At 67.7% G+C, this 55,180-nt stretch carries 55 protein-coding genes and 1 pseudogene (2 of these 56 only partly in view); 44 read left to right on the top strand and 12 right to left on the bottom strand.

Annotated features, from left to right (window positions below; translation table 11 throughout):
- The 7 genes in view from AC1DSZ_RS14765 to AC1DSZ_RS14735 are tightly spaced (at most 11 nt apart) and all read right to left on the bottom strand, a layout consistent with a single transcriptional unit that may run on beyond the window.
- Positions 1 to 1,185: the 5' portion of a sulfatase gene (locus AC1DSZ_RS14765; RefSeq protein ID WP_476839097.1), read on the bottom strand. It extends 360 nt beyond the left edge of the window; only the first 1,185 of its 1,545 coding nucleotides appear in the window; its start codon is at positions 1,183 to 1,185; its stop codon lies off the left edge, out of view.
- Positions 1,186 to 1,196: 11 nt separating this feature from the next.
- The gene (locus tag AC1DSZ_RS14760; RefSeq protein ID WP_476839096.1) at positions 1,197 to 1,976 is read right to left on the bottom strand and encodes an ABC transporter permease; all 780 of its coding nucleotides are present in this window, start codon (positions 1,974 to 1,976) and stop codon (positions 1,197 to 1,199) included.
- A complete protein-coding gene (locus AC1DSZ_RS14755; RefSeq protein WP_476839095.1) occupies positions 1,973 to 2,815 on the bottom strand; it encodes an ABC transporter permease in 843 nt (280 codons plus the stop codon). Before AC1DSZ_RS14755 ends, AC1DSZ_RS14760 begins: the two co-directional genes overlap by 4 nt.
- Positions 2,815 to 3,135, bottom strand: a complete 321-nt coding sequence (locus AC1DSZ_RS14750; protein WP_476839094.1) for a hypothetical protein — start codon at positions 3,133 to 3,135, stop codon at positions 2,815 to 2,817. The genes AC1DSZ_RS14755 and AC1DSZ_RS14750 overlap by 1 nt, the downstream gene beginning before the upstream one ends.
- Positions 3,132 to 3,941 carry an ABC transporter ATP-binding protein gene (locus tag AC1DSZ_RS14745; RefSeq protein WP_476839093.1) on the bottom strand — a complete coding sequence of 270 codons (810 nt, stop codon included), beginning with the start codon at positions 3,939 to 3,941 and terminating at the stop codon, positions 3,132 to 3,134. The genes AC1DSZ_RS14750 and AC1DSZ_RS14745 overlap by 4 nt, the downstream gene beginning before the upstream one ends.
- Positions 3,932 to 4,819, bottom strand: coding sequence for an NAD(P)-dependent oxidoreductase (locus tag AC1DSZ_RS14740; protein WP_476839092.1), 888 nt, complete (start codon positions 4,817 to 4,819; stop codon positions 3,932 to 3,934). The genes AC1DSZ_RS14745 and AC1DSZ_RS14740 overlap by 10 nt, the downstream gene beginning before the upstream one ends.
- Positions 4,816 to 5,874 (bottom strand): ABC transporter substrate-binding protein, encoded by a 1,059-nt coding sequence (locus tag AC1DSZ_RS14735; protein ID WP_476839091.1) that lies wholly within the window; start codon positions 5,872 to 5,874, stop codon positions 4,816 to 4,818. The genes AC1DSZ_RS14740 and AC1DSZ_RS14735 overlap by 4 nt, the downstream gene beginning before the upstream one ends.
- Positions 5,875 to 6,097: 223 nt before the next feature.
- Here AC1DSZ_RS14735 and AC1DSZ_RS14730 point away from each other — a divergent pair, with 223 nt between their 5' ends.
- Positions 6,098 to 6,817, top strand: a complete 720-nt coding sequence (locus AC1DSZ_RS14730; RefSeq protein WP_476839090.1) for a GntR family transcriptional regulator — start codon at positions 6,098 to 6,100, stop codon at positions 6,815 to 6,817.
- A 579-nt stretch (positions 6,818 to 7,396) separates the two neighbouring features.
- Here the strand turns inward: AC1DSZ_RS14730 and AC1DSZ_RS14725 are convergent.
- A complete protein-coding gene (locus tag AC1DSZ_RS14725; protein ID WP_476839089.1) occupies positions 7,397 to 9,490 on the bottom strand; it encodes a catalase in 2,094 nt (697 codons plus the stop codon).
- A gap of 410 nt (positions 9,491 to 9,900) precedes the next feature.
- On the opposite strand from AC1DSZ_RS14725, the gene AC1DSZ_RS14720 reads away from it, so the two are divergent.
- The 24 genes and pseudogenes from AC1DSZ_RS14720 to AC1DSZ_RS14605 all read left to right on the top strand — a co-directional run bounded on the left by AC1DSZ_RS14720 (position 9,901) and on the right by AC1DSZ_RS14605 (position 32,164).
- Complete coding sequence (locus AC1DSZ_RS14720) at positions 9,901 to 10,917, top strand: alpha/beta fold hydrolase (protein ID WP_476839088.1); 1,017 nt, start codon at positions 9,901 to 9,903, stop codon at positions 10,915 to 10,917.
- A gap of 57 nt (positions 10,918 to 10,974) precedes the next feature.
- Positions 10,975 to 11,817 (top strand): NADPH-dependent oxidoreductase, encoded by an 843-nt coding sequence (locus AC1DSZ_RS14715; protein ID WP_476839087.1) that lies wholly within the window; start codon positions 10,975 to 10,977, stop codon positions 11,815 to 11,817.
- 102 nt (positions 11,818 to 11,919) lie between these two features.
- A complete protein-coding gene (locus tag AC1DSZ_RS14710; protein WP_476839086.1) occupies positions 11,920 to 12,099 on the top strand; it encodes a hypothetical protein in 180 nt (59 codons plus the stop codon).
- A 137-nt stretch (positions 12,100 to 12,236) separates the two neighbouring features.
- A pseudogene (locus tag AC1DSZ_RS14705) lies at positions 12,237 to 12,535 on the top strand (integrase); the annotation flags it as partial.
- 286 nt (positions 12,536 to 12,821) lie between these two features.
- Entirely contained in the window at positions 12,822 to 13,562 is a 741-nt protein-coding gene (locus AC1DSZ_RS14700) for an enoyl-CoA hydratase/isomerase family protein (protein WP_476839085.1), read from the top strand.
- A gap of 10 nt (positions 13,563 to 13,572) precedes the next feature.
- Entirely contained in the window at positions 13,573 to 14,730 is a 1,158-nt protein-coding gene (locus AC1DSZ_RS14695) for a thiolase C-terminal domain-containing protein (RefSeq protein WP_476839084.1), read from the top strand.
- Positions 14,731 to 14,735: 5 nt separating this feature from the next.
- Positions 14,736 to 15,149: a Zn-ribbon domain-containing OB-fold protein gene (locus AC1DSZ_RS14690; RefSeq protein ID WP_476839083.1), complete on the top strand. Its 414-nt coding sequence runs from the start codon at positions 14,736 to 14,738 to the stop codon at positions 15,147 to 15,149.
- A gap of 3 nt (positions 15,150 to 15,152) precedes the next feature.
- Entirely contained in the window at positions 15,153 to 16,565 is a 1,413-nt protein-coding gene (locus AC1DSZ_RS14685; RefSeq protein WP_476839082.1) for a phenylacetate--CoA ligase family protein, read from the top strand.
- The gene (locus AC1DSZ_RS14680) at positions 16,562 to 16,756 is read left to right on the top strand and encodes a hypothetical protein (protein WP_476839081.1); all 195 of its coding nucleotides are present in this window, start codon (positions 16,562 to 16,564) and stop codon (positions 16,754 to 16,756) included. The genes AC1DSZ_RS14685 and AC1DSZ_RS14680 overlap by 4 nt, the downstream gene beginning before the upstream one ends.
- Complete coding sequence (locus tag AC1DSZ_RS14675; RefSeq protein ID WP_476839080.1) at positions 16,753 to 17,535, top strand: SDR family NAD(P)-dependent oxidoreductase; 783 nt, start codon at positions 16,753 to 16,755, stop codon at positions 17,533 to 17,535. Before AC1DSZ_RS14680 ends, AC1DSZ_RS14675 begins: the two co-directional genes overlap by 4 nt.
- Positions 17,536 to 17,545: 10 nt before the next feature.
- Positions 17,546 to 18,310 (top strand): SDR family NAD(P)-dependent oxidoreductase, encoded by a 765-nt coding sequence (locus AC1DSZ_RS14670; RefSeq protein ID WP_476839079.1) that lies wholly within the window; start codon positions 17,546 to 17,548, stop codon positions 18,308 to 18,310.
- 210 nt (positions 18,311 to 18,520) lie between these two features.
- Complete coding sequence (locus AC1DSZ_RS14665; protein ID WP_476839078.1) at positions 18,521 to 19,699, top strand: ABC transporter substrate-binding protein; 1,179 nt, start codon at positions 18,521 to 18,523, stop codon at positions 19,697 to 19,699.
- Between the two features lie 49 nt (positions 19,700 to 19,748).
- Positions 19,749 to 20,621 (top strand): branched-chain amino acid ABC transporter permease, encoded by an 873-nt coding sequence (locus tag AC1DSZ_RS14660; protein WP_476839077.1) that lies wholly within the window; start codon positions 19,749 to 19,751, stop codon positions 20,619 to 20,621.
- Between the two features lies 1 nt (position 20,622).
- Positions 20,623 to 21,612, top strand: a complete 990-nt coding sequence (locus AC1DSZ_RS14655; RefSeq protein WP_476839076.1) for a branched-chain amino acid ABC transporter permease — start codon at positions 20,623 to 20,625, stop codon at positions 21,610 to 21,612.
- Entirely contained in the window at positions 21,609 to 22,364 is a 756-nt protein-coding gene (locus AC1DSZ_RS14650) for an ABC transporter ATP-binding protein (protein WP_476839075.1), read from the top strand. The genes AC1DSZ_RS14655 and AC1DSZ_RS14650 overlap by 4 nt, the downstream gene beginning before the upstream one ends.
- On the top strand, positions 22,357 to 23,055 hold the full coding sequence (locus AC1DSZ_RS14645) for an ABC transporter ATP-binding protein (protein ID WP_476839074.1): 699 nt from the start codon (positions 22,357 to 22,359) through the stop codon (positions 23,053 to 23,055). Before AC1DSZ_RS14650 ends, AC1DSZ_RS14645 begins: the two co-directional genes overlap by 8 nt.
- A 10-nt stretch (positions 23,056 to 23,065) precedes the next feature.
- Positions 23,066 to 24,688, top strand: coding sequence for an AMP-binding protein (locus AC1DSZ_RS14640; RefSeq protein ID WP_476839073.1), 1,623 nt, complete (start codon positions 23,066 to 23,068; stop codon positions 24,686 to 24,688).
- Entirely contained in the window at positions 24,685 to 25,434 is a 750-nt protein-coding gene (locus AC1DSZ_RS14635) for an SDR family oxidoreductase (RefSeq protein ID WP_476839072.1), read from the top strand. Before AC1DSZ_RS14640 ends, AC1DSZ_RS14635 begins: the two co-directional genes overlap by 4 nt.
- A gap of 5 nt (positions 25,435 to 25,439) precedes the next feature.
- A complete protein-coding gene (locus AC1DSZ_RS14630) occupies positions 25,440 to 26,498 on the top strand; it encodes an SDR family oxidoreductase (protein ID WP_476839071.1) in 1,059 nt (352 codons plus the stop codon).
- An 84-nt stretch (positions 26,499 to 26,582) separates the two neighbouring features.
- Positions 26,583 to 27,410, top strand: coding sequence for a FadR/GntR family transcriptional regulator (locus AC1DSZ_RS14625; RefSeq protein WP_476839070.1), 828 nt, complete (start codon positions 26,583 to 26,585; stop codon positions 27,408 to 27,410).
- Between the two features lie 60 nt (positions 27,411 to 27,470).
- The gene (locus AC1DSZ_RS14620; protein ID WP_476839069.1) at positions 27,471 to 28,508 is read left to right on the top strand and encodes a phosphotransferase family protein; all 1,038 of its coding nucleotides are present in this window, start codon (positions 27,471 to 27,473) and stop codon (positions 28,506 to 28,508) included.
- Between the two features lie 48 nt (positions 28,509 to 28,556).
- Positions 28,557 to 30,359, top strand: a complete 1,803-nt coding sequence (locus AC1DSZ_RS14615) for an acyl-CoA dehydrogenase (protein ID WP_476839068.1) — start codon at positions 28,557 to 28,559, stop codon at positions 30,357 to 30,359.
- Positions 30,360 to 30,389: 30 nt separating this feature from the next.
- Positions 30,390 to 30,860, top strand: coding sequence for a MaoC family dehydratase (locus AC1DSZ_RS14610; protein ID WP_476839067.1), 471 nt, complete (start codon positions 30,390 to 30,392; stop codon positions 30,858 to 30,860).
- Between the two features lie 383 nt (positions 30,861 to 31,243).
- On the top strand, positions 31,244 to 32,164 hold the full coding sequence (locus AC1DSZ_RS14605; RefSeq protein WP_476839066.1) for an MBL fold metallo-hydrolase: 921 nt from the start codon (positions 31,244 to 31,246) through the stop codon (positions 32,162 to 32,164).
- Here AC1DSZ_RS14605 and AC1DSZ_RS14600 read toward each other — a convergent pair.
- A complete protein-coding gene (locus AC1DSZ_RS14600; protein ID WP_476839170.1) occupies positions 32,161 to 32,793 on the bottom strand; it encodes a LysE family translocator in 633 nt (210 codons plus the stop codon). The two genes, AC1DSZ_RS14605 and AC1DSZ_RS14600, sit on opposite strands and share 4 nt — an antisense overlap.
- A gap of 702 nt (positions 32,794 to 33,495) precedes the next feature.
- Here AC1DSZ_RS14600 and AC1DSZ_RS14595 point away from each other — a divergent pair.
- The 8 genes from AC1DSZ_RS14595 (at position 33,496) to AC1DSZ_RS14560 (ending at position 39,877) form a co-directional block, all read left to right on the top strand.
- On the top strand, positions 33,496 to 34,677 hold the full coding sequence (locus AC1DSZ_RS14595) for an extracellular solute-binding protein (protein WP_476839065.1): 1,182 nt from the start codon (positions 33,496 to 33,498) through the stop codon (positions 34,675 to 34,677).
- Entirely contained in the window at positions 34,674 to 35,723 is a 1,050-nt protein-coding gene (locus AC1DSZ_RS14590; protein ID WP_476839169.1) for a Gfo/Idh/MocA family protein, read from the top strand. The genes AC1DSZ_RS14595 and AC1DSZ_RS14590 overlap by 4 nt, the downstream gene beginning before the upstream one ends.
- Positions 35,720 to 36,739 carry a Gfo/Idh/MocA family protein gene (locus AC1DSZ_RS14585; RefSeq protein ID WP_476839064.1) on the top strand — a complete coding sequence of 340 codons (1,020 nt, stop codon included), beginning with the start codon at positions 35,720 to 35,722 and terminating at the stop codon, positions 36,737 to 36,739. The genes AC1DSZ_RS14590 and AC1DSZ_RS14585 overlap by 4 nt, the downstream gene beginning before the upstream one ends.
- 204 nt (positions 36,740 to 36,943) lie before the next feature.
- Positions 36,944 to 38,119, top strand: a complete 1,176-nt coding sequence (locus AC1DSZ_RS14580; protein ID WP_476839063.1) for a zinc-dependent alcohol dehydrogenase — start codon at positions 36,944 to 36,946, stop codon at positions 38,117 to 38,119.
- 17 nt (positions 38,120 to 38,136) lie between these two features.
- The gene (locus AC1DSZ_RS14575; protein ID WP_476839062.1) at positions 38,137 to 38,676 is read left to right on the top strand and encodes a hypothetical protein; all 540 of its coding nucleotides are present in this window, start codon (positions 38,137 to 38,139) and stop codon (positions 38,674 to 38,676) included.
- 70 nt (positions 38,677 to 38,746) lie between these two features.
- Complete coding sequence (locus AC1DSZ_RS14570; protein WP_476839061.1) at positions 38,747 to 39,016, top strand: hypothetical protein; 270 nt, start codon at positions 38,747 to 38,749, stop codon at positions 39,014 to 39,016.
- 31 nt (positions 39,017 to 39,047) lie between these two features.
- Complete coding sequence (locus AC1DSZ_RS14565) at positions 39,048 to 39,218, top strand: hypothetical protein (RefSeq protein WP_476839060.1); 171 nt, start codon at positions 39,048 to 39,050, stop codon at positions 39,216 to 39,218.
- A gap of 131 nt (positions 39,219 to 39,349) precedes the next feature.
- Complete coding sequence (locus tag AC1DSZ_RS14560) at positions 39,350 to 39,877, top strand: ferritin-like domain-containing protein (RefSeq protein WP_476839059.1); 528 nt, start codon at positions 39,350 to 39,352, stop codon at positions 39,875 to 39,877.
- A 113-nt stretch (positions 39,878 to 39,990) separates the two neighbouring features.
- On the opposite strand, the gene AC1DSZ_RS14555 is transcribed toward AC1DSZ_RS14560, so the two are convergent.
- Positions 39,991 to 40,647, bottom strand: a complete 657-nt coding sequence (locus AC1DSZ_RS14555; RefSeq protein ID WP_476839058.1) for a TetR-type transcription factor C-terminal domain-containing protein — start codon at positions 40,645 to 40,647, stop codon at positions 39,991 to 39,993.
- Positions 40,648 to 40,780: 133 nt separating this feature from the next.
- Here AC1DSZ_RS14555 and AC1DSZ_RS14550 point away from each other — a divergent pair, with 133 nt between their 5' ends.
- From AC1DSZ_RS14550 to AC1DSZ_RS14520, 7 genes are read left to right on the top strand one after another with little or no spacing between them, the layout of a single operon-like run.
- Positions 40,781 to 41,602, top strand: a complete 822-nt coding sequence (locus AC1DSZ_RS14550) for an SDR family oxidoreductase (RefSeq protein ID WP_476839057.1) — start codon at positions 40,781 to 40,783, stop codon at positions 41,600 to 41,602.
- Positions 41,602 to 42,093: a MaoC family dehydratase gene (locus tag AC1DSZ_RS14545; protein ID WP_476839056.1), complete on the top strand. Its 492-nt coding sequence runs from the start codon at positions 41,602 to 41,604 to the stop codon at positions 42,091 to 42,093. Before AC1DSZ_RS14550 ends, AC1DSZ_RS14545 begins: the two co-directional genes overlap by 1 nt.
- 11 nt (positions 42,094 to 42,104) lie before the next feature.
- On the top strand, positions 42,105 to 43,034 hold the full coding sequence (locus AC1DSZ_RS14540; RefSeq protein WP_476839055.1) for an SDR family NAD(P)-dependent oxidoreductase: 930 nt from the start codon (positions 42,105 to 42,107) through the stop codon (positions 43,032 to 43,034).
- A gap of 11 nt (positions 43,035 to 43,045) precedes the next feature.
- Positions 43,046 to 44,248, top strand: a complete 1,203-nt coding sequence (locus AC1DSZ_RS14535) for an acetyl-CoA C-acyltransferase (protein WP_476839054.1) — start codon at positions 43,046 to 43,048, stop codon at positions 44,246 to 44,248.
- 56 nt (positions 44,249 to 44,304) lie between these two features.
- Positions 44,305 to 45,534 carry an acyl-CoA dehydrogenase family protein gene (locus AC1DSZ_RS14530; RefSeq protein WP_476839168.1) on the top strand — a complete coding sequence of 410 codons (1,230 nt, stop codon included), beginning with the start codon at positions 44,305 to 44,307 and terminating at the stop codon, positions 45,532 to 45,534.
- Position 45,535: 1 nt separating this feature from the next.
- A complete protein-coding gene (locus AC1DSZ_RS14525) occupies positions 45,536 to 46,585 on the top strand; it encodes a phosphotransferase (RefSeq protein WP_476839053.1) in 1,050 nt (349 codons plus the stop codon).
- Positions 46,585 to 47,352 (top strand): SDR family NAD(P)-dependent oxidoreductase, encoded by a 768-nt coding sequence (locus tag AC1DSZ_RS14520; RefSeq protein ID WP_476839052.1) that lies wholly within the window; start codon positions 46,585 to 46,587, stop codon positions 47,350 to 47,352. The genes AC1DSZ_RS14525 and AC1DSZ_RS14520 overlap by 1 nt, the downstream gene beginning before the upstream one ends.
- A 17-nt stretch (positions 47,353 to 47,369) precedes the next feature.
- On the opposite strand, the gene AC1DSZ_RS14515 is transcribed toward AC1DSZ_RS14520, so the two are convergent.
- Positions 47,370 to 47,756: a DUF2794 domain-containing protein gene (locus AC1DSZ_RS14515; protein ID WP_476839051.1), complete on the bottom strand. Its 387-nt coding sequence runs from the start codon at positions 47,754 to 47,756 to the stop codon at positions 47,370 to 47,372.
- Between the two features lie 462 nt (positions 47,757 to 48,218).
- Between AC1DSZ_RS14515 and htpG the strand changes: the two genes are divergently transcribed.
- A complete protein-coding gene (gene htpG, locus AC1DSZ_RS14510) occupies positions 48,219 to 50,126 on the top strand; it encodes a molecular chaperone HtpG (RefSeq protein ID WP_476839050.1) in 1,908 nt (635 codons plus the stop codon).
- A 148-nt stretch (positions 50,127 to 50,274) separates the two neighbouring features.
- Here htpG and AC1DSZ_RS14505 read toward each other — a convergent pair whose 3' ends face one another.
- Positions 50,275 to 50,874 (bottom strand): arylesterase, encoded by a 600-nt coding sequence (locus tag AC1DSZ_RS14505; protein WP_476839167.1) that lies wholly within the window; start codon positions 50,872 to 50,874, stop codon positions 50,275 to 50,277.
- 165 nt (positions 50,875 to 51,039) lie between these two features.
- On the opposite strand from AC1DSZ_RS14505, the gene AC1DSZ_RS14500 reads away from it, so the two are divergent.
- The 3 genes from AC1DSZ_RS14500 to AC1DSZ_RS14490 form a co-directional block, all read left to right on the top strand.
- The gene (locus AC1DSZ_RS14500) at positions 51,040 to 51,741 is read left to right on the top strand and encodes an ABC transporter ATP-binding protein (RefSeq protein WP_476839049.1); all 702 of its coding nucleotides are present in this window, start codon (positions 51,040 to 51,042) and stop codon (positions 51,739 to 51,741) included.
- Entirely contained in the window at positions 51,741 to 54,332 is a 2,592-nt protein-coding gene (locus tag AC1DSZ_RS14495; RefSeq protein WP_476839048.1) for an ABC transporter permease, read from the top strand. Before AC1DSZ_RS14500 ends, AC1DSZ_RS14495 begins: the two co-directional genes overlap by 1 nt.
- A gap of 205 nt (positions 54,333 to 54,537) precedes the next feature.
- A protein-coding gene (locus tag AC1DSZ_RS14490; protein ID WP_476839047.1) for a Bax inhibitor-1/YccA family protein crosses the window boundary here: on the top strand, positions 54,538 to 55,180 show its 5' portion. The gene runs 143 nt beyond the window's last position; the window shows 643 of its 786 coding nt (coding positions 1-643); the start codon lies at positions 54,538 to 54,540; its stop codon lies beyond the right edge, outside the window.

Here is a 55,180-nt window from a genome sequence, read left to right as displayed (position 1 = left end):
GTGGTAGAGCTGCTCGTCCCCTTCCGGGTAGCGGAAGTAGGTGTAGCGTCCGTCCGTGACGTTCACGGCTCCGCCGAACTGTCCGTAGATGCAGGCGGGCCGTACGGGCCTGTCGTCGCCCAGCGTCGGCAGCAGCGAGCGGCCACGCACCTCCGGCGGGATGGGCGCGCCGAACAGGTCGAGCACCGTCGGCATGAGGTCTGTCGTCTGCGTCAGCGCCGAGCGCCGCTGGCCATCCGCCGCTGGCTGGCGGGGGTCATGGATGAACAGTGGGATGTGGGTCACTTCGTTGAAGAAGGGCGGCCTGTTCTTGCCCCAGAACTCATGCTCGCCGAGCAGAAGGCCGTGGTCGGTCGACACGATCAGGGCGGTGTCTGACCACAGGTCGTTCTCGTCGAAATAGTCGAGGAGCCTGCCGAGATACTCGTCGCACATCTTCACCAGCGCCAGGTAGTTGGCGCGCAGCTCGTCACCTTCCGGACCGGAGAGGTCCATGCGGCCATAAGGTGGCCAGTCGAGCACGGGCCCCTGGTAGCCGGTCGGCAGGCCCTGCCGAAAGCGGTTGGCGGCGAAGAACGGCTCGTGCGGATCGAAGCATTCGAGATGGAGGATCCAGTCGTCGTCACTCTTGTTGCGCTCGAGGAAGTGCAGCGCGCCTTCGAAGCACTGCACAAGGGGGAAGTCGCTCTCGCCCTGCATGGCCTCGCGCGACAACACGTAGGGGAGGTTGGAGTTGGGGCCGGTCTGGCCGTTGAAGACGAGCGGATGATAGGTCTGCTGCAGCCCGGCGACGTCCGGCTTGGCGACGCCTTGCCACTTGTCCTTTTCCTGTCCGCGGATGAACTCCCACGACGAATAGCGCCCATGGAAGCCGACGCCGCCATCCTCGAAGTAGTGGTAGTGGTCGGTGATGAGGTGCGAGTAGACGCCGCGCTCGCCCAGGATCTGCGGAAAGGAGTTGTCGAATGGCTCCAGCGGTCCCCACGGGCGATGCAGGAAGTTGAGCCGCCCGGTGTGGAGGTCGCGCCGCGCCGGCATGCAGGGCAGGCTGCCCACATAGGCGTTGTCGAACACGGCCGTTTTCCGGGCCAGGCGATCGAAAGCCGGCGTTTCGATGGCTTTGCCGCCGTAGCAGCCGAGCGCATGGCGGTTCAGGGAGTCGAAGAGCAGGTAGACGAGCCGCATGCGCCGTTCTCTCAGTTGTCGTTGACCATGCCCCAGCGGCGGACCGTGTTGCGTTCGATGGACGCGAAGATGAAGCGGTCGAAGGCCAGCCAGAGCACGCCGATCACCACGATCCCGCAGATAATGGTGTCGGTGCCGTACCATTTGGTGGCGTCCATCATCAGGAAGCCGATGCCGTTGGTGCCGATGATGAGCTCGGCCGCCACTAGCGCTCGCCAGCCGAGCGCCAGCGAGGTGCGCAGGCCAAGCAGCAGTTGGACCATGGCGCCGGGCAGGACCAGCTCGCGCACGACCTGCCAGGGCGAGGCGCCTAGCGAGCGCACTGCGCGCCACAGCACCGGCGGAATGGAGCGGACGCCCGAGATGGCGTTGTAGAAGGAGCTGAAAAAGACCGAGTTCACCACCAGGAACGTCACGGCCGTGTTGCCGAGCCCGAACCACAGCACTGCGAGCGGCGCCCAGGCTATGCCGGCGACAGCCTGCAGGAACACGGCGACCGGCATCACGATCCGCGACACCCGTGCGTTCATGGCCAGCAGCACGCCGAGCGGGATCGCGATGAGGTTGCCGACCATGAACGCGGCCGTAAGCCGCAGCAGACTGGCCCCGACAGACCGCGCGAGTTCGCCGTTCAGCGTGAGCTCGATGAACCGCCGGCCCACCTCCGAGACGGTCGGCAGCATATAGGCCGGATAGCTGAACACGGATGGCGCCGCCTGCCAGATCAGCACGAGGGCGACGAACGGCGTGAGGCCGAGCAGAGCGGATCGGAACTTTTGCCCTCCCGTCATCGCTCGCCCGCATCGCTGGACAGGCCCCACCTCTCCACCGAGGCGCGTTCGAGCGGCCGCAGGTAAACGCGGTCGAGGAACAGCCAGAGCACGCCCATGACCACCATTCCGGCCACTGTGCGGGCGGTCTGCTGGGTCGCGGCCGACGTGAAGATGAGATAACCGACCCCTTCCTGCTGGGCGATCATCTCGGCGAAAATCAAAGCCCGGAAGCCAAAGCCGGCGCCCACCCGCACGCCGTTGAACACGGAGGGCAGGATGGCGGGCAACGTGACCTCGCGCAGCACGGACCAGGAGCTTCCGCCAAGGGATCGGATGACCCGGCCATAGACCGGCGGCACCGACCGGACGCCCGTCACCACGTTGTGGACGAGCGGCGACGCGACCACATACGCGACCGCGACGATGATGATGGACGGCCCGTAGCCCCACCACAGGATCAGTAGCGGGATCCATGCCACTTCCACGATCGCGTAGGTGAAGTTCACCAACGGCATCAGGAGATCAGACACGCGCCTGTTGGACGCGATCGCGAGCCCCAGCGCGACGCCCGCCAGCGCGCCGATCGCTACGCCCGTGAGGTAGTGCAGCAGGCTGAGCTTGACGTACTCGAACAGGATTCCGGTGTTGAACAGATCGAACAGCGCCCGAGCCACGTCGGCCGGGGAGGGGAACAGCACCTTGGGCACGCCCGAGAGGCTGGACGCCGCCTGCCAGGCGGCGATCACGATGGCGAAGCCCAGCAGCGGCTCGACGCCGTCCCGCCACGCCTTCGCCCACCAGCGATCCCGGCGCATCGAACGCGGGGGCGTCGTCCCGAGCTCCACGGCGGCCGTCATCAGCGGTCGAGCCTCTGGATGCTCGCCACCCAGGACCGGCTCGCGAGAGCGTCGATGTTGGCGGGCGAGACGTTGCGCAGGCGGACGGTGCGGCCCTCGGCGCCTGTCATCGTACCCCATTGCTGGAGCCGGCTCATGTGGAACTGCTCCGGCGCGACCGTGAGGGTGACGGCGATGTTTTCAGGGCCGGTCGCGGCCGCGAGACCCGCCGCGCTTCGCTTCGCGCGACCATCGAGCGCCTGGACGACCCCGTGTCCCAGAACCGCGACCGCGATCGCGGCGGTGATCCAGAAGGCGGGCGCGCGCAGGATCGCGTTCACTGGCGCCGCGCCCCGTGCTCGGCCCGCACCCTGGCAAGCACATCGTCACGGATGCGGATGAAGTCGGGATCGGATCCGATCGCCGGCCAGCGCCGGCGCGCGCGCGGAATGTCGACGCCCACCACGGAGGCTACCCGGCCAGGATGTGGGGCCATCACGATCACCCGGTCTCCCAGAAACACCGCCTCGTCGACGCTGTGGGTGACGAACAGGATGGTGAGGCCGAGCGTGGACCAGAGGCGCAGAACCTCCTCCTGCAGGATCAGCCGATTCTGGGCGTCGATGGCCGCGAAGGGCTCGTCCATCAGGACGATTTCGGGTTCGCTGGTCAGGGTGCGGGCTACGGCGGCTCGCTGCTTCATGCCGCCGGAGAGCTGGTGCGGATACTTACGGGCGACGTCCGCCAGCCCGACCAGTTCCAAGAAATGGCGCGCCTTGGCCTCGCGCTCGGCCCGGGGCATGCCGCGGATCTTGAGGCCCAGCGCCACGTTGTCGAGCACCGAGCGCCAGGGCAGGAGTGCATATTCCTGGAAGACGACGCCGCGATCGGCGCCGGGGCCTTGGACGCGCCTGCCGTCAAGACTGATCGAGCCAGCCTCCGGCTGGAGAAAGCCCGCGATGGCGCTGATCAGTGTGGACTTGCCGCAGCCGCTGGGGCCGACCACGCACAGGAACTCGCCATCGTGAAGATCGATATCGACGCCGTCCAGCACGCGCTGCCGTTCGGTGGGGGCGGCGCCCGGATAAACGATGGTTAGGTCGCGAACCGCGATCTTGACCTGGGAGGACGCGGCGGTCAGCTCCATGGCCCACCCTTCAGGCACATGTCGTAAACGGCCGTGTGGTCTTGCCGACCTCGGCCGTTCCGAGTCGCCGTTTCGTAGACCCTCAGCGCGGCGCGGGCCGTTTCGGCGGGAACGCCTGCGGCGTCCGCCATCGCGAGGATAAGCCCGATGTCCTTGCGGGCGAGGTCGATCATGAAGCCGGGATCGAGGTCTCCCTTGAAGGCCTTGGCAGGGTACGTGGTGGTGAGGTGACCCTTGCCGGCTACAGTTTGCGAAAGCACGCCGTAGACGGTGTCGAGTTGCAGCCCGGACCGCTGCGCCATCGCGAGGGCTTCGGCCGTCACCACATTGATGGTCAGCGACATGTAGTTGTTGACCAGCTTCATGCGGCTGCCGCTCCCGACCGGTCCGCAATGCTTGACCGCGTCCGACAGGAGGGAGAACAACGGACGTGCGCGCTCGACGTCCTCATCCCGTCCGCCCGCCATGATCAGCAGTTTTCCCTCCTCGGCCTCCTTGGACGAACGCGCCACCGGGGCGTCCACCATCGCGATGGATCGCGCGGCGAAACGGTTGGCGAGCGCGTCCGTTTCGCTGGGCGCGATGGTGCTCATGTCGATGTAGAGAGCCTCCGGCCGCATGCGATCGGCCAGAACATTCGACACGTCGTGCACGGCCGCTCCGTTTGGCAGCATCGTGATCACCACGTCCGCATTTTCCGCCGCCGCGGGCAGGTCGTCCGCCCAGCCAACCTGCCGGGATTGCGCCGCGACCCGGGCTTCGTGGGCCAGGTCATGGCCGAGAACCGTGAAGCCGCCGCGCGCCAGATTGGCGGCCATCGGCAGGCCCATGACGCCGAGCCCGATGAACGCGACGATCTTGTCCGAACCCTGTTTCAAACCCGCAACTCCGCGGGAATCGGCGACAGATCCGAGAAGAATTGCGGACCCTTCTCCTGCGCGAACCGCGTGAACTGCGGGTCAATCGCATCCTTCATGTCCGGCGTATTGCGGAGCACGCCCATGCTGGCGAGATCCGGGATTGTCTTAGACATGTAGTTCTCGAGCGTGCGCTTCGAGATGCGCTGGTCGTAATTGACGATCGGAATGCCGGCCCGCCAGGCGTCCGGCGTCAGGCCCGGGATCCACCGCATCGCGACGTCGACGGCGGCGCCGGCCTTGTTGGCGCGGACCCATTGCTGGCATTCGGCCACGGCGAGCATGAAGCGCCGCAGCTCCTCGGCCTTGGATGCGGTCAGCGCCTTGGTGGTCAGGATTGTGCCGGGATCGTAGCAAGTGTCGCATCCGCCCAGCGACAGGCGCACCGTTCCCTCGACCGCCCGCAAGGCGCCTTCCGCCCAGGGTTCCCAGACCGCGATGGCGTCCACGTCTCCGCCTCGCAGGGACGCGATCATGTTGGGCGGCGCGAGGTTGACCAGCTTGTATTGATCGTCGGCGATTTTGTTTTGCCGCATCATGCCCCGGAGATAGCCCTCCGCGGAGGCTCCGCGCGGCATGCCGACTGTCTTTCCGATCAGGGCCTTGAGGTCTCCGGGAGCAGCCTTGAGCGCGGGGGCCGCGACGATCGACTGGTTCGGCGCGTAACTCGTCGCGATCGGATCGCCATGAAGGTGGCCAATGAGCACGATGGGAAAGCCGCGGGCGACGCCTGACAGAAAGGGGAGGGAGCCCATCGTGTTGACGTCCTGGGCGCCGGCGATCAGGCCGTTCACCATCTCCACGCCGGACGGGTAAGAAACTGGCTTCGCATCGAGCCCATGTTTGGCGAAGATGCCAGCCTCTACACCATAGTAGATCACGACGAATTCGGACGATGTCGAAACGCCTACCTTGATCGGCAGCGTATTCGTCATTTGAGCCTGGGCGCGTTGGCCCGCCGCGCCCAGGGCCACGCCCGCGAGCGTTCCAGCGATGAAGTTCCGGCGTCCGATCATCGATCATCCTCCCACCACAGGCGCTATCGGCCTGTTTGTGCGATAATCATATACGATATATAATTCTGTCCAGTCCAGAGTGTATCGGACCAGCCGCCCGGTTTTGGGCAGACGCTGCGGATCAGGCTAGAGACGCCGGCGCGGTTCAGCTACCGAAGCCGTCAACGCAGAATGCTCAAGACCGAGCGCGCCGATCGCATTCTCGATCGAGGGGAAACCGAAGATGTCCAAGCAGGGAACCGAAAGCTTGGAGCGCATCAGCGCCGGCCAGCACAGACTGGGAACGGAGCCGCCGGTTATCCGGGCGTCCAGCCTCGCCGGCCAGGTTTACGAGGCGCTCCGCCGGAAAATCACCGAAGGGCAACTTGAAGAGAACCAGCCGCTCGTCATTGCGGCTATCGTCCGGGAGTTTGGGGTAAGCCAGACGCCGGTTCGCGAGGCCTTGGCCCGGCTGCACGCCGAAGGCGTCGCGACGTTCACGAACAACTTTGGCTACCGGGTCGCTCCGCTGCCCAGCATGGCGGACTATCATCACTGGATGCAGGCGCGTCTTGTGCTCGAGGTCGGCGCCCTGAAGGCTTCGGCAACGCGGGTCTCACCCGAAGACCTGGCCGCGCTGGGCCAACTCAACGAACGGATCGCCAACGCGCATTTTGGAAAAGACTTCGCGGGGGTGAAGCTGTTTTCGGAGCTGAACCGCGAATTCCATCGCAAGCTCATCGGCATGTCCGCGAACCCCTTCTTGATCAAGGCTTATGATCAGATCTGGCTGGGCGCTCAATTTTCCCGGGTTCATTTCGAGACCGGCATTCCGGACCGCGAGCTGATCGCCAACGAACACCAAGCCATCATCCGGTCATTGTCCGCCGGCGAGATCGCGGAGGCGTCGGACGCGCTATCAACTCATATCGTGAGAAGTCTCGAGCGCGACGCAGCTAGATAGTCTGCTGCATTTAGGATAAGAAAGATCAGTCGAGTACGGCCTGATCGGGTCCATCCTCCGAACAGAGCTGTGATTTACATCCTTCCTGAGCACTGCGCCGGCCGACAAACGCTGTCTCAAGTTTTGTTGTTGGCGAACAAGACTTTCAAATCCGCGCTTTCGACCATCTGCCGACGTTCAGAATGTCCGCTTCTCGGCGGAAATCTCTGGCCGAATTATTACACGACCTTCGTACGCCTGCGGACTTCCCGATGCGGGGATGTGTCCGTCCGTTGAAGTGTCCGTCCAGTCAAGCCAACGACCGCCTCGGACTCAAATCTTCAGGCGTCACTCTCAGGCTCGATGGGCACAACAACTCGAAAAGGAGCAAAATCGACTCCAAGAAGCCTCGACCTGTGGTCTCTATCACCTGTCTCCTTGCGCCAAGGTCATAAGCCAAAGCGGCCGACGCCGGTCTCGGCATCGGCCACTCGAATAAATACCTAGTTATCTCGTTCCCATACTCGAAGGTGCGAAACGTAGGTCCGGCATGGCAAGGTCACCGTCGACCTTTTATACCGGCCCCCGTCGGTAGGGTTCTCAAGCCAGCATGCGGACCTTGGGCTCGCGATCCCACTGGCGCGACTGTGCCGGCGTTATGAAGGCTGCGGCGCCCTTCGCGAGGTCGACGACGCTTGCATCGGGCGCGACCCCAGACTTGTCCAGCAAGGGCTGAGCTTCCTTGGTGTATCCGATCGCCTTCAAATGCCCAAAGGCGTTCTTGGCGAAATCGGTCGCGGCGCCTTCGTTCAACAGGGCCGCACAGCCTGCCTTCGAGAGCACCAACGCGACCGCGTCGAACAGGACCGACGGCGTCCCCGCGAGCTGGCCGTCTGCCTTCAGGCGGGCGCCATCCTTCAGGGTGACGCCGCCGATCTTGGGAGCGACGATCATCACCGTGGCGCCCTCGGCCTCCGCAGCCTCCCGGACTTCGGACACGAGGGCGCCGTCCGCACCGTCGGTCACCAGGATCGCGATCTTGCGGCCCTTCAGGCTCGGGGGGTACTTGTCGATGAGCCGAAGCCCGGGCGAAGGGGCCATATCGCTGGGCGCGACCGCCGCCTTCGACGCGGCTGGCAGTTCGACGTTCAGGCCCACGGCCACCCGCTTGGCCAGCTCATCGTCGACGTTGCGCAGGTTGGACAGTACCCGCGCCACCACATGGTCCAGCGTCACCTTCGAGAGTTCGAATACGATGGCGCTCGCGAGGTGGGCCTGCTCGATGGCGGACTGCGAGCGATAGAAGAGCCGAGCGTGGCTGTAATGATCGGCAAAGGTCTCCGAGCGCAGGCGGACCTTTTCTCCCTCGAGCGGGACCGGCGCGGTCCGGAAGCCACCGCTGTGATCCTCGCGCGGGCCGCCGTCCTCGCCGGCTTGGCCCAGCGTATTCGGCTCGTAATTGGCGCGGCCGGTGAAAACTTGCGTCTGCATATGCCCGTCGCGCTGCAGGTTTTGGAAGGGGCAACCCTTGGCGCGGTTGATCGGGAGCTGGTGGAAGTTGACGGTCCCGAGGCGCGAGAGCTGCGTGTCCTGGTAAGAAAACAGGCGGCCCTGCAGCAGCGGATCCTCCGAGACGTCTATGCCGGGGGGCATGTTGGTGGGCAGGAACGCCACTTGTTCGGTCTCGGCGAAAAAATTGTCGGGGTTCCGGTCGAGCACCATGCGCCCGACAATCCGGATTGGCGCCAACTCTTCGGGGATCACCTTCGTGGCGTCCAGGATGTCGAAGGGCAGCGCGTCGGCCTCCTTCTGGGTGAGCAACTGTACGCCGAACTCCCATTCCGGGAAGTCGCCCTTGGCGATCGCCTCGTACAGGTCGCGGCGGTGATAATCCGGATCGGCTCCGGCGATCTTCAAAGCCTCGTCCCAGCAGGTCGACTGGAGGCCAAGCTTAGGGCGCCAGTGGAACTTGACGAAGGTGGCCTCGTCCTCGTCGTTCAGAAACCGGAACGTGTTGACCCCAAACCCCTCCATCATGCGCAGGGATCGCGGTATCGCCCTGTCTGACATCGCCCACATGATCATGTGGGTCGCCTCGGGCATCAGGCCGATGAAGTCCCAGAAGGTGTCGTGGGCGCTCGCCGCTTGTGGATAGCCGCGGTCGGCCTCCATCTTCACCGAGTGGATTAGGTCCGGGAACTTGATGGCGTCCTGAATGAAGAAGACCGGGATGTTGTTGCCGACGAGATCCCAGTTGCCCTCTTTTGTGTAGAACTTCACCGCAAACCCGCGCACGTCGCGAGGCGTGTCGACGGAGCCGGCGCCGCCCGCGACCGTGGAGAAGCGGACGAAGACTTCGGTCTTGGCGCCGATCTCGGTAAGCACCTTGGCGCGTGTCACGTCCGCCAGGGACTCCGTCAGCTCGAAGTAGCCGTGCGCCGCCGAGCCGCGCGCATGCACGATACGCTCCGGGATCCGCTCGTGATCGAAGTGCTGGATCTTCTCCCGGAGAACAAAGTCTTCGAGGAGGGACGGCCCGCGCCGCCCGGCTTTCAGCGAGTTCTGGTTGTCGCTGACAGGAACGCCGTGGTTTGTCGTCAGTCGCCGCTCTGGACTTGTGGCGACCTGGTGTAACTCGTCGCCATGGCCGCGCTGCTCAGCCGGGCGAGAGCCGGGATGTGTCTTCTTTGTCATGGAATAAATCCTTGCTCGCGCGGGGCTCGCGCCGGCAGCTTCGCACCGGCATCGGTCAGCAACCCAGGAACTGGCGGCGCGTTCCATGCCGAGGTCGCCGACACCCCGAGTTGAAATCACCAAGGGGCAGCATGGGAAGTGGCTTGGCTGAAGTCTGCGGCAGCTGTCGGTATTTGGGCAGCGCCGGTCGAAGCACAAACTGCCGGCCGCTTTCCGTAGGCAGCTTATGTCCAGATGTGACGCGAGGGAGACTTGGCCAAACCGGCGCTCCTCACATCCAGCGGTCATTTCCAGGATGCCACGTCAAAGCGACCGTACATGCGCCAGAATGACTCGCTTCCGACCGTGGCTGGTTCGTTGCTCCCTGCCGCCCTAAGTTGCGGAGGTGGACGCGAGGGAGCAGGACGCCGATGGATTGGGACACACGGACTGGACGCTACGAGCCGGGCGACGTCGTGCTCGGTTCGGGCGAGGTCCTGAAGAACGCCTGCCTGAGCTGGAAGAGCTACGGGACACTCTCGGCCGACCGCGACAATGTCATCGTGTTTCCCACGAGCTACTCCGCCCAGCATAGCGATCAGGAGTGGCTCATCGGCCCCGAAGGGATCCTCGACCCGACGCGGTGGTTCATCGTCATCCCGGACATGTTCGGCAACGGCCTGTCGTCCAGTCCGAGCCACGCGCCGGACTATCCATCGCTGGTCACGACGGCCGACAACGTCCGCGCGCAGCGGCGGCTTCTGGCCGACGTCTTCGGCATTGAATCCGTCGCCTGTGTCTACGGCTTCTCGATGGGCGGGCAGCAGGCCTACCATTGGGCCGCCCTCTATCCCGACGCCGTGGAGAGGGCCATCGTGGTCTGCGGCAGCGCGCGGACCGCGGTTCACAACCAGGTCTTTCTGCAGGCGCTCCAGGCCACCCTGGAGGCGGCTCCCGAGCACCTTGGCGGCGGACGCTTCTCGTCCCAACCCGACGCAGCCATGCGCGCCTTCGCGAGGATCTACGCCACCATGGCGCTGAGCCAGGATTGGTACCGCGCGAACCTGCACCTCGCCACACCAGGCGCCACGTCGCTCAATGACTTCCTCGACCGCGTCTGGGCGCCCGGATTCCTGCGCCGCAAGGCGGAGGACCTCTATGCGCAGTGCTCGACGTGGCTTGCCTCCGACATCAGCGCTAACGCGCTCTACCAGGGGGATCTCGTGCGGGCGCTCCAGTCCATCAAGGCCCGCATGCTGCTCCTTCCGTCGCGCACGGACCTTTACTTCCCGGTGGCTGACAACGCGGGCGAAATGGCCCATGTCCGCCACGCGGAACTGCGGCCGATTCCAAGCATATGGGGGCATCGGGCCGGCAATCCGGCGGCGAACCCGGCCGACGCGGCCTTCCTGCGCGACGCGGTGGGCGACTGGCTATCGCGCGGGTGAGGGCTCCGCCACGACGTTCGCTAACCGCTGACCCGACCTGGAACGATCAAGATCCCGATGACCGATGCATATCCCGATAGCCGCGAGGCCGCCATGGCGGCGCTCGCGGCGCGCTACCGTGCCGACCCGGAGCCTGGCGACGCTCCGTGGAATGCGGTGCTCGCCACGCTTTTGACGCATCGCAGCGTCAGGGCGTTTCGGCCCGATCCCGTGCCCCCGGAGGTGCTCCGAATGGCCGTGGCCGCGGCCCAGTCGGCGCCCACCTCGTCCAACCTCCAGGTCTGGAGCGTCGTGGCCATCGAGGATCCGGCGCGCAAGGCCCGCCTGGCGGAGCTCGCGGGGCGACAGCGGCACGTCGAGGAATGTCCCCTGTTTCTGGTCTGGCTCGCCGACCTGTCGCGCCTGCGGACCCTTGGCTCGGAACGGGGCCGCGCCACCGCCGGACTCGACTACCTGGAAAGCCTTCTCGTGGCCGTGATCGATGCGGCGCTTGCTGCCCAAAACGCGGTCGTCGCCCTGGAGTCGCTCGGGTATGGCACGGTCTATATCGGCGGAATGCGCAACAAGCCGGAAGAGGTCGCGGCGACGCTCGGCCTGCCGGCTGACGTGGTCGCGGTGTTCGGCCTATGTGTCGGCCGGCCGGACGAGGCCCGCCCAGCTTCGGTCAAGCCGCGCCTCCCGGTCGAAGCGGTTCTCCACCCGGAGCGCTACGGCGGGCCGCCCGCTGCGGACCTTGTCGCTGGCTACGATGCGGCCCTGCGCAGCTTTCAAGTGGAACAGGGCATGGCTGCCAACGGCTGGTCTGACACCGCCTTGCAGCGCGTACGTGGCCCGGAGTCCCTGAGTGGCCGCCACCGTCTCGGCGAAGCGCTGGCCGCTCGGGGCTTTGCGTTAAAGTGACCGGGCCGGCACGTAATCGTCCTGGAAAGGCCAGCGTAAGGGGCCAGGATGTTGCTACAACACGTGCGAATGCCGGACAGTCCGGCACAGCAGGAGTAGATCGTGGCTGAGCGATTTGAGCGGCATCGGCAACCTTGGACGCAGGAAGAGCTGGAGAAGCTGAGGTTGCTCGCCAAGAAGGGCATGGCGCTCAAGGCCATATCGAAGGCGCTGACACGCAGCGAAGAATCCATCAAGGACCGCGCCAAGCTCGACGGGATCGGGATCGCCAAGCTCCGATAGCTCGCTGGAGGCGAAGTTCTTCGGCCGGAGGCGACGTCCATGAAGGAGCGTATGCTACCGGCGCCTCTTTGCCCTACTCCGTCCTAGGAACTCGGGAGTGTCTGCCCAAGTCTCGCACGGATGCGGCGTTCCAAGAGGTGTTCGCAACGTCTGCCAGGCCCAAGTCGAAGCCGCGGCCCTGGAACGCGGGTCGGATAATTGGTGCAAAGCCGCCCCTCAGCCTCAGCACATCTGGGAATTGAGAACTCGGCTTCAAATCGAGAGACGTGTCCGCGACCTCGCGATGTTCAACGTCGCGATCGACAGCAAGCTCAGCGGAAGTGATCTCGTTCGGCTTCGCGCCGCGGACGTTGCTGCCGCGCTCGTGACATGGCTTGCGGTGCGGCGACCTGGATCGGGAAACTGGCTCTGGCCAAGCCAAAGCCGAGCCGGAGACCTACGGAGGGGCGGCCCATTAGAGACCGCAGCTTCCTTATTCCATCATCAACTTCTCATTTTGCGCCGGCGTGGGCCCATCTCCGCAAACCGGTGATCCAAGTGTCAGCTCGGTTAGCAGCCAAGCCGGTCAGCCTTACCATCTCGCACCAACAAGTTCGCTGCGAAAGCATCCGAACCCGTTGACCGCATTGTCGGGTTGTCGGACAATGGCGATAAGCTAGCGACGGAGCGCGGTGTTGGTCGACCAAAATCTGCTTGTGAAACTTGGAGACGGTCGGGCGTGGGTGACCTTCAACCGCCCCGACAAGTTCAATCCGCTGGATTGGGCGACGCTGAAGGAGCTGCGCCGCGCCATCGAGGCGCTTGACGCGGATCCGGCCGTCCGAGCCGTGGTGTTCACGGGCGCGGGCCGGGCTTTCTCGGCTGGAGGCGACCTTGCGGGCTATCTGTCCCTCTATGCCGACAAGCCGGCGTTCCGCCTGTTCCTCGACGATTTCGCAGCTGTTTGCGGCCTAATCGAGCGCTCTTCCACGATCTTCATCGCGGCCGTGAATGGAACCTGCGTGGCCGGCGGGCTCGAGCTCTTGCTCGCCTGCGACCTGGCGTTCGCGGCGGATACGGCGCGGATCGGCGACGGGCACGTTAATTTCGCGCAGATCCCAGGCGCGGGCGGGTCGCAGCGGCTGGCCCGGGCCATCGGCGTGATGCGGGCCAAGCACCTGATGCTTTCGGGCCGTCTCCTCGACGCGCGCGAAGCCGAGCGGATCGGCCTCGTCGCCGAGGTCGCGCCGGCCGACGCTCTCGCAGGCCACGTGAATGCGTTCGTGGACGACCTCGTCCAGCGCAGCGCGACCGTGCTGGCCTCCATGAAGAAGCTGGTCAACGACACACGCACAACAGGCTGGCAGGACGGGCTCGACGCCGAGATGGACGTCGTCCACGCCTACGCGACGGGCCACCCGGACGCGATGGAAGGCCTGCGCGCCTTCGCGGAAAAACGCCGCCCCCATTTCGCCGCCGATTGAGGAGCGGACCATGTTCACCCTGCGCGACCGCTATTGCATCGCCGGCATCGGCAACACGGAATACACCAAGCGATCCGGCCGGACGGTTCTGGACCTCGCGTCCGAGGCCTGCCTGAAGGCCTCCGCCGACGCCGGCGTTCCTGTCCAGGACATCGACGGGATCGTGAGCTTCAACTTCGGCGATTCCGTACCGGGCATCGCGGTCGCGACGGCCCTGGGCATGCCGCATGCGCATTACTGCGTCGACATCGCGGGCGGCGGCAACGCCGCGAACCTGATCGTCATGCACGCCATCGCGGCCATCGAGGCCGGGCTGGCGAAGACCGTGCTCTGCTACAGGGCCATGAACGGCCGCTCGGGCTATCGGCTCGGGGGCGGCCGCGAACTCGCGGCCCGCGGCATTACCCAATACACGGCCCCCTTCGGCTGGATCACCTATCCGCAGGCCATGGCGATGTGGTGCCGCCGACACATGATCCGCTACGGCACCACGGCCGAGCAGCTCGGCGAGGTGGCCGTCACGTGCCGCGCCAACGCGACGCTGAACCCCCGCGCCATGCAGCGCGACCCGATGACGATGGACGACTACATGGCGTCCCGCTTCATCGTGGAGCCGTTCAGGCTGCTCGACATCTGCCTGGAAAGCGACGGCGCCTGCGCGGTGCTGGTGACGTCCGCCGATCGCGCCAAGGACATGGCCAAGCCGCCCGTCTACGTGATGGGCGCGGCCTATGGCGGCGGCCCGAACCAGGGCGAGGACCTGTTCGACGCCATCCGCTGGCCCGAGCATGCCGAGAACTACGCGAAATACATCGCTGAAGACCTCTGGGGCGGCGCGGGCGTCTCGCCGAAAGACATCGACGTGGCGGAGATCTACGACTGCTTCACCTACAGCGTGCTGATGCAGCTGGAAGGCCTCGGCTTCTGCAAGGAAGGCGAAGGCGGCTCCTTCGTTCAAGGCGGCCGCATCGCCCGCAATGGCGAGTTGCCGATCAACACCCACGGCGGCCTCCTGTCGGAGGCCTATATCCACGGCTTCAACCACGTGATCGAGGCTGTCAGCCAGTTGCGGGGCGATGCCGGCGAGCGCCAGGTGCGCGACGCCGAGATCGCCCTCACGACGGCCGGCGCGATGACGTGCGGGAGCGCCATGGTCCTTCGCAGGTGAACGACATGACCTACGCCAAGCCGCTCCCCGAGCCCGATCCCGATTCCGCGCCGTTCTGGGCGGGGACGAAAGAGCACCGGTTGATGCTGCAGAAATGCGGCGGATGCGGGCGCTTCCGCTTCCCGTCCCAGCGCCTCTGCCCGCACTGCCATTCGCCTGAGGCCGAGTGGGTCCAGGCCAGCGGAAACGGCACGGTGTTCAGCTGGATCGTAGTGCGCCACCCCGTCCCGCGCGAGGTCTACGGGCAGGATGTCCCCTACGTGGTCGCGTTGATCGCGCTCGACGAGGGCGTGCGCATGCCCAGCAACATCGTGGGCTGCGCCCCCGAGGACGTGACCGCCGAAATGGCTGTCACGGTGCAGTTTGACGATGTGACGCCCGATGTCACCCTTCCCAGGTTCAAGCCCGGACGAGCGTGAGCGATGATCACCGGTGAAACCTTTTCGTCGGCGTCGCCGCACCTGGGGCGACTCGCCGCCATGAACAGGGCGAGCCTCGAGGCGTTGCAGCTGCGGCGCATCCAGGCCCTGCTCGAACGGCTCTACGCGCGGAACCCGTTTTATCGCGACCGCATGGACGCTGCCGGCGTCCGGCCTGAGCAGATCCGCAGCCTTGAGGATTTTCGCAAGCGCATCCCGGTCGCCACCAAGCAGGACTTCCTGGCAGACCAGGAGGCGCATCCGCCTTTCGGGCGTCGGCTGGGAGTCCCCCGCGAGGAGGTGGCGCTCGTCACCCTGACGGGCGGCACGTCTGGACAAGGGCAGGAGGTCTATGGCCGCACCCAGCGCGACGTCCACATGCTGGGCTACCTGCACCAGCTGCCGTGGACGATGGCCGGGCTGCGCCCCGGCGACGTGGCGTTCAACTGCGTCCCGGCCGGCGGCATGACCACGGGCGGCTGGGGCCCCGGCGAAGGCTTCAGGATCGCGGGCGCGACCGCGTTCCACGTCGGAGGGTCGCTGGCCACCGATGCGAAGATCGACATGATGCTCCGCTTCCGGGAAGCGCATTTCATCTACGCCTCCACGAACTATCACCACACCCTGGCCGAAGGCTTCCGCCGACGTGGGATCCGGCCGGCCGAAGCCTTTCCGATGATGCGCACGCTGTTCACGGCTGCGGAGGGCTACCCCACCGAGTGGGCCCAGGAGCTGGAGGCGTTCTGGGGCTGCCGCCTGCATGAAGGCTATGGCAGCACCCAGGGCGTCGGCTTCATCGCCAGCACCTGCGAGTGCGGCGCGGTGCGCCCGGACGGCGGCCGTGGCTGCATGCATTTTCTGGAGTGGGAGAACTACGCCGAGGTCATCGATCCCGACACCGGCGAACCTGTCGGCCCGGGCGAAGAGGGTGAGATCGTACTCACCAACCTCGGCGTCGAGGCCTCCCCGGTGCTGCGCTTCGCGACGCGGGACCGGGCGCGATTCATTCCCCACCACGCCTGCGGGTGTGGCCGGCCCTGGAACGGCATCGAGGCCGGCGGCATCGCGCGCTATGACGACATGATGAAAATCCGCGGCAACAACGTGTGGCCGCTCTCGGTCGACAACGCGGTGTTCAGCCACGCCCATGTCGAGGAGTACGCCGGCCGGGTCTTTGTCGACCAGGCGGGCCGGACCGAGGTGGAAGTGCGGCTGGCGCTGAAGAATGGCGCTCCCGCCGATGAAGCCTGGCGTGAAGATCTCTGCCGGACGCTCGCCGAGCGGATCAAGGCTGCAACCAACGTGCTGATGCAAGTCCGCGTGATTCCGCGCGAGGACCTGCCGAACTTCTCCTACAAGGCGCGGCGCTGGACCGACGAGCGCCGCGAAGGCATGCGCACGGAGCGCCTGACATGACCCAGGCCGAGACACAGCCGGACACCGCCCAGCAACGCGCCGCGCTTGAGGAGATGCGGCGCGCCGCCGCCGTTTTAGCGCGCGTGCAGGATTCGCTGCTGCGCGGCCAATATGCGCACCTCGCGGGCCGCATCGAGGCGTTGATCGAAATCCTGGACGCGGGCGGAGCGCCCGCCGGAGGCCAGCCATGACGAGGGCCGGACGACTGGACGGGCGGAGCGCGCTGATCACCGGCGGGGCCTCGGGCCTCGGCGCCGCCACCGCGCGAGCCTTCGTGCGCGAAGGCGCCCGGGTGATGATCGCCGACATCGACGAGGGCCGGGCGGCCGAACTCGCGCGCGAACTCGGCGACGGCGCCGCCTTCGTCCGGTGCGACCACACCGACCGCGGCCAGACGGAGGCCGCCGTCGCGGCCACGCTCGCGGCGTTCGGCGCGCTCGATATCCTTCACAACAACGCCGGCGGGCCTTTCGCGGGCCCGGTGGAGAGCGCCGACGACGCCGTGCTGGCGCGGGTGATCGGCGTCAACCTGGTGGGCGTGTTCAAGATGACGCAGTCGGCGCTGCCAGCCCTGCGGGAGAGCGCCGCGCGCAGGCCGCACGGCGCCTCGATCCTCTTCACGTCCTCGCTGCAGGGCATCAAGGCGCGGCCGAATTACACGGTCTACACGGCCTCCAAGCACGGCGTCGTCGGCCTCGTGAAAGGGCTGGCGCTGGAGCTGGCGCCGGCCAACATCCGGGTGAACGCGATCTGCCCGACCGTGACGGAGACGCCGATGCTGCGCTCGTTCCTGCCCGGAATGGCGCCCGACATGGACGAGGCCCGGGCGCGGCTCAAGGCCACCATTCCACTAGGCCGGATGCCGGAGCCGGAAGACACCGCCAACGCGGCGCTTTTTCTGGCGTCGGACGAAGCCCGCATGATCACCGGCGTGGCGCTTGCGGTCGATGGCGGACAGATGGCGGGCTGAGGAGGACGCAATGGGCTATCCGGACTTTCGACTGGATGGCCAGGTGGCCATCGTCACCGGCGGCAGCAGCGGGCTCGGCCAGGCTGGAGTTCTGGCGCTCGCACATGCGGGTGCCGATGTGGTGGTGGCCGCGCGGCGCCTGCCCGAATGCGAGGCCGTGGCGGAGCAGATCCGCCTCATGGGGCGGCGCGCCCTGGCGGTTTCGGTCGACGTCACCGACGAAGGCTCGACCCGCGCGTTGGCGAAGGCGGCCGAAGACTTCGGCCCGGTAAGCATCCTGTTCAACAATGCGGGCGTCATCTCGCCAAAGTCCCTAGCTGACACGTCCGCGGAAGAGTGGCGCCGGACCCTGGACGTCAGCGCGACCGGAACGTTTCTATGCAGCCAGGCCGTCGCGCCGGCGATGACCCGCCGCGGCCGTGGCGCGATCATCAACATGGGGTCCATCCTGTCCAGCGTCGGTATGGCCAACCGCGTCGCCTACGCGACCGCCAAAACCGCCGTGATCAGCATCACGCGCTGCCTGGCCGTGGAGCTCGGGCCATCGGGCGTGCGGGTCAACGCCATCGCGCCGACCGTGATCGTCACCGATCTCAACCGCAAGCTCACCGAAACCCAGCCTGAACTCTACAGGCGTGTGCTGGAGCGCATGCCGCTCGGCCGCCTGGGCCAGACCGACGACGTCACGGGCGCGCTCGTATTCCTTGCCTCGCCCGCGGCCTCGTTCATCACCGGGCAGACGCTCTATGTCGACGGGGGCTTCACGGCCGGTTGAGCCGCGCGCGCGGGGCGAAATCGCCCGTCCTGCGAGCTGATCCGATTGCCGGTCCCGCTTGGGGCATGGTACAAACTATTGTCGGACAATCCGACATAACCCGGCGACATGACCGGGATGGAGAGCAGCGCCGCGAGAGCGCTTCGAGGAAACGCGAGAGGGACTATGACCAGCTTTGGGACGCTTACCCGTAGGGGAGTCACTGCGCTTTTGGCAGCCGCTCTCGGGGCCGGAGCCTTCACCGGCGCTCAGGCGCAACAGCCTCCGATCAAGATCGGACTGACCACTGATCTCACCGGCATCGCGGCGGCCTACGCCCGCGGCCAGGTGAACGGCGTGGAGCTCGCCATCGCGGAAATCAACGCGGCGGGCGGCATCATGGGCCGCAAGCTCGAGCTGCTCGTGCGCGACAGCCAGCTGAGGCCGGAACTCGGCACCAGCCATACGCGAGACCTGATCACCCGCGAGAAGGTCGACTTCCTGATCGGGCCGGACGCAAGTTCGGTCGGCGTCGCGGTCTCGGCGGTCGCCAAGCAGTACAAGAAGGTCGTCGTCATGACGATCCCGAACACCCCGCGTCTGGTGGGCGAGCTCTACCATCCGCATTTCTTCACCATCGTGCCGAGCGGCACCATGCTGGCGCGCGCGATGGCGGAGGGCCTCGACAAAAAGTACAAGTCCATCGCGTTTATCGGCGGCGATTACGAGGCGTCGCATCAGGCCGTGAAGTATTTCGGCGATTGGCTCGCCAAGGTGAATCCGGACGCAAAGATCACCAACACGCAGTGGCCCAAGCTCGGCGAGCCGGATTTCACGCCCTACATCACCCAGCTTCTCTCGGGCAAGCCGGACCTGATCTTCTCCTACCTGTGGGGCTCGGACCTGATCGCCTTCATCAAGCAGGCAAAGGCCTACGGCCTGTTCGAGCGGACTAAATTCGCCACGCTGCTCTTCCTGGACGACCTGCGGGCGCTCGGCTCGGAAATGCCGGACGGCATCCTTGGCCAGATGTACGCGCCGCCGTTCGGCACCAAGGGCGGCAAGATGGACACCTTCATCCAGGCCTTCAACGCCAAGTACAATGCCTATCCGTCGGACTGGGCCGTGATGGCGTATGACGGAATGATGCTGCTGGCCCAGGGCATCAAGGCTGCGAACTCGGTCGACCAGGACGCGGTCAGGACCGCGCTGGAGGGGATCAAGTACGAAGGCCTCCAGGGCGGCGTCACGACGTTCCGCGAGGTGGACCACCAGGGCAACGTGCCTTCGTTCCTAGGCGTCACCGGCAAGGACGACAAGCTGCCGTTCAAGACCCTCGTCGACATCAAGCGGATCGAGGCCGACAAGGTGTGGCCGACGCCGCAGGAGATCCTGGCGGAGCGCAAATAGGCGCTCATCGATCCTCATCCCGGGCGAAGTCAAGGCGGTCTGATCTGATATGACGGATGTGCTGATTCAAATCCTGAGCGGCGTGAGCAGGGGCATGGTCCTGTTCATCGTCGCCTCGGGTCTGACTCTCATCTTCGGGGTGCTGAGGGTCGCCAACTTCGCCCATGGCTCGTTCTACATGGTGGCGGCCTTCGTCACCTACACGGTCACCCGGATGGCGGGGGGCGGCATGCCCGGCTTCCTCGCCTCCCTGGTAATCGCGCCCTTGTGCGTCGCGGCGCTCGGGGCGGCGATCGAAATGCTGCTGCTCCGGCGCATCCAGCATCGCGATCATTTCTACCAGCTGATCCTCACCTTCGCGATCACCCTCATCGTGGCGGACGGGGTCAAGATGATCTGGGGCCGGGACTACCGTTCGGTGCCGCGGCCGCAACTGCTCGAGGGGAGCATCTCGATCTTCGGATCGCCCTTCCCCAGCTACTACGTGTTGCTGATCGTGATCGGGCTCGTCATCGCGCTGGCGCTGCGGCTCATGCTGGAGCGCACGCGCTTCGGCAAGACGCTGCGGGCGGCCGTGGCGGACGGCGAGATGGTCGGAGCGCTCGGCGTCAACGTGCCGCTGCTCTACACCGGCGTGTTCACGCTCGGGGCGTGGCTGGCGGGCTTCGGCGGCGCGCTCGCCGCGCCGGTCGGATCCATCGCGATCGGGATCGACAACTCCATCATCATCGAGAGCTTCGCGGTGGTGATCATCGGCGGCGTGGGCAGCGTCTCGGGCGCGCTCGTCGGCGCTCTCGTGATCGGCGTCCTGCAGGCGATCGGCATCATGGTCGCGCCGCGGCTCGCCATCGCGTTCATCTTCATCGCCCTCTGCGCCGTGCTGCTGCTGCGGCCGCAAGGCCTGCTCGGAAGGCGCGCCTGACATGGGTTGGAGAAGAGAAGCCGCCCCGCTCCTCGTCCTTCTCGCCATCATGGCGGCGCTGCCGTTCCTGGTCGGTGAGAGCGACGTGTATCTCGCCAACGATTTCCTGATCACCGCGCTGTTCGCCATGAGCTTCAACCTGCTGCTCGGGCAGGCCGGCATGCTGTCCTTCGGGCATGCGGCCTTTTACGGGCTCGGCGCCTACACGGTGGCGCTGCTCTACAGCAAGCTCGGCGTGCCGATCGTGCCCGGGATCCTGGCGGCCCCGCTGGTCGCCGGCTTGATGGCGCTCGCGATCGGCTTCTTCGTGGTGCGGCTCGAAGGCATGTATTTCGCCATGCTGAGCTTGTCCTTCGCCCAGCTGATCTTCTCGGTGGTGTCGAGCTGGTACAGCTTCACGGGCGGCGACAACGGCCTGCCGGTGAGCCCGCCGGATTGGCTGCTCCCCACCAACGCCTATTACTACTTCACGCTCGCGGTCGTCTCCGTCTGCATCGGGCTGCTGTTCCTGGTTCGGCGCTCCACCTTCGGGGCCGCGCTGGCGGCCATCCGCGAGAACCCGCAACGCGCGGCCTATCTGGGTCTCAACGTGCGGCTCTACCAGCTCGCCGCCTTCGTGCTGGCCGGAGCGCTGGCCGGCGTGGCAGGATCGCTGCGATCGCCCCTGCAGCAGATGGCTTTTCCGTCGCTGCTCTACTGGACGCAGTCGGCCGATCCGGTGCTGATGACGCTCGCGGGCGGCGTCGGGGCCTTCATCGGGCCCATCGTGGGCGCGGCGCTGTTCGTGCTGCTGACTTTCGTGGTGACGAGCCACACGGATTATCCGCTCTTCGCCTTCGGCGCCGTGGTGCTGGTGCTTGTCCTGTTCCTGCCCAAGGGCATCGTCGGCACCATCGAGGGCTGGTGGGATCGGCGCCGCCCCAAGCCCGCCTCGGCCGCGCAGGCGCAGGTGGCGCCTGCGGCAGCCCAGCAGGAAGGGTCGCGGCCATGACGGACGCCGTTCTGGAACTGCGCGGCGTCAGCAAGACGTTCGGCCCGTTCAAGGCCGTCACGGACATGAGCCTGTCCGTTATGAAAGGCGAGATCCACGCCCTGATCGGCCCGAACGGGGCCGGAAAGAGCACGCTCCTGAACATGGTGGCCGGCGGCCTGCCCCCCAGCGCCGGTGAAATTATGTTCGCCGGGCGCAGCATCGTGGGCCTGCCGCCGCACCAGATCGTCCATGCCGGCATCGCGCGGTCGTTCCAGATCACCAGCATCTTCCCGAAGCTTTCGGTAATCGAGAACGTCCGTATCGCGCTGATGGCCCGGCAGGGCCGTTGCCGGTCGTTGTTCGCACCCGCCGAGGGCGTGATGCAGGATGATGCCCTCGCGCTTCTCGAGCAGGTCCACATGGAGCGCGACCTCAACCGGCCGGCCGGAGAACTGGCGGCGGGCGACCGCAAGCGGCTGGAGTTCGCCATGGCGCTGGCCGGAGCGCCCGAGCTGATGCTGCTGGACGAGCCCACGGCCGGGATGAGCCCCGAGGAGCGCTCGCTCGTCACCGCCATCATCCGCAAGATCAACGCGACACGCGGCGTCACGGTGCTGTTCACGGAGCACGACATCGACATGGTGTTTTCCACCGCCCACCGCATCACCGTGATGCACCAGGGTTCCAAGCTGACCCATGGGGAGCCTGCGGCCGTGCGGGCCAACCCCCGCGTGCGCGAGCTCTATTTGGGCGAGGCCGCGCATGCTTGAGTGCGATCGCCTTCACACCTACTACGGCGCCGCGCATGTCCTGTTCGCAGTGTCGCTCAAGGTCGCACCGGGGACGGCCGCCTGCATCCTCGGCCGGAACGGGGTCGGCAAGTCGACGACGCTGCGCACCGTGATGGGCCTGACGCCGCCGCGCGACGGCAGCATCCTGTTCAAGGGCCACAGGATCGACGGCCTCCCGGCCTACAAGGTGGCCCGGCTGGGCCTTGGATATGTTCCGGAGGATCGGCGCGTCTTCGCCGAACTCAGCGTCGAGGACAACCTGCTCGTGGCGGAGCGGCAGGCCGAGGGCGGCTTTGGCTGGACGGCCGAACGGGCGTTCGAGGTGTTCCCGGCCTTGCAGGAGTTCAGGACCCGCCTCGCGGGATTCCTCAGCGGTGGCCAGCAGCAGATGCTCACCATCGCGCGGGCGCTGATGGGCAATCCCTCGATGCTGCTGCTCGACGAGCCCACCGAGGGGCTCTCGCCCGTGATGGTGAAGACCCTCGAGGAGGCGATCCTGTCCCTCAAGCGCGAGGGCCTCACCATGCTGGTCGCCGCGCAGGACATGCACTTCGCCGCCAAAGTCGCCGACCACCTCTACGTCATGAACCGGGGCGCGATCGTCTACGAGGGACCGCGCGCCGACATGGAGCGGGATGCGGCGGTGATCCAGTCGCATCTCGTGGTCTGAGAGGCGCCCGATGGCATCCGCGCCCGACGACTGGGTCATCGGCGCCACCCTGCGGCGGCAGGCGCGCGAACGCCCCGGCGCCGTCTATGTGGAGCTGACCACCGGCGGCCGCATCACCTACGGCCAGATGGACGAGGACGTCGACCGGGTCGCCACCGGCCTTAGCGGCATCGGCGTGGGCTTTGGCGACCGCGTGCTCGTGATGATGCGCAACTCGGCCGCCTACCTCCAGTGCTGGCTCGCCTTGATGCGCCTGGGCGCCGTCATCGTGCCGGTGAACACCGCCTTCAGGGGCGACTTCCTGGAATATGTCGTCAGCGATTCCGGCGGAACGACGCTCGTCGTCGACGCCGAATTCCTGCCCGTCGTGGAAGCCTCGGCTCATCGCCTTCCTGCGCTGTCCTCGCTTGTCGTCGCCGGCTCGGACGCCGCCTCCGGTGCGGGCGGGCTCGCGGCCGCGCCGGTCCGGTTCGAGGAGCTGCTGCGGGCTCCAGCGTGCGACCCAGGCGTGCTGGTCACACCGCGCGATGCCGCATCTATCCTGTATACGTCCGGCACGACGGGACGCTCCAAGGGCGCCCTGCTTCCGCACGGACACCAGCGCCTCAACCCGCACGTCTACATCGATCGCCTGGGCCTTACCTCGGAGGATGCAATCTATTGCTGCCTCCCGCTGTTTCACGCCAACGGGCTGCTTCTGCAGGCTTATGGAGCCATGATCCTGGGCGGTCGGCTCATCCTGGCCCCGGGCTTCAGCGCGAGCGGCTGGCTGGGAGACATCCGCCGCCACGGCGCCACGGCGACAAATCTCCTCGGCGCCATGACCGAGTTCGTCTGGCGCCAGCCGGAACGGCCCGACGATTCCGAGACGCCGCTGCGCATCGCCTGCGTGGTGCCGGTCCCGAAATTCGGGGAGGCCTTCCAGCGGCGGTTCGGCATGAGGATGGTCGAACTCTACGGCGCGACGGAGATCAACTGCCCCTTCTACATGCCGCGCGACGAGCCGCTTCGTCCGGGCTCATGCGGCCGCATTGTCGACGAGTGGTTCGAGGTGCGCATCGCCGATCCCGAGACCGACGAGCCGGTCCCGGATGGCGAAACCGGCGAACTGCTGGTCCGGCCCAAGGCCGCCTGGACCACCATGCTGGGCTACGTCAACCAGCCGGACGCCACGGTGCGCACCTGGCGGAACCTGTGGTTCCACACCGGAGACGCCTTCCGCCGCGATCCGGACGGCTACTATGCCTTTGTGGACCGGCTCAAGGACAGCCTGCGTCGGCGTGGCGAGAACATCTCGTCCTTTGAGGTCGAGCAGGCGCTGCTCGCCCATCCGGGCGTCGCCGAGGCCGCCGTGGTGGGCGTGCGATCTCCCACCGACGAAAAGGAGCAGGAAGTGATGGCCTTTGTGGTCCCGCAGGAGGGCAGCCTCGATCCCGCCGAACTGGCCGACTTCTGCGCCGGCCGCATGCCGGCCTTCGCGACGCCGCGCTACATCGAGGTCCGCGCCGCCCTGCCGAAAACCCAGACGCAGAAGGTGCTGAAAAACGTGCTGCGCGAGCAAGGCGTGGGCCCGAACACTTGGGAGAATCCGGTGATCAGCAAGCCCCGCCAGGCGCCGGGGGAACGTCAATGACGACGCCGGACCCACTCAAAGGCAAGATCGCGCTGGTGACGGGCGCGACGAGCGGCATCGGGGAAGCGCTGTCGCGGCGGCTGGCCGGCCGGGGCGCGCACGTCATCCTGCTCGCGCCCGACCCCGCACGCGTGGCGCGGCTCGCGCACGAACTCGGGACGAGCGCGACGGCTTTGCCGCTCGATCTTCGCGACCAAGCCGCTGTGGACGCGGTCGCGTCCCGAATACCGCCCGCCGTTCGCGCCATCGACGTACTCGTCAATTGCGCCGGCCACGACATGGGCGGCGACGTGCGGTTCCACGAGCTGGACACGAGCGCGCTGGAAGGCGTCATGGCGGTCAACGTTCTCGGGCTCATGCGCCTGACGCGCGCCATCCTGCCCGCCATGGTGGAGCGCGGGCGCGGCGACATCGTGAATGTGGGATCCATCACCAGCCGGCAGCGCAGCCGCCACCTCGCAGCCTATGCCACCAGCAAGCACGCGGTGCACGGGTTCAGCCAGTCGCTCCGGGCGGACTACGCCGAGACGGACCTGCGGATCTTAGAGATCCTGCCCGGAGCGGTGAAAACCAACTTCGCGAGCCGGCGCCTCGGCGGCGACGACGCGCGCGCGGCCGCGTTCTACGAGCGCTTTCCCGTCACGCTGAGCCCCGACGACGTCGCGTCGGCAATCCTCTACGCGTTGGAGCAGCCGCTGAACGTGACCGTGTCCGAACTGGTGGTCTTGCCCACTCGGGAGCGGTGACGCCCATGCCGGATCGCAACGTGGCGCTCGTCGTTGGATCCTCCGGCCTGGTGGGCGGCAGCATCGCGGCGTATCTCCACGGCCTCCCCGGCTGGGAGGTGATCGGCGTCTCGCGCCGCCCGAGCGCCTCGCCCGCTCCCGGCTGGCGCCACGAGGCGATCGACCTGCTGGACGCCGCCGCCTGCGAACGCGCGGCGGAGCGGCTGAAGCATGTGACGCATGTGTTCTACGCCGGCCGCGCCCCGGCGGCCGAACCCGCCGGCGAGCGCGCCGCGAACGCCGCGATGCTGCGGAACCTGATCACCGCGCTGGAGCCCGTCGCGACCGGGCTGCGGCATGTCAGCCTACTGCACGGCACCAAGTGGTACGGCAGCCATCTGGGCCCTTACCGCACGCCGGCCCGGGAGGATGATCCGCGCGCTGCGCAGCCGAATTTCTACCATGACCACGTGGACTGGCTCGCCGAGCGCCAACGGGGACGCGGCTGGACGTGGTCCAGTCTGAGGCCCCACATCGTGTGCGGTGTTTCGGTCGGATATCCGTACAACCTCGTCACGACGCTCGGCGCCTATGCGGGCCTTTGCGGCGCAAAGGGGAGGCCCATGACCTTCCCGGGAACGCCGGAGTGCTGGAACTCCGTATCTCAGGCCACCGACGTGGGCCTTCTGGCGCGCGCCGCGGCCTGGGCGGCCACCGAGCCGGGCTGCGCGGGCCAGTCGTTCAACATCGTCAACGCCGATTACTTCCGCTGGCGGGATCTGTGGCCGAGCATTGCGGCGGCGTTCGGCGTCGAGCCCGGCGGCGTCGAGACGCGCAGTCTGGCGGCGGAATTCGAAGCGGACGCGCCGCTCTGGACCGACATCGTACGCCGCGACGGTCTGCTGCCCCTCCGGCTCGAGCAAATCGCGAACGGCGCCTTTGCGGATTTCCTCTTCTCGGCGGGATGGGACGACATGTCATCGACGGCCAAGATCCGCCGCTTCGGCTTCGGAGAAGTTGTCGAAACGGAGCCGATGTTCGACGCCATGATCGCCGAGATGCGCCGACGCAGGATCGCGCCATGAGGTGGGCCGGCGCGTTGAACTCGGCCCGAGGCGCGCTATAGCTTCATCCGCCGCTCGGCGGTTTGTCTCAGAAGGAGATTGCGATTGGCCGTAGCTCGTTTTCAACGCCTCGAGGCGGCCCCGGCCTACAGAACGGTGGCGGCCTCGATCGAGCGTGAGATCGTCGCAGGCCGCATCAAGCCCGGCGATCAGTTGCCGACCGAGATGGCGTTGGCCGAGACGTTCGGGGTCAACCGATCCACCGTGCGCGAGGGGATCCGCCTGCTCGAGGATGGCGGCATGATCGAGAGGCGCAACGGCAAGCGCCTCTATGTGTCGCTGCCCCACTTCCAGACGCTCGCGAGCCGCGCCACGCGGGCGCTGGTGGTGCACGAGGTGACATTCCGCGAGCTCTGGGAGGCCTCGATGCCGCTGGAGCCTGAGATCGCGTTTTACGCCGCGGAACGGATCACCCCCGGGGAGATCGAGGATTTGCGCGCCAATCTGGCCGCGATGTCGGCGGCGCGCGACGACACCGAGCTCTTCGTGAAGCTCGACATGGAATTCCACGAGCTCCTCGCCAAGGCGACAAAGAACCGCGTGTTCATTCTCGCCCGGGAACCCATCAGCCTGCTGTTCCTGCCGGCGGGAAAGATCATCCTGCCGCAACTGCGTACGGAGCAGCGCGTGGTCGACGCCCATGGCGAACTGATCGCCATGCTGGAGCGGCGCGACGCCGTTGGCGCGCGCACCTGGATGATGAAGCACATGGTCGATTTCAAGCGCGCCTACGACCGCACGGGGCTCGATCTGGACATGCCCCTCTACGCCGCCATGCAGCGTTCGAAGGAGCTTTACGCCAGCGAAGAAGCCGCGAAAACAGCGCCGCGCGCGAGTCGCAAGGCGGCGGCCAGGAAGCCAAATGCGGCTTGACGAGCTTGTCGGCCGGGACGAGTTCAGGCTAGTTTGATTGCCCGATTGTCGGACAACGCAATGACCAGCCCGAACCCCTCCGCGCCACCCCCGCCAGCCTTTCTCAGCGCGCTTTGCGAATGGTTGAAGACGCGGCTCCCGGGAGACTGGGACGGCGCGACGCTGAAGGCCTTCACGCAGGGGCAATCCAACCCGACATACCTCCTGCAGGCCGGCGCCTACGCCTATGTGCTACGGACCAGGCCGGCCGGCGTCCTGCATGCGTCCGCGCACGCGATCGACCGCGAATTCCGGGTGCTGGAAGCGCTTGCAGGCAGCGCCGTGCCGGTCCCGGCGCCGCGCCTCTACTGCGACGACTCGGGATTGATAGGCGTCGCCTTCTACGTGATGGACTACGTGCCTGGGCGGCTGTTGGCCGATCCCGCTTTGCCCGAACTGTCCCCCGATGACCGGCGCGCCGCCTACGCGTCGTTCGTGAACACGCTGGCGGAGCTCCACTCGATCGATCCAGCGTCCGTCGGCCTCGGCGACTTCGGCCGGCCCGGCCAGTACTACGAGCGGCAGATTTCGCGCTGGACGCGGCAATACCGGGCGGCCGAGACCGAGACCATCCCGGCGATGGAGCATCTCCTCGCCTGGCTTCCGGACAATCTGCCCCGCGAAGAAACCGTCAGCCTGGTGCACGGCGACTACCGCTTCGAGAACCTCCTGTTCCACCCCACCGCCCCGACTGTCTCGGCCGTTCTGGACTGGGAGCTTTCGACCCTGGGCGACCCGCTGGCCGACCTCGCCTATGCGGCTCTATGGCACCGGTTGCCGCCACATGCCTTTCGGGGTCTCGCCGGGCGGGCCGCCCAGTGTCCAGGTGTGCCGAGCGAGGCGGAATTCGTGGCCGACTATTGCGCGCGGGTGGGCCGGGCGCCGATCGCGAACTGGCGCTTCTACATGGCCTTTTCGTTCTTTCGCCTCGCCGCGATCCTCCAGGGCGTGCGCAGGCGCGCGCTGGACGGCAACGCGGCCGCGCCCGACGCCCTGCAACGCGGCGCGCTCGCGGGGCTCTGCGCCGAACTGGGTTGGGACGCCGCGCAACGTGGATGAGGGCCGGGCGCCGGGCCGGCGCGCCGACCGAACGAGAGCGGAACGGGAATGGACGAACTGATCGATCGCCGTGTTCTGGAGTTCATCCTGAGAGACTGGCTCGATGTCGACCGGCTCTACGCGCGCGCCGAGTTCGCCGATCACAGCCCGGAAAGCACGTCGGCGATGCTCGACGTCGCCGACCGGGTCGCGCGCACGCGGTTTCTTCCCCATTACAAGGACGCCGACCGGCAGGAGCCCCGGTTGGAAAACGGCGTCGTGCGCCTCCTGCCCCAGATCGAGGACGCGCTGGGCGCCTTCGCGGAGGCGGGGCTTTCGGCCGCCCCTTTCCCCGAGCGCTTTGGAGGCTTGAACACTCCCAATGTCGTTTATTCGGCCTGCATGGCCCACGTGATGGCGGCCAACATCGCCACCGCCGCCTACGCGATGCTGACCACCGCCAACGCCCGGTTGCTCTGCGCCTTCGGGTCGGAGGCTCAGGTTGGCGCGTTGGCGCTCCCGCAGATCGCCGGGGAGGCTTTCGGGACGATGTGCCTGTCCGAACCGCAGGCGGGATCGTCGCTCGCCGACATCGCCACCCGCGCCGCGCCCGACGGCGAGGATCCGCTGGGGGCGCGCTACCGGCTCACCGGAACCAAGATGTGGATTTCCGGCGGCGACCATCAGATGGGCCACAACATCATCCATCTGGTGCTGGCCAAGATCGTCGGGCCCGACGGAGTTCTCCCGGCCGGAACCCAGGGGATTTCGCTGTTCGCCACACCCAGGCGGCTTGCGGACGGGCAGCGCAACGACATCGTGGTCGCGGGCCTGAACCACAAGATGGGCTACCGCGGCACGGTGAATTGCCTGCTGAATTTCGGCGAGGGAGCAGCCACGCCGAACGGGGCGCCGGGCGCGGTGGGCTATCTGATCGGCCAGCCCGGGCAAGGCCTCGCGATCATGTTCCACATGATGAACGAGGCCCGCATCGCGGTCGGCCTGGGGGCCGCCGCGCTGGCGTGCCGCGGCTTCGCGCTGTCCCGGCGCTATGCGCGCGAGCGGCTGCAGGGTCGGCCGCCGGGCCAACGGGACGCCCGGGAGCAGGCGCCGCTCGTCGCCCACGCGGATGTCCGGCGCATGCTGCTCGCCCAGAAGGCCTACGCGGAAGGCGCGCTCAGCCTCGTGCTGTTCTGCGCGATGCTGGTCGATGACGAGAAAACCGCCCCGACCGAAGACGAACGCGGCGACGCCGGCCGGTTGCTCGGCCTGTTGACCCCGCTCGCCAAGACGTGGCCGTCCGAATGGGGGCTGGCGGCCAACGATCTCGCCATCCAGATCCATGGCGGCTACGGCTACACGCGCGATTTCGACGTCGAGCAACTCTACCGGGACAACCGCCTTAACGCGATCCACGAAGGAACGACTGGGATCCAAGCAGCGGACCTGCTCGACCGCAAGATCCTGCGGGATGGCGGGCGAGGGCTGGCGCTGCTCGGGGCGAGGGTCGCCGACACGGTCTCGCGGGCCCGGCAGGAGCCCACCCTGTCGGGATGGGCGCACGACCTTGAGACCCTATGGGCGGAGTTCTCCCGGACCATCCTGATCCTGGCCGAGAAGGAGAGCCGGCAAGCGCTGCCCCATGCGGGTCCCGTCCAGAGCGCGCTCGGGCACCTCGTGCTGGCCTGGATCTGGCTCGACCAATGCGTGGTCGCCGTGCAAGGCGGTCCCAAGGACCCGGAGCTCGTGGCTGGACTCACGGCCGCGGCGAACCACTTCTTCGCCTTCGAGGGCCCTCGCGTCCGGATCTGGAGCAATGCCGCCCGCAACGACGCAAACCTGCCGCCCGCCCTCCCCGATTTCGTGCTGTAGGCGCGCGCTGACACAAAGACTGGCCAGACCATGAAGCTGTATTACGAAGACATCGAGAAGGGCGCCGTCTACCAAACAGGCGGCGTGACCGTCACTGAGGACGCCATCATCCGTTACGCGATGGAGTACGACGTCCAGCCCTTCCACGTGGACCGCGAGGCCGCCAAGCAGTCAATCTTCGGAGAATTGGTCGCGAGCGGCCTGCACACGCTCTCGCTTACGTTCAGGCTCTGCAACCAGGAAGGCCTGTTCACCAAAACCGCGGTCGCGGGCCTGGGGTTCGACGCGGTCCGGTTTCATGCCCCGGTCCGGCCCGGCAGCACGCTGCGCGCGACCGCGACTGTCCTGGACAGGCGCATGTCGGCGAGCCGGCCACAATATGGGATCGTGACATGGCTGATCGAGACCTACGACCAACGAGGAGAACTGGTGCTGAGCCTCACGATGTCTCATCTCCAAGAAACCCTGGCAGCGCTCGTTCCTGCCTCCGCGTCGGGCTGATCCGTTGCCCGCTGCCCTAGATGCGCTTCTTGAAGATAGGTCAGAGTGACGCTTGCTCGGGGAGATCTGAGCCACAGGTCGGCTTTTTCGCTAGGTACAATTGTCCGGACTTGGCGCGATTTAGGCGTCGAGGCGTGCTTGCTGCTGCCCCCGAGAAGACACTTGGCGCGTCCGGTTCCGGAGACCGCCAAGATGTCAGGCCGTCCGCCGCAACAGCAGCGTCCGGACGACCGTTGACGGTTCACCACCTCCACTTTGCAGCCGCACTGAGCGCCGCTCCTGGACCTTGGTACTGATCAGGCCGCGGACATGGGACGAGGCGGATTCTCGGTTCAGTTCAGAGCGCCTTGGCTCACCCGAACCTCGATGGAAAGAGAACGACCATGTCCGATCTGGCTGCCGGCCTGCGTATCCACCGTCCAACTCCCGGCGTGCTGGCCTTCTATGATGGCCGCGTTCCCGGGAAGCGTCTCATGGGGCCGCATGCGAACTGGGTCGACGATGGCGCCTACGTGCTCGGGACGGCGAGCTACGCCATCGTGGATGGCCCCGAGGCGCTCGTCTACGACGCCCATATCACGCTCGACCACGCCGCCGCGGTGCGAAGGGCGCTCCAGCGCGAGGGGGTCCACCGGATCACGCTCGTGCTCAGCCACTGGCACCTCGACCATGTGGCCGGCAATGCGGCGTTCGCGGATTGCTCAATCGTCGCGAACAGGCTTACGGACCGCCTGCTGCGCGATAAGCGCAACAAGATCGAGGCTGGCCTGCAATCGGGGCTCCCGGCTATTTCGCCGCTGGTTCTCCCCACCAGGATCTTTGATGGCGTACTCGAGCTCACCGTCGGATCGCTCAAGGTCCAGCTGATGCAGATCGATTCGCACAGCATCGACGGAACGGTCGCGTGGATGCCGCACGCCAAGGTTCTACTGGCGGGCGATACGCTGGAGGACCCGGTCACCTATGTGGCGGAGGCAGGCCGGCTTGAAGCGCACCTAGCCGGGCTCGACGCCCTGGAGGCCCTCGCGCCGGCCTGCATTCTGCCCAACCATGGCGACGAACACGTGATCGCGGCCGGTGGCTATGACGGACGCCTGATCGCCGCCAACCGGGCCTATGTGCGCCGCCTGCTGTCAGCGGCCCGAAGCGCCGACTCGGAGGATCAGGTCTCGCTCGAGGTCTTCATCGCGCCCGAACTGGCCGCAGGCGGGATCCGGTACTTCGACGCCTATGAGCCTGTCCACCGCCGCAATCTGGAAGCTGTCGCGAAGGCAGCCGGCGTTCAGCCGTCACTCGATTCCTAGCCTCTGGAGAGGAGCAGGCTGCCGCCCGCGAGCGCGAAGAAACCCGCGAGGGCGCCTTCGATCCAGCGGCGTGCCTTGCGGTACAGGCTCACCATCGCGGCCGACGAGAACACCACCGCGTAACCGCTGAAGATCACCGCGCCCAATACGGCGCACCCCGCCAGAATGACAGCGACTGAACGCCAGGACGCATCGTGGCCGAGCCCGAGCGTCATCAGCGCCACCCATCCGAGAACCGCTTTGGTGTTGGTGAGGTGCATCAGGAGCCCGCGTCGGTAGAGCCGTCCGAAGGGCTCCGGATTTGGGCTAGCCATCGCGGCGGATTGCGCGTCGGGGGTCGCGGCCGCTCGGGCCGCCTTGTAGGCCAGGAACAGGAGGTAGAGCCCGCATATCACCTTCAGGGCGTGCATGGCTCCCGCATAGCTCACCAGTAGCGCCGACAGGCTGGTGGCGGCCATCAATCCCCAGAAAAGCGCGCCCGTCAGGACGCCGGCCGCCAGTATCAGGGCGGAGCGACGGCCTGCGTTCATCGCGGTCGCCATGATCCGCATGTTGCTCGGACCCGGGCTCCCAGCCGCCACGATGTAGGTGGCGTAGACGAGGAGCAGGTTTTGCAGGTCGGGGCTCATGTCGGGGCTCACGGCGTCCTCGCGGAAAGAAGCGCGCAATCGGGCGACGGCGCCGTGTGATTGCGCCGCATCCCGCGAGCTTAGCCGAGTTGCTGGCGTTTGTGCGATTCAAAGGACGCGACAAGGCTTTCGTCAAGCAACCCGCGCCGGACGCGCCGCGAGACGAAGGAGGCGGCGTGGCGCCGTTATTCGCGTTAATGACCTTTCTCCGTTCTGATCGCGTTCAGCGCTGCGCCGCGCTGCCGCATTTGAATTAATCTCTCGGCTGCTGAAAGGCGCTGCGGGCGGACCTCGGCCTCCTTCGCGCCCGTCCGTGGCCAAAGTGTTCTGCAGCCGCCTCGGCGCTCGGTTCGAGACAATCAGAAGCCGAGTGCAGCCAGTTGCAGCCGGCTTCCCTAGGGGTTTGCCGTCCAGCGCGCTCCATGGCGCGGCATAGCGCACCACCATTTCGGCCTCCGGGCCGCGAGAAACCCCAGTGCGAAAGCCTGGGGTTTTTTGTTGCGCGCACGACCGGCGCGTCCCGCGCGCAGGCCGCTCGCCTCCATTGCGAGAGGTCTCGCAAACGGCGGTTGCATCACCCCGGGGTTCGGTCAGGATGGCGGGCGTTTCGGTTTCCGCCGGGGCGCGCCCGCGCGACCGTTTTGCATGGTCGGGCGGGCTCAAATGGCCGCATCAGACGGCCCGGTGTTTCGGGGAGGAACCATGACCAATCTCACACGCCGCCGCGTGCTCGGCGGAGCGGCCGGGCTTGCGGCCTTGCAGGCGACAGGCGCTTTCGGACAGACGGCCGGCGCGCCGGTGCAGCTCAGCATCGTGGACGTCGCCGGCAATCTGCAGCTGACGCAGGCCGCGATCGAGCGGTTCGTGCGCGAGAACCCCAAGCTCATCTCGCGCGCCACCTTCACGCGGGCGCCGTCGCCCGAGCTGCCGGCCAAGCTGAAAGCTCAGCAGCAGGCGAACCGCGTCGACATCGACCTCGTGCTCACCGGGCCCGGCGCCATGTCGGACGGAATCCAGCAGGGGCTGTGGATCGACGTGTGGAAGTCGCGTGCGTCCGAGCTGCCCAAGGCCGAGGAGGTTTATCACGAGCAGGCGCTGATGATGCAGCGCAACTTTGGCCAGAACGAAGGCGTCGCGGTGGTGTATTCGCCCTCCGGGCCGCTGTTCGAATATGCGCCTGACCGGCTCAAGACCGTGCCGAAGACGGCGGAGGAGTTCCTGGCCTATGTGAAGCAGAACCCGAAGCGCTTCACCTATGCGCGGCCGGTGAACTCCGGGCCGGGCTGGACCTTCCTGCAGGGGCTTCCCTACATCCTGAACGACGCGGACCCGTCCGATCCCATGAAGGGTTGGGACAAGACCTGGGCCTATCTGAAGGAGCTCGGCACGGGCATCGACTACTACCCGGGCGGCACGACGCCGACCATGAAGGAGCTCGGCGAGGGCACCCGCGACGTGATCGTCTCGACCTTCGGGTGGGACATCAACCCGCGCGCGCTCGGCATCGTGCCCAAGGAGGCCGAGGTCTTCGTGCTCGCCAACACGCACTGGATTCCGGACACGCAGTTCATGTGCATCCCGAAGGGCACGGCGGAAGCCAAGCTGCCGGCGCTGCTGGCCCTCATGGCCTACATGCTGAAGCCGGAGGCGCAGTCGGCCACCTACGACAAGGGCTATTTCTACCCGGGCCCGGCCATCAAGGGCGTGACGCTCGCGATGGCTCCGCAGGAAAGCCGCGACGTGCTGAAGGAGTACGGCAGACCGATGTATGACGACCTGATCGCCAAGACGCCGACGCGGCCGCCGCTGACGCCCGAGCGCCTGGTCGCCGCCTTCCGGCGCTGGGACCAGGAGATCGGCGTCGGCCACGGGGCGCCGAACTGATGCGGTTCGCCGCGATCGGGCTGGACCACCGGCACATCTTCCACATGGTGGGCGGCCTTCTGGAGGCCGGCGCGACATGCGCCGGCTTCGACCCGCAGACAAGCGATCCGCGCGTCCTGGCGGGCTTCCGCGAGCGCTTCCCGGAGTTGCGGGAGGCGAGCCGCGAGGCTTTGCTGGACGACGTCTCGGTGGACATGATCGTGTGCGCGGCCGTTCCGGCCGACCGCGCCGCGCTGGCGGTCCGCGCCATGCGGGCCGGCAAGGACGTGATGGTGGACAAGCCCGGCGTCACCACGGCGGCGCAGCTTGCCGACGTGGAGGCCGCGGCGGCCGAAACGGGCCGGATCTTCTCGGTGTGCTTTTCCGAGCGTTTCATTGTCCCGGCCACGATCGTGGCCGGCAAGCTGATCGCCGATGGGGCGATCGGCCGGGTGGTGCAGACGATCGGGCTCGGGCCGCACCGGCTCAACCGGGCGATCCGGCCGGACTGGTTCTTCGACAAGGCGCGGTTCGGCGGGATCCTGACCGACATCGCGTCGCACCAGATCGACCAGTTTCTCCATTTCACGGGCTCGACGGACGCCGCGATCGTGGCGTCCGCGACGGGGCATTTCGGCGGGCCGGACCTGCCGAGTTTCGAGGATTTCGGCGAGGTGCTGCTGCGCAGCGACCGGGCCGGCGGCTATGTGCGGGTGGACTGGTTCACGGCCGACGGCCTGCCGACCTGGGGCGACGGGCGGCTCACCATTCTGGGCGCGGAAGGCACGATCGAGCTGCGCAAATATGTCGACATCGCCGGGCGGCCCGGGACCGACCACGTGTTCTTGGTCGACAAGGCCGGTATGCGCCACATCGACGCCTCGGGCGAGCCGCTGCTCTATTTCCGCGACCTCGTCCGCGACGTGGCGGACCGCACCGAAACCGCCGCGCCGCAGCGGCACGTGTTCACCGTCTGCCGGCTCGCCCTGGAGGCGCAGGCCAAGGCCGTGCGGCTGGAGCCCGCCGCTGGGCGCCCGGCGCAATCCCGTTCTGGAGATCTCGCATGAGCAAGACCGGCGTCGCCATCGTGGGGCTCGGGCCGGCGTCGCTGCCGCATTCCAAGAGCCTGCTCGATCTGCAGGACAGGGCGGAGGTTCGCTGGGCGGTGAGCCGCTCGCAGGAGCGGGCGGACGCCTTTGCGCAACAGTTTCCATTCCGGGTAACGACGGATTTCGACGCCGTGCTGGCCGACCCGGGCGTGGACGCCGTGATCGTGCTGACGCCGCCGAGCAGCCACCGGGACGTGTCGGTGCGCTGCCTGGAGGCCGGCAAGCACGTGCTGGTGGAAAAGCCGATCGAGCTCACCAGCGCGCGCGGGGCCGAGCTGGTGGCGGCGGCCGAGCGAACCGGCCGTACGCTGGGCGTCGTTCTGCAGCATCGCTTCCGGCCCGCCAGCCTGCGCCTCCGGGCCGCGCTGGACGGCGGGGAGCTCGGGCCCATCCAGGCGGCCTCCTTGTCGGTGCCGTGGTGGCGGCCGCAGAGCTACTACGACGAGCCGGGCCGCGGAACCTATGCGCGCGACGGCGGCGGCGTGCTGCTCACGCAGGCGATTCACTCCCTCGACCTGTTCCGGTCTCTCGTCGGCGTGTCGCGGGTAATCGCCGCCCAGGCGCGCACCACGGCGCTGCATCACATGGAGACCGAGGACTACGTCTCGGCCCTGCTCGAGACCGCGAACGGCTCGCCCGCTACCCTGATGACCACCACGGCGGCGCCGCCCGGCTATCCGGAGCGGGTCGAGATCATCGGCCAGAACGGCTTCGCCTCGCTGGTGGGCGGGCGCCTGCAACTCTCCTTCGTGGATGGCCGCACCGAGACCGTCGAAGCCGAGGGCAGCACGGGCAGCGGCGCGAACATCATGGATTTCCCGCACGACGCTCACCGCGCCGTCATCGCGGACTTCCTCGACGCGATTGGGACAGGCCGCCAACCGGTGGTCACCGGCGCCGAGGCGCTGGCGTCGCAGCGGCTTGTGGACGAGATCCTGCGTGTCGCGCAGTTCGGACCGCCGCGCGCGGCGTGAGGCGGGAAGTTCCCGGGCGCGGTTCGCGCCTCGGGCCCGTCCCAAAGCGTGCGGTTTCCGTTTTGCCGGAACGTTGGGCGGCATGGGTCATTTCCGGCCCATGCGTCTATTGCCCTTCGTTCAGGATTTTGCGCGCGGCTTGTCGTGCATGCCGCAGGCCGACATCGAGGTCCGGTTCGTTGGGCGCCCCAAGAGGAGCCGCCCATGAAAGCCCTTGTCTGGCACGGTAAGGAAGACATTCGCTGCGACAGCGTGTCTGACCCGGAGATCCAGGACTCCCGCGACGCCATCATCAAGGTGACGAGCTGCGCCATCTGCGGCTCGGACCTGCATCTCTTCCACAATTTCATTCCCGCCATGATGCCCGGCGACATCATGGGCCATGAGACCATGGGCGAGGTGGTGGAGGTCGGCCCGGCCGCGGCGGGGACGCTCAAGAAGGGCGACCGGGTCGTGGTTCCGTTCACGATTACCTGCGGCGAGTGCGAGCAGTGCCGGCGCGGCAACTTCTCGGTTTGCGAGCGCAGCAACCGCAACAAGAACCTGGCCGACAAGGCCTTCGGCCACGCCACCGCGGGGCTGTTCGGCTACACGCACCTGACGGGCGGTTACCCGGGCGGGCAGGCCGAGTACCTGCGCGTGCCCTTCGCGGATTCGACCCATATCAAGGTGCCGGACGGAATCCCTGACGAGAAGCTGCTGTTCCTCAGCGACATCTTCCCGACCGGCTGGCAGGCCGCCGCGCAGTGCGACATCGAGCCCACCGACACGGTGGCGATCTGGGGCTGCGGCCCCGTCGGCCAGATGGCGATCCGCAGCGCGATCCTGCTCGGCGCCAAGCAGGTGGTGGCGATCGACTGCGTTCCCGAGCGTCTCGGGATGGCGGAGGCCGGCGGCGCGATCACGATCAACTTCCTCGAGGAGAGCGTGATCGAGCGTCTCAACGAGCTCACCGGCGGCAAGGGGCCGGAGAAGTGCATCGACTGCGTCGGCATGGAGAGCCATGTGACCATGTCGCTGCCGGACACGATCTACGATCGCGGCAAGCAGCTCCTGATGTTGGAGAACGACCGGCCGCACGTGCTGCGCGAGATGATCTATGTGTGCCGCGGCGCCGGCGTGATCTCGATCCCAGGCGTCTATAGCGGTCTCATCGACAAGATCCCGTTCGGCATGGCGATGAACAAGGGCATCACGTTCCGGACCGGCCAGACGCACGTGAAGCGGTGGACGTCCGATCTGCTGCGGCGGATCGAGGAAGGCCAGATCGACCCCTCTTTCGTGATCACCCACACGGTGCGGCTCGAGGACGGGCCCGAAATGTACAAGACCTTCCGCGACAAGCAGGACGACTGCATCAAGGTCGTGCTGAAGCCCTGAAACCGGAGGCTGCCCCCATGTTCCCTATCAGCAACCTCGTTCGCCCCGAGGGCGACCCCAAGATCCTGCGCAGCGGCCCAAGCTCGTTGACGATGGCCGACAAGCTCACGCGTGGGCTGGGCTGGTTCAGCATCGGGCTGGGCCTTGCGGAGTTCCTGGCCCCCCGCAAGTTCACCCGCGCGCTCGGCATGCACGGCATGGAGCCGCTTGTGCGCGCTTACGGCGCGCGCGAGCTCGCGGCGGGCGTGATGACGCTCTCGACCGAAAAGCACCTCGGCTTGGCGAGCCGCGTGGCGGGCGACGGGCTCGACCTCGCGACCCTCGTGGTGGGGCTGGTGCGGCCCGGCAACCGGCGGCGGGACAACGTCGCGCTCGCGATCGCGATGGTGGTCGGCGTGACGGTGCTCGACATCGCGGCCGCCAAGGCCACGAAGGTGGCGCATGGCCGCAATGGCGCGGGCGACCGGCGAAAGTTCGCCGACCGGACGGGCTTCCCCCAGGGCGTGGAAGCCGCCCGGCGGATCGCCGCGACGGCCCGAACGGCCGGCTCGGCCTGAGCGCCGAGGGGGCGTTGCGCGCCACGGCGCGCCCGCCGGCTTTCGTTTGAAATCATGAAGGAGAACCTCGATGGGTCCACGTGACAGCGATCCCGGGCGCAGGATGCGCAGCCCTGTGAAGTGGGCTGTCGGCTTCGCTCTGCTGGCCGCCGCGCTCGTGATCGCGGGCGTCATTCCGACAATGTTCTCCCACGCGCCGAAGGCGCCGCCGCCCGCGCCGCGCCAGGCGGTCGGCACGAGCCCCAATGCGGATGTCCCGCCGCCCGCCAACGCGCCCGGATCGGCTTCGTCGCCAGGCTCCTCGGTGTCGCCGCCCATGCCGGCCGCGCCGGGGCAGTAGTGGCGCGTCTGCGATCGATCGGGAGGTTGGCGTGACCGGCTTTACGCTCTCGTTGGGGCTTGTGGCGGTGGCCGTGCTGGCCAGCCTCGCCTTCGCGGTCGACATTGCGTGGAGCTATCTCGGCCAACGCGGCCGCTATGCGGTGCTGGGCGTCGCGGCCCTCAGCATCGCGGCGGCGGGCGTGCTGGCCGCGATACGCTGAGAGGCGGCGTGCGCGCCGAAGCAGCGTAGCGCGCCATTGCGCACGGCGCCCCCGCGAGGGGAACAACGCCGAGCGGCCGGCCGTTAGCCGACCTCTCATTTCAATCTTCTGCAACTCTTCTGGAGACACCCATGAGCATGACGGAAGGCATCGCCGACACGATTCGATCCGAGTTCGTCACCGGCCTGCGCAACGTGCACGCGGTGGAAAAGCAGGCCCGCCAGATGATCGAGCGGCAGCTCGAGCGGGTCGAGAGCTATCCGGACGTGGCCCAGCGTTTGCGCCAACATCTCGACGAAACCAACGCGCAGGAAGAGCGCATCGACCAGCTTCTCGCCCGGTTCGACGAAAGCCGCTCGGTGCTGAAGGACATGGCGACCCAGTTCATGGGCAACATGGCGGCGATCACGCACGCGGCGGCGGATGACGAAATCCTGAAGAACACCTTTGCAAACCTGGCTTTCGAAAACTTCGAGATCGCGTCGTACCGGTCGCTGATCGCCATGGCGCAGGCGGGCGGATTCAGCCAGGAAGCCCAGGTTCTGCAGCAGTCGCTCAACGAAGAACTCGCGATGGCGAAGTGGATCGACGAGAACGTCGACGCCGTGACGCAGCGCTATCTCACCCTGAAGTCCACGGGCGCGAAGGCGGACCGTTAGTCCGAACAACCTGCCGGCCCATCGGCGTCGCGGTTCCCCTCCGCCGCGGCGCCGCGGCCTGGAGCTGGGCTCGACCTCCTTGCGCAGGTCGCCCGCTCCAGCGTCCTTTTCGGCTATTCTCGTCGCACGACGCCGTTCAGGAGCGTGTCGGCCAGCGTCCGGGCAATGGCCTGGCGACCGGCACGCTCGTCGCCCGCCCTGGGGCGATACCAGATTGTCATCCAGTTCAGCGCTCCCAGCAGCGCCTTGACGGTGAGCCGCACGTCGCAGGGCGCGATGCTGCCGTCGCGCGATCCCGCCTCCAGCACGTCCCCGATCAGGGCCTCGAAGGCGTCGCGGCGTTGCGTCAGATGGGCCAGCATGGCGCGCTGGTCGGGCGTGCTGGCGCCGTGCATGTGCATCTCGACGCCCTGCGTGTTCACTTTCTGAAACGCCACGCTCTCCATCATCGTGAGCGCATGCGCTTCCAGCACCGCGCGCAGCCTCGCTGCGCCATCGCCGGGGCCTTCGGCGGCCGGCCGCGCAGCCTGGAAGCACAGATCCATGCCGTGTTCGATCACGGCGAAGAACAGATCCGCCTTGGCGGGAAAGTGATGGTAGATCAGCCCCTTGGTGGCTCCCATCCGGCGCGCGATCATGTCGATCGAGGTGGCCTCGAAGCCGTTGATCATGAAGCACTCCGCCGCCGCTACGAGGATCTCGTCGCGGCGCTGCGCGGTGTCGTTCACCCGCGCCGGGCGTTCGGAATGCTGTGCGTCTCGCGGCTTCATGGGCGTTCGGCTTCCATCGGCGTTGCTGCGGCCGCATCATCCTAAGCACTGGACAGCGCCGCGTCAGGCTGCATACTACTCGGTATGTTGGCGGTTGCGCCAGCCCGCCGTCACACACCCGGGAGGACGCCCTATGGATTATCTGGAGTCTCTTTTCTCGGCAGCGGGCAAGACTGCCCTCGTGACAGGCGGCGCCACCGGCATCGGCCGCATGTGCGCCGAAGCGCTGGTGAGGGCCGGCGCGCGGGTGCTGATCGCGTCGCGCAAGGGCGAGGCGTGTGAGGCCACGGCCGCGGAGCTGAACGCGCTTGGGGCCGCCGGCCATTGCGAAGGGTTCGCGGGCGATGTCGGCACGGAGGCCGGCGTGATGGCGCTGGCGGCCGAGGTCAAGAACCGCGTCGGCGGGCGCCTGGACATTCTGGTCAACAACGCCGGCAAGACCTGGGGCGAGCCGATGGGCACGTTTCCGTGGAAAGCCTGGGAGGGCGTGTTCTCGGTGAACGTGGCCGGCCTGTTCACGCTCACGCGCGAGCTCCTGCCGGAGCTGACCGCCGCGGCGACGGCGGACGAGCCCGCCAGGGTCGTCAACCTCGGCTCCGTGATGGGCTCGGCCCCGATGGGCGAGGGACCGTACTCCTACTCGGCCTCCAAGGCGGCCGTGCACCACCTCACCAAGATCCTGGCGCGCGAGTTCGCCGGGCGGCAAATCACCGTGAACGCCTTCGCGCCCGGCCCCTTCCCGAGCCGGATGATGGCGTTTGCGACCGCCGAGGAAGAAGCGCGCGCCAAAACGGCCGCCACGGTGCCGATGGGCCGCATCGGTCGCCCGAGCGACATCGCGGGGGCGCTGTTGTTCCTGTGCGGCCGCGGCGGCGCCTACACGACTGGCGCTATCCTGCCGCTGGACGGCGGCGTCGCGGTGGAAGGCGGGCACAAGCTGTTCGAGGTCGAGTGATGACGCAGGCGGAACTGCCCTCGGCGGGGCCGCGCCGCGCCATCTCGCTTGCGGACTACAAGGCGCTCGTCGGGCAGGAGATCGGCGTCTCGGCGTGGGTCGAGATCACGCAGGAGATGGTGAACCGCTTCGCCGACCTCACGCATGATCGCCAGTTCATTCACATCGATCCGGCGCGGGCGGCCGAGACCCCGTTCGGCGGCACGGTCGCGCATGGCTTCCTGACGCTCTCGATGCTGAGCGTCATGGCGTACGACGCGGTGCCGTCGCTGGAAGGGTCGGCGATGGGCGTGAACTACGGCTTCGAGCGCCTGCGCTTCGTGAGCCCGGTGCGGCCGGGCTCACGCGTGCGCGGCCGCTTTGCGCTGACGGAGATCACCGAGCGCACGCCGACGGAGCTGATGCTGCGCGTGAGCGCGACGGTGGAGATCGACGGTCAGGCGAAGCCCGCCATCGTGGCCGATTGGCTGACCCTGCGCGTGCTGGGCTGAGGAGAGGATCGATGACGATCAGGTTCGACGGACGGGTCGCGATCGTGACCGGCGCCGGGGCAGGCCTTGGCCGCAGCCACGCGCTCGGATTGGCCGAGCGCGGCGCCAAGGTGGCGGTGCTCGACATGGGCGGAGCGCTGGACGGCTCCGGCGGGTCCGCGACCGCGGCCGAGCAGGTCGTCGCCGAAATCGAGGCGGCCGGCGGCGAAGCCATGGCGTGCGCGGTGGACGTCACCGATTTCGCGGCCGTGACGGCTGCGGTCGGCGCGGTGCTGGCCCGCTGGGGACGGGTCGACATCCTGGTCAACAACGCCGGGATCCTGCGCGACCGGACCTTCGCGAAGATGGAGATGGACGACTTCCGCAAGGTCGTCGAGGTGCACCTGATGGGCTCCGTCCATTGCACCAAGGCCGTGTGGGACACCATGCGCCAGCAGAACTACGGCCGCATCGTCTTCACGTCGTCGTCGTCGGGCCTCTACGGCAATTTCGGGCAGTCGAACTACGGCGCCGCCAAGGCCTCGATGGTCGGCCTCATGAACGTGCTGCACCTGGAAGGCCGCAAGCACGACATCCGGGTCAACACGCTCGCCCCCACGGCGGCGACGCGCATGACCGAGCAGTTGATGTCGCCCGAGGCGCTGGAGCTGCTGCGGCCGGAATTCATCACGCCCGGCGTGCTCTACCTGGTGTCGGACGTGGCGCCGTCGCGCACCATCCTGGGCGCCGGCGCGGGCGTGTTCGCCCAGACGGTGATCACCGAGACCGAGGGCGTTTACCTCGACGAGGCCGAGCGGACGCCGGAGGGCGTCGCGGCGCATTTCGCGGCGATCTCGGATCCGGCCAACGAGAGCGTGCTCACCGAAGCCTTTCACCAAACGGACAAGTTCGTCAGGATGGCGGCCAAGCACAAGGGCGTCGACCTCCAGGCGAGCCGATAGGGAGAAACACCATGCGGGAAGCCGTGATCGTCTCGACGGCGCGCACACCGATCGGCAAAGCCTATCGGGGCGCGTTCAATGACACGCAGGCGCAGGCGCTGGGCGGCCACGCCATTGCGTCGGCGGTGAGCCGGGCCGGCATCGACCCGGCCGAGGTCGACGACGTGATCATGGGGGCGGCCCTGCAGCAGGGCTCCACCACCATGAACATCGCCCGGCAGGCGGCCATGCGGGCCGGGCTGCCGACCTCCGTGGCCGGCATGAGCGTGGACCGGCAATGCGCCTCCGGCCTCATGGCGATCGCGATCGCGGCCAAGCAGATCGTCGCGGACGGTATGACAGTGACGGTGGGGGGCGGGCTGGAGTCCATTTCGCTCTGCCAGAACGAGCACGCGAACCGCTACCGCGCCCAGGATCCCTGGCTCGTGGAGCGCATGCCGGCGCTCTACATGAGCATGCTGGAAACCGCCGAGGTGGTGGCCGAGCGCTACGGCGTCAGCCGCGACGCGCAGGACGCCTATGCGGCGCAGTCGCAGTCCCGCACGGCCGACGCGCAGGCGGCGGGGCGCTTCGACGCCGAGATCGTCTCGATGCCGAGCAGCATGATCGTGCAGGACAAGGCGACCGGAGCGGTGTCGTCCGTGGAAACGCGGCTCGCCAAGGACGAGGGCAACCGCCCCGGCACCACGGCCGAGCAACTCGGCGCGCTGAAGCCGGTGTTCAAGGACGGCCAGCGCATCCGCGAAGGAAAGTTCATCACCGCCGGCAACGCCTCGCAGCTCTCGGACGGCGCCTCGGCCAGCGTGCTGATGGAAGCGCGCGAGGCGGAGCGCCGGGGCTTGCAGCCGCTCGGAATTTATCGCGGCATGGCGGTGGCCGGCTGCGACCCGGACGAGATGGGCATCGGGCCCGTGTTCGCCGTGCCGAAGCTCCTGAAGCAGCACGGGCTGACGGTGGACGAAATCGGGCTCTGGGAGCTCAACGAGGCCTTCGCCGTGCAGGTGCTGTATTGCCGCGACCGGCTCGGCATCCCGGACGACAAGCTCAACGTCAACGGCGGCGCGATCTCAATCGGCCACCCGTACGGCATGTCGGGCGCCCGCATGACCGGGCATGCGCTGATCGAGGGCAAGCGCCGCGGCGCCCGCTACGTGGTGGTGACCATGTGCGTGGGCGGCGGCATGGGCGCTGCCGGCTTGTTCGAGATCGCCTGAAAATCTGGATTGAAGGGAAAAGCGCCATGTCGCTCGGTCAGCCTGTCGTCGGCGTCATGAATCTCGGGGTCACCGAGAAGCTTCGGCCCTTGCTGGAGCAGGTCCGCGCCATGGTGCAGGACGAATGCATTCCGCTGGAGCGTGAGTTCGAGGAGGAGGTCGGCAAGGCCGGCGACCGCTTCAAGCACACGCCCCGACAGCTCGAGATCCTGAACGGGCTGAAGGCCAAGGCGCGCGAGCGCGGGCTCTGGAACTTCTGGCTCACGGATTCCGAGCGCGGCTACGGGCTCACGACGGTCGAATACGCCTACCTGGCCGAGGAGATGGGCAAGTCGCCGCTCGGCGCCGAGACCTTTAACTGCTCGGCCCCGGACACGGGCAACATGGAGGTGTTCGAGCGCTACGGTACGCAGGCGCAGAAGGACCGCTGGCTCGCGCCGCTGCTGAAGGGCGAGATCCGCTCCGCCTACCTGATGACCGAGCCCGGCGTGGCCTCGTCGGACGCCACCAACATCGCGCTTGAGGCCCGGCTCGAGGGCGACGAGTGGGTGCTGAACGGCGAGAAGTGGTGGGCGTCCGGCGCGGGCGATCCGCGCTGCAAGATCTACATCGTGATGTGCCTGACGGACGCCGGGGCCGACAAGCACAAGCGCCATTCCATGATCCTGGTGCCGGCCGGCACGCCGGGCGTGACCGTGCTGCGGCCCATGCAAGTCTATGGCGAGGACGACGCCCCGCATGGCCACATGCACATCCTGTTCGAGAACGTGCGGGTTCCGGCCGAGAACCTTGTGCACGGGCGCGGACGCGGGTTCGAGGTCGCGCAGGGCCGCCTCGGGCCGGGGCGCATCCACCATTGCATGCGGGCGATCGGGCAGGCGGAGCGCGCCCTGGAGGCGCTGTGCCGCCGCGCCAACGCGCGCACGGCCTTCGGCAAGAAGCTGGTCGACCTCGGCGCCAACTACGACATCATCGCGGAAAGCCGCATGGAGATCGAAATGGCGCGGCTCCTGTGCCTCAAGGCCGCCTACATGATGGACACTGTCGGCACGCGCGCCGCCGCGCCCTGGATTTCGCAGATCAAGGTCGTGGCGCCCCGCATCGCGCTGAAGATCACCGACGAGGCCGTGCAGATGCACGGCGCGGCCGGCATCAGCCAGGATTTCCCGCTAGCCCGCATGTGGACGCATCTGCGCACGCTGCGGCTCGCCGACGGGCCGGACGCCGTGCACCGGCGGGTGGTCGCGAAGGCGGAGCTGAAGCGCTACACCAACGAGGGCGCCTGACATGTCCGGCGCGCAGCCGGCCGCCGCCGTCTCGGCGCTGGACGAGGCGGCGCTGCTGGGCTGGATGGAGGCGCATGTCCCGGGTTTCCGCGGGCCGCTGACGGCCGAGAAGTTTCCGGGCGGACAGTCTAACCCGACCTTCCGGATCAGCTCTCCGTCCGGCGGCTACGTGCTGCGCCGCAAGCCGCCCGGGCTGCTGCTGAAGTCGGCGCACGCGGTGGACCGGGAGTTCCGGGTCATCAGCGCGCTGGCGCGGACGGACGTTCCCGTCCCGCGCGCGATGGCGCTGTGCACGGACGATTCGGTGCTGGGCACGATGTTCTACGTGATGGCGGAGGTGCGCGGGCGCGTGTTCTGGGATCCGGCGATGCCGGACTCGAACCCGGCCGAGCGGGCCGCCGTTTACGACGCCATGAACGCCGCGCTGGCGGCGCTCCACTCCGTGGACGTGCAGGCCGTGGGGCTGGCGGACTTTGGCCGACCCGGCGACTACTACGCCCGGCAGGTGTCGCGCTGGTCCGATCAATATCGCGCGTCCGAGACCCAGCCTGTCCCGGCGATGGACCGGTTGATCGCCTGGCTCGGGGCCAACCGCCCGCCGGACTACGGGCGCGTGTCGCTGGTGCATGGCGACTACCGCATCGACAACATGATCTTCGCGCCGGACGGGCCGAAGCTCCTCGCCATCATCGACTGGGAGCTGTCGACGCTGGGGCATCCCTTCTCGGACCTCGCCTACCAGTGCATGCAGTGGCGCCTGCCGCATGAGGGCGATTTCCGAGGGCTCGCGGGCGTGGACCGCGCGGCGCTGGGGCTGCCGACCGAGGAAGCCTATGTGGCGAACTATTGCGCCCGCATGGGGATCGATGGCATCCCGACCTGGACGTTCTGCCTCGCCTTCAGCTTCTTCCGCCTCGCCGCGATCCTGCAAGGCGTGCTGAAGCGGGCGCTGGACGGCAACGGCTCCAACCCCGAGCGCGGGCTCAAGATGGGCAAGGCCGTGCCGCTGCTCGCCCAGATGGCGTGCGATCTCGTGGAGGCGAAAGGCTGATGCGGTTCGCCGGACAAGCCGTGCTGATCACGGGCGCGGCGGGCGGCTTCGGCCGACGCGCGGCCGAGCGCTTCGCCGCCGAGGGCGCGCGGCTGGTGATCTCGGACATCGACGCGGCGCGGCTCGACGCCGTGGCGGCGGATCTGCGCAAGGGCGGCGCGGATGTCGTTGCGCAGGCCGGCAACGTCGCCGAGGAAGCAACCGCGCAGCGGCTCGTGCAGGCCGCCGTCGGCGCCTACGGGCGGCTGGACGTCGCGCTGAATAACGCCGGGGTGGCGCACCCTTATCTGAAGCTCCCCGACATCGAGGCGAGCCAGGCCGAGAGGGTGATCGCCGTGGACCTCCTGGGCGTCTTCTTCGCCCTGAAGCATCAGTTGCCCGCCATGGAGCGGCAGGGCGGCGGCGTCATTCTGAACGTGGCGTCCGTCGCCGGGCTGGTCGGCGCGCCGCTGCTCTCGGTCTACGCTGCCGCCAAGCACGGCGTGATCGGACTGACGAAGACGGCCGCCCTCGAATACGCCCGCAAGAACATCCGCGTGAACGCGATCTGCCCGTCCTTCGCGGACACCGCCATGGTGAAGGACGAACTCGCGCAGATGCGCGGCGGCGCTGACGCCGCGCTGGAGCGGGTCATCGGCGCGATCCCGATGCGCCGGCTCGCCAGCGTGGACGAAATCGTGAGCGCGATGCTGATGCTCTGCGGCCCCGAGAGCGCCTTCGTGACCGGAGCGGCGCTGCCGGTGGATGGCGGGCTCACGGCCGCGTAAGCGTTGACGTCGGGCCCTTATCCGACCACCAGACGCACCGGCTTTTCGAGCACCGCGAGCACGCGCGGGAGATCGTGGCCGCGCTTCAGGATCAGCCCGCCGGCCGCGATCACCGCGTAGGCGCCCTGCTTGCGGGCGAGCTTTGGGGTTTTCTCGATGCGGTACAGCGGATATTCGCCCGAGCGGCGATACACGCAGAACACCGCTTTCTCCTTCAAGAAATCGATCGAGTAGTCGCGCCACTCGCCTTCGGCCACCTTGCGGCCATAAGCGTCGAACAACGCGCGCAGCTCGTGCCTGTCGAACACGACCTGCATCGTTCCCGGGAAGCCAAGGACGCCGGCCCCCGGGGCCTCCCGCGTCCTCGATGCGCTTTGCGGATCCGACAGGTCTGCCTCGCTCATCATGCCTCCTGTGCTGTTCGGCGGGGCGTCGCCGAACTGTCACGGGCCAGTCTGGCACGGTTCCTCGCGGGGTGAAACGCTCGGATTCGCCGCGGTGCGGCGCCGACCCGGCGCCGATCAATTCCACATCTCGGGCGCGTGATGTTCGCCATGATATTTCCTTGATACGAACATTCGCCGGCCCCGAACGGCGTAGATAACCCTATGCGTTGCCTCGGGCCCGAGCCTGGTTCGTCCGGATCGATCAGCCCCCCAGCCCCCCGGCGTTCGGGGCTCGGGCCCACCATTTCAGTTCCCTGTCCTAGGGCCGCCGCAAGGCGGCCCTTCTCTTTTTGGGCCTCCGTCGCGCGAAGCGCTTGAAATCCCCCGTCAGGCTCGCGATATCGGCACGCGGCGGCCGAACCTTGGCCGCTCCCGGCAATCCCGCGCGGGCCCACGCCCGCCAAAACCAAGAGGCGACCCGTGGTCGACGCCGTTGCTCCCGATACCTCCGCCCCCAAGAGCGAAAGCCGCGCCTTCGAGGCCGACGTTTCCCGCCTGCTGCACCTCATGGTGCACTCGGTCTATTCGGACCGGGACATCTTCCTGCGCGAATTGGTCGCAAACGGCGCCGACGCCTGCGAGAAGCTGCGCACTCTGGCGCTGCAGGACGGCGCGCTGCTGGGGGACGACACCGAGCTCGGCGTCACCATCGCGTGCGACCCGGAGGGCAAGACCCTGACGGTGTCGGACAACGGCGTCGGCATGAGCCATTCCGACCTCGTCGAGGCGCTCGGCACCATCGCGCGGTCCGGCACGCGGGCGTTCCTGGAGCAGCTGGGCGAAAAGGCCGAGGGCTCAAACCTCATCGGCCAGTTCGGCGTAGGCTTCTACTCGGCCTTCATGGTGGCCCGGAGCGTCGACGTGCTGACCCGCAAGGCGGGCTCCGCCGAGGCCTGGAGATGGTCGTCGGACGGGCAGGGCGCCTACACGATCGAGCCCGCCGGCGAGGCCGACGCGCCGGTGCGCGGCACTCGGGTCGTCCTGCATCTCTCCGAAGGCAGCGAGGAGTACGCGGAGCCGCACACGGCCGAGCGCATCGTGCGCCAGCATGGCAGCGCGGTGCCGGTGCCGGTGGACCTGATCGAGAAGCCCGGCGCCGAGAAGCGCCGCATCGCGGACGGAACCGCGATCTGGACCAAGAACAAGAGCGATATTTCGGCGGAGGACTACACGTCCTTCTACCAGTCGGTGGCGACGCAGTTCGACGAGCCGGCGCTCACCATCCACTACCGCGCGGAGGGACGGCACGAGTACAACGTGCTCGCCTTCGTGCCCTCAACGCCGCCGCTGGCGCTGTTCGACCCGCTCCGGAAGGGGCGGATGAAGCTCTATGTGCGGCGAATGTTCATCTCGGACGAGCTCGAGATCCTGCCCGGCTACCTGCGCTTCGTGTCGGGCGTGGTGGACAGCGCCGATCTGCCGCTGAACCTGTCGCGCGAGACGATCCAGGAAAGCCCCATCCTGGCGGCGATCCGCAAGGGCGTGACCAACCGTGTCCTGTCCGAGCTGGACAAGCTGGCCGAGAAGGACGCCGAGCTCTTCGGCAAGGTCTGGACGGCGTTCGGGCCGGTGCTGAAGGAAGGCCTGTACGAAGACTACGAGCGCCGCGACGCACTGTTCTCCATCGCGCGCTTCGCGACGTCCAAGCACCCCGAGGGCGGGCGCTCGCTGAAGAGCTACGTGGCGGAGCTGCGCGAGAACCAGACGGACATCTGGTATCTCGTGGGCGACGACGCCAAGCGGCTGGCCGCCAGCCCGCATCTGGAAGGCTTCCGGGCGCGCGGCATCGAGGTGCTGCTGCTGTCCGACCCGGTCGACGCCTTCTGGGTGCAGAACGCGCTCGGCTATGAGGGCAGGCCGTTCAAATCGGTGACGCAGGGCTCGGCCGACATCGCCAACGTGCCGCTGGCCGAGGGCGAAACCGCGCCTGATGACAAGGACATGGGCGCGGATGTCGCCAGCCTGCTGGCCTTCGTGAAGCAGACGCTCGGCGACGCGGTGTCGGACGTGCGGCCCTCGACGCGCCTCGCCGAGAGCGCCGCATGCCTCGTGGCGGGCGAGCATGGGCCTGACCGCGGCCTGGAGCGGTTGCTGGCCGCGCATGGCAAGCTTTCGGAAGCCACGAAGCCGGTGCTGGAGGTAAACCCGCGCCACGCCATCGTGGCCAGTCTCGCGGCGCGCCTGCAGGGCGGCGGCGACAAGGCGATGATCGAGGACGCCTCGTTCCTGCTGCTGGACCAGGCGCGCGCGGCCGAAGGCCAGCCTCCCGTGGACGCCGCCGCCTTCGCGCAGCGCCTGACGCGGCTGATGCAGAGCGCGCTGGGCTGAGTATCGCAGCCGTTATCCCCGGTGGCATGCGCAGCAGGTTGGGAAAAGGATCCAGGAGTGAGCGCCTTTGCTCTGGATCCCCTTCCCGGCGCTGCGCGCCGCCGGGGATGACGGCGAGAGTTGAGTCCGATTGGGAACCGGCTGGGCGTCAGGCGCCCGGCTTCACGCCGGCCAGAAAGGCCGCGACGCTTGGGGCGATGCGCTGGACGATGATCTTCACGCCCTCGGGGTTGGGATGGAGGCCATCGTTGAGGTTCAGGCGCCGGTCGCCCGCGATGCCGTCGAGAAAGAACGGGTAGAGCGGAGCGCCGTGCTTGGCGGCGAGCGCCGGGAAGAGGCCGTCGAAAGCCTGGATGTAATCCGCCCCCATGTTACGGGGCGCGTACATGCCGGCGATCATGGCCGGGATGCCGCGCGCCTTGAGGCGGGTGAGGATCTCGTCCAGCGCCTTGCGGGTGATCGCCGGGTCGATGCCGCGTAGCGCATCGTTGGCGCCCAGCTCCACGATCACGGCGTCGGTTCCGTCCGGCACGGACCAGTCGAGCCGGGCGAGGCCCTGCGAGGCGGTGTCGCCCGACACGCCCGCATTGGCGATCTCAACATCGAGGCCCTTGGCCTTCAACGCCTTCTCGAGCTGCGCCGGAAAGGCCGCGTCGCCAGGGAGCATGTAGCCGGCCGTAAGGCTGTCGCCCAATGCGACGACGCGGAGCGTCCGGGCCGAGACGGGGGCGGCGAAACTGAAAAGCATGAGGAATGCGCCGAGGAATGCGAGAAAGCCGGGCAGGCGGGTGGGGCGAAACGCCCGGGCCTGCTGGACTGCGGGAGGCGAGCACCCATATTGGGAAGCGGTCGCGGCGAACGTGGAGACAGGCGTGCTGGCGGTCATGGGCGTGACATCGGCATGGACGCAGGCATGGTCAAGGCGATCGAACTCGAAAATGTGGATCTGAGCCTGGGGCGGGGCGCCGCAAGGGTGCACATCCTGAAGGGCGTGTCCCTGGCGGTCGGCAAGGGCGAGGCGCTCGGGCTGGTCGGCCCGTCCGGATCGGGCAAGTCGACACTGCTGATGGTGATGGCCGGGCTGGAGCGCCAGGACGCCGGCGTAGTGCGCATCGACGGGCAGGACCTCGGACCGCTGGACGAAGACGCGCTGGCGCGGTTTCGCGGCCGGCGGGTCGGCATCGTGTTTCAATCCTTCCACCTGCTGCCCACCATGACGGCGCTCGAGAACGTCGCGGTGCCGCTCGAGCTTGCCGGGCATGCTGACGCTTTCGCGCGCGCCAAGGCCGAGCTGGAGCAGGTGGGGCTCGGGCATCGCCTGACGCATTACCCGGCCGAGATGTCCGGCGGCGAGCAGCAGCGCGTGGCGCTGGCGCGGGCGCTCGCGCCCGATCCGGCCATCTTGGTCGCCGATGAGCCGACCGGCAATCTCGACGAGGCCACCGGTCAGCAGATCGTCGATCTCCTGTTCCGCATGAAGACCGAGCGTGGCGCGACGCTGATCCTGGTGACGCATGACCCCGGGCTGGCCCGGCGCTGCGACCGCACGATCGCGCTGCGCTCCGGCGTGATCGACGTCGAGCGCAGCGAAGCGCTCAGTAGCGGCCGCGCCTGATGCACGGCACGCTTCCTTCCCCGGCCCGCCGCGAACCGCCGCAACAGTCCTTCGGGGCCGAGCTGCTCGTGTCCTTCCGACTGGCGTTCCGCAATCTGCGCAGCGGGCTGCGGGGCTTCGGCATCTTCCTGGCCTGCATCGCGCTCGGGGTCGCCGCCATCACGGGCGTGGGCTCGGTGGCGCGGTCGCTCGGCGACGGGCTGGCCGGGCAGGGACGCACGATCCTGGGCGGCGATCTCGCGGCGAGCATTCTCCAGCGTGAGGCGACCGACGCCGAGAAAGCCTATCTGGCCTCGGTTGGCCGGGTGAGCAGCGTCGCCACCATGCGAGCCATGGTGCGGGTGGGCGACGCCAACACGGCGTTGGTGGAGCTCAAGGCCGCGGACAGCGGGTACCCCTCGGTGGGCGAACTGGCGCTTGATCCGCCCATGGCGCCCGACGCGCTGTTCCGCCGCGAGGGCGACGCCTATGGGGCGGCGGCCGATCCGGCGCTGTTCACGCGGCTCAACCTGAAGCCGGGCGCTGAAGTGCGGCTGGGCGACGCCCGCCTGATCCTGCGCGCGGCCGTGCAGTCGGAGCCAGACAAGCTGGCGGCCGGGATCTCGTTCGGCCCGCGCCTGCTGCTGTCGCAGGACGCCCTGCGCGCCACCGGACTGTTGCAGCCCGGCAGCCTCGTGCGCTGGTCCTACAGGCTCATTCTGCCGCAAGCCGACGAAGCCTCGCTCACGCGGGTGACAGACGGCATCAACAAGGCGCTGCCGGAATCCGGCTTCGACGTGCGCTCGCGGGCGAACGCCGCGCCGCAGTTTGCGCGCAACATCGAGCGGTTCAGCCAGTTTCTGACGTTGGTGGGCCTCGCCGCCCTGGTGGTGGGCGGCGTCGGCGTCGCCAACGCGGTGGCGGCCTATGTGGACCGGCGGCGGGCTTCGCTCGCCACTCTCAAGAGCGTCGGCGCCACGGGCGGCCGCGTGTTCCTGATCGCGCTGATCGAAATCGTCGCGCTGGCGCTGGCCGGCGTGCTGATCGGCCTCGGGATCGGGGCGGCCTTGCCGTATGTGCTGGCGTCCAGCCTGCGCAGCCTGCTGCCGATCCCGCTCGATCCGCATCTCTACCCGTCCGAGCTGGCCGGCGGGGCGCTTTACGGACTGCTCACCGCAATCGCGTTCTCGCTCTGGCCGCTGAGCCGCGTGCACGACATCTCGGTGTCCGGGCTGTTTCGCGACCAGGTCGCGCCGGACCGCCGCTGGCCGCGCAGGCGCTATGTGGTGGCGCTCGCGGTCGCGGTGCTCACCTTGGCCGGCTTCGCCATCCTGCTCAGCTTCGACCGGCGCGTGGCGCTGGCCGCCGTGATCGGCACCGCGGTGGCCTTCGTGTTGCTGCGCGGCGTCGCGTGGCTGATCATGACGGTGGCGGCCCGGCTGCCCCGGCCGAGGGGCGCCGAGCTACGGCTTGCGATCGCGAACATCCACCGGCCGGGCGCGCTGACGCCGTCGCTGGCGTTGTCGCTCGGCCTCGGCGTGACACTGCTGGTCACGCTCGCGCTGGTGGATTCGTCCATCCGCAGCCAGCTGACGCGCTCGTTGCCCGAGCGGGCGCCGAGCTTCTTCTTTCTCGACATTCCGTCGTCGGACGCCGACCGGTTCGACGCCCTGCTCGGGCAGGTGGCGCAGGGGGCCAAGATCGAGCGCGTCCCGATGATGCGGGGCCGGGTGGTTTCGATCAAGGGCGTGCCGGCCGCCGAGGTGAAGGCTGCCGAGAACGCCGCCTGGGTGCTGGAGGGCGACCGCGGCATCACATATGCGACGACCCTGCCGGACGGCTCACGCCTCGTCGCGGGCGAATGGTGGGCGCCGGACTACAAGGGCCCGCCGCTGGTGTCGTTCGACGACGAGCTCGCCAAGGGGCTCAACCTCGCGGTGGGCGACCCGATCACCGTCAATGTGCTCGGGCGCAACATCACCGCCAAGATTGCGAACCTGCGCCGGGTGGAGTGGCAGTCGCTCGGCATCAATTTCGTGATGGTGTTCTCGCCCTCCGCCTTTGCGGGCGCGCCGCATTCGGATCTGTCGACCGTGACGTTCCCGGGCGGCGCGCCGCAGGAGCGCGAGCAGGCCGTGGTGGCCGCCATGGCGAAGGACTTCCCCAACGTCACCACCGTGCGGGTGAAGGACGCGCTGGACGCCATCAACGACCTCGTCGGGCAGCTCGCGCTCGCGATCCGGGGCGCGAGCACGGTGGCGGTGGCGGCCAGCATCCTGGTTCTCGCGGGCGCGCTGGCGGCCGGGCGGCGCTCGCGCGTTTACGACGCCGTGGTGCTGAAGACGCTCGGCGCGACGCGTGGGCGGCTGCTTGCGGCGTTTCTGCTGGAATACGGCATCCTGGGCGTGGCCACGGCGGTTTTCGGCACGCTCGCCGGGACGGCGGCGGCATGGTGGATCGTCGAGAAGCTTATGAAGCTCAGCCTCGAATGGTCGCTGGCCGGGGCCGGATCGGTCGCGCTCGGCGCCGTCGCGCTGACGATCGTGCTCGGCTTGGCGGGCACGTGGCGAATCCTCGGCCAGAAGCCGGCGGCTTATCTCCGCGATCTCTAAGTAGAAACCGGCCTAACGGCCGGGCGGCTGCTTGAACGGCGCGATATTTACCGTGCTGTTACAATTGACAAAATCCAGCTCTGCTTTTTCCGATTGCATCGCCGGGGGTGGCTCTTGTTTTCCCATTGGGGGCCCCTCATATTCATTGCAACTGCCGGGGACACACCGGCAGGAGGGGAAAGCAATCCGCTCTGCGAGGACGCACATGTCGAACTATGACCGCAACGCCTATTCCCAGTTCGGGCCCGTCGCCGGCCGGGCTGGCGTCGCCGAGTACGACCAGGGCCTGCGCGCCTATATGCTCGGCATCTACAACCACATGACGATCGCGCTTGCGATCTCGGCGCTCGTGGCGCTCGGGACCTACATGGCCGCCGTATCGTCCGTGCCGACCGCCTATCCGATCGGCCGCTCCATCTACCTGACGGGCTTCGGCGCCGCGCTCTATCTCAGCCCCCTGAAGTGGCTGGTCATGCTGGCGCCGCTCGGCTTCGTGTTCTTCCTTTCGTTCCGCTTCGAGAGGATGAGCCTCGGCGCCCTGATGGGCACGTTCTGGGCCTTCGCGACCGTGATGGGCCTTTCGCTGAGCACGATCTTCCTCGTGTTCAAGATGGGCAGCATCGTGCAGACGCTGTTCATCACGGCGGCCTCGTTCGGCGCGCTCTCGCTGTACGGCTACACGACCAAGCGTAGCCTCTCGGCGATGGGGTCGTTCCTGGTGATGGGTCTCTTCGGCCTGATCATCGCGAGCCTGGCCAACATCTTCTTCCAGAGCGGCGCGCTGCAGTTCGTGATCAACCTCGTGGGCGTCGGCATCTTCGCCGGCCTGACCGCCTGGGACACGCAGC

Source organism: Alsobacter sp. P4_H11 (assembly GCF_056400925.1).
This window is presented reverse-complemented; position numbering and strand designations above follow the sequence as displayed.

What these genes read in the sequence shown, in the direction of transcription:
- AC1DSZ_RS14760 (WP_476839096.1), bottom strand. Translation starts at nt 1,976, where the DNA reads ATGACGGGAGGGCAAAAGTTCCGATCCGCTCTGCTCGGCCTCACGCCG.
- AC1DSZ_RS14755 (WP_476839095.1), bottom strand. Translation starts at nt 2,815, where the DNA reads ATGACGGCCGCCGTGGAGCTCGGGACGACGCCCCCGCGTTCGATGCGC.
- AC1DSZ_RS14745 (WP_476839093.1), bottom strand. Translation starts at nt 3,941, where the DNA reads ATGGAGCTGACCGCCGCGTCCTCCCAGGTCAAGATCGCGGTTCGCGAC.
- AC1DSZ_RS14735 (WP_476839091.1), bottom strand. Translation starts at nt 5,874, where the DNA reads ATGATCGGACGCCGGAACTTCATCGCTGGAACGCTCGCGGGCGTGGCC.
- AC1DSZ_RS14730 (WP_476839090.1), top strand. Translation starts at nt 6,098, where the DNA reads ATGTCCAAGCAGGGAACCGAAAGCTTGGAGCGCATCAGCGCCGGCCAG.
- AC1DSZ_RS14725 (WP_476839089.1), bottom strand. Translation starts at nt 9,490, where the DNA reads ATGACAAAGAAGACACATCCCGGCTCTCGCCCGGCTGAGCAGCGCGGC.
- AC1DSZ_RS14720 (WP_476839088.1), top strand. Translation starts at nt 9,901, where the DNA reads ATGGATTGGGACACACGGACTGGACGCTACGAGCCGGGCGACGTCGTG.
- AC1DSZ_RS14715 (WP_476839087.1), top strand. Translation starts at nt 10,975, where the DNA reads ATGACCGATGCATATCCCGATAGCCGCGAGGCCGCCATGGCGGCGCTC.
- AC1DSZ_RS14695 (WP_476839084.1), top strand. Translation starts at nt 13,573, where the DNA reads ATGTTCACCCTGCGCGACCGCTATTGCATCGCCGGCATCGGCAACACG.
- AC1DSZ_RS14690 (WP_476839083.1), top strand. Translation starts at nt 14,736, where the DNA reads ATGACCTACGCCAAGCCGCTCCCCGAGCCCGATCCCGATTCCGCGCCG.
- AC1DSZ_RS14685 (WP_476839082.1), top strand. Translation starts at nt 15,153, where the DNA reads ATGATCACCGGTGAAACCTTTTCGTCGGCGTCGCCGCACCTGGGGCGA.
- AC1DSZ_RS14680 (WP_476839081.1), top strand. Translation starts at nt 16,562, where the DNA reads ATGACCCAGGCCGAGACACAGCCGGACACCGCCCAGCAACGCGCCGCG.
- AC1DSZ_RS14675 (WP_476839080.1), top strand. Translation starts at nt 16,753, where the DNA reads ATGACGAGGGCCGGACGACTGGACGGGCGGAGCGCGCTGATCACCGGC.
- AC1DSZ_RS14670 (WP_476839079.1), top strand. Translation starts at nt 17,546, where the DNA reads ATGGGCTATCCGGACTTTCGACTGGATGGCCAGGTGGCCATCGTCACC.
- AC1DSZ_RS14660 (WP_476839077.1), top strand. Translation starts at nt 19,749, where the DNA reads ATGACGGATGTGCTGATTCAAATCCTGAGCGGCGTGAGCAGGGGCATG.
- AC1DSZ_RS14655 (WP_476839076.1), top strand. Translation starts at nt 20,623, where the DNA reads ATGGGTTGGAGAAGAGAAGCCGCCCCGCTCCTCGTCCTTCTCGCCATC.
- AC1DSZ_RS14650 (WP_476839075.1), top strand. Translation starts at nt 21,609, where the DNA reads ATGACGGACGCCGTTCTGGAACTGCGCGGCGTCAGCAAGACGTTCGGC.
- AC1DSZ_RS14645 (WP_476839074.1), top strand. Translation starts at nt 22,357, where the DNA reads ATGCTTGAGTGCGATCGCCTTCACACCTACTACGGCGCCGCGCATGTC.
- AC1DSZ_RS14640 (WP_476839073.1), top strand. Translation starts at nt 23,066, where the DNA reads ATGGCATCCGCGCCCGACGACTGGGTCATCGGCGCCACCCTGCGGCGG.
- AC1DSZ_RS14635 (WP_476839072.1), top strand. Translation starts at nt 24,685, where the DNA reads ATGACGACGCCGGACCCACTCAAAGGCAAGATCGCGCTGGTGACGGGC.
- AC1DSZ_RS14630 (WP_476839071.1), top strand. Translation starts at nt 25,440, where the DNA reads ATGCCGGATCGCAACGTGGCGCTCGTCGTTGGATCCTCCGGCCTGGTG.
- AC1DSZ_RS14620 (WP_476839069.1), top strand. Translation starts at nt 27,471, where the DNA reads ATGACCAGCCCGAACCCCTCCGCGCCACCCCCGCCAGCCTTTCTCAGC.
- AC1DSZ_RS14615 (WP_476839068.1), top strand. Translation starts at nt 28,557, where the DNA reads ATGGACGAACTGATCGATCGCCGTGTTCTGGAGTTCATCCTGAGAGAC.
- AC1DSZ_RS14610 (WP_476839067.1), top strand. Translation starts at nt 30,390, where the DNA reads ATGAAGCTGTATTACGAAGACATCGAGAAGGGCGCCGTCTACCAAACA.
- AC1DSZ_RS14605 (WP_476839066.1), top strand. Translation starts at nt 31,244, where the DNA reads ATGTCCGATCTGGCTGCCGGCCTGCGTATCCACCGTCCAACTCCCGGC.
- AC1DSZ_RS14600 (WP_476839170.1), bottom strand. Translation starts at nt 32,793, where the DNA reads ATGAGCCCCGACCTGCAAAACCTGCTCCTCGTCTACGCCACCTACATC.
- AC1DSZ_RS14595 (WP_476839065.1), top strand. Translation starts at nt 33,496, where the DNA reads ATGACCAATCTCACACGCCGCCGCGTGCTCGGCGGAGCGGCCGGGCTT.
- AC1DSZ_RS14585 (WP_476839064.1), top strand. Translation starts at nt 35,720, where the DNA reads ATGAGCAAGACCGGCGTCGCCATCGTGGGGCTCGGGCCGGCGTCGCTG.
- AC1DSZ_RS14580 (WP_476839063.1), top strand. Translation starts at nt 36,944, where the DNA reads ATGAAAGCCCTTGTCTGGCACGGTAAGGAAGACATTCGCTGCGACAGC.
- AC1DSZ_RS14575 (WP_476839062.1), top strand. Translation starts at nt 38,137, where the DNA reads ATGTTCCCTATCAGCAACCTCGTTCGCCCCGAGGGCGACCCCAAGATC.
- AC1DSZ_RS14570 (WP_476839061.1), top strand. Translation starts at nt 38,747, where the DNA reads ATGGGTCCACGTGACAGCGATCCCGGGCGCAGGATGCGCAGCCCTGTG.
- AC1DSZ_RS14560 (WP_476839059.1), top strand. Translation starts at nt 39,350, where the DNA reads ATGAGCATGACGGAAGGCATCGCCGACACGATTCGATCCGAGTTCGTC.
- AC1DSZ_RS14555 (WP_476839058.1), bottom strand. Translation starts at nt 40,647, where the DNA reads ATGAAGCCGCGAGACGCACAGCATTCCGAACGCCCGGCGCGGGTGAAC.
- AC1DSZ_RS14550 (WP_476839057.1), top strand. Translation starts at nt 40,781, where the DNA reads ATGGATTATCTGGAGTCTCTTTTCTCGGCAGCGGGCAAGACTGCCCTC.
- AC1DSZ_RS14545 (WP_476839056.1), top strand. Translation starts at nt 41,602, where the DNA reads ATGACGCAGGCGGAACTGCCCTCGGCGGGGCCGCGCCGCGCCATCTCG.
- AC1DSZ_RS14540 (WP_476839055.1), top strand. Translation starts at nt 42,105, where the DNA reads ATGACGATCAGGTTCGACGGACGGGTCGCGATCGTGACCGGCGCCGGG.
- AC1DSZ_RS14535 (WP_476839054.1), top strand. Translation starts at nt 43,046, where the DNA reads ATGCGGGAAGCCGTGATCGTCTCGACGGCGCGCACACCGATCGGCAAA.
- AC1DSZ_RS14530 (WP_476839168.1), top strand. Translation starts at nt 44,305, where the DNA reads ATGAATCTCGGGGTCACCGAGAAGCTTCGGCCCTTGCTGGAGCAGGTC.
- AC1DSZ_RS14525 (WP_476839053.1), top strand. Translation starts at nt 45,536, where the DNA reads ATGTCCGGCGCGCAGCCGGCCGCCGCCGTCTCGGCGCTGGACGAGGCG.
- AC1DSZ_RS14520 (WP_476839052.1), top strand. Translation starts at nt 46,585, where the DNA reads ATGCGGTTCGCCGGACAAGCCGTGCTGATCACGGGCGCGGCGGGCGGC.
- AC1DSZ_RS14515 (WP_476839051.1), bottom strand. Translation starts at nt 47,756, where the DNA reads ATGAGCGAGGCAGACCTGTCGGATCCGCAAAGCGCATCGAGGACGCGG.
- AC1DSZ_RS14505 (WP_476839167.1), bottom strand. Translation starts at nt 50,874, where the DNA reads ATGCTTTTCAGTTTCGCCGCCCCCGTCTCGGCCCGGACGCTCCGCGTC.
- AC1DSZ_RS14500 (WP_476839049.1), top strand. Translation starts at nt 51,040, where the DNA reads ATGGTCAAGGCGATCGAACTCGAAAATGTGGATCTGAGCCTGGGGCGG.
- AC1DSZ_RS14495 (WP_476839048.1), top strand. Translation starts at nt 51,741, where the DNA reads ATGCACGGCACGCTTCCTTCCCCGGCCCGCCGCGAACCGCCGCAACAG.